Below are 57026 nucleotides of genomic sequence, written 5' to 3'. Positions count from 1 at the left end.
GCGACCCTGCTGCCGCGCGCGGCCAATTCGGCAACAAGCTCCGTCACCCCGACCGCGGTCTTGTCGCGCTGCCGGAAGACCAGGATCGGGAAATCCTTGCCGACGATCGCCATCGGTCCATGGCGGACCTCGGCGGCGCTGAACGCTTCGGCATGGAGCCCGCAGGTCTCCTTTAGCTTGAGCGCGGCTTCCTGAGCGACGCCGAGCGCGATGCCGCGGCCGATCGTGTAGAGATTGGTACGATCCCGGAGCAGATCGACGAGCGGGCTCCAGTCGAGCTCCCAGGCCTGGCGGAGCAGGGCCGGTGCGCCTGCGAGCGCCTCGCGCAGCGGATCGTCCTGCGCCCACTCCGCAACCAGGCCGGTGATCGCGGCCAGCGAGGCGATGTAGGATTTGGTGGCGGCGACGCTGAGCTCGGGCCCGGCGTGCAGCGGCAGCACCTCGTGGGCCAGCGCCGCCAACGGTGAATCGGGCTGGTTGACGAGCACGATCACATAGGCGCCGGCATTGCGCGCCGTTTCGACCGACGCCAGCAGGTCGGGGCTTTTCCCGGACTGCGAGACGGCGATGCAGAGGGTGCCATCGAGCTTGGGCTTGCCCTCGTAGACGGAGGTGATCGACGGCGCCGCCGAGGCGGTCGTCGCCCCGGTCTTGGTCTCGATCAGATATTTGGCGAAGGTTGCGGCGTGATCGGAGCTGCCGCGGGCGCAGGTGACGACCAGCTGCGGGGCGAGGCTGCGCAAACGCGCGCCGATCCGCTGACGCTGGGCGAGGTTTTCGTCGAGCTGGCGGGCAACGGCGTCGCCGGCTTCGGCGGCTTCGGCGAACATGCGGCTTTGCGAGGTGATCGTGGAGTCCATTTTCATCCGTTCAGTTCGGCGACGAAGTCATAAGCATCGCCGCGATAGTAAGACTGGGTTGTTTCAACGGCGCGACCATCGTCCAGGAACGCGCGCCGTTCGATGAAGAGCCCCGGCGACCCCGGCTGGATGCCGAGCAACGCCGCCTGCGTTTCGCTGAACAGGACCGCGCGAAGCCGCTGCAGCGCCCGCGTCGGACGGCAGCCGGCCGCATCGAGCGCTTCGTACAGGGATTCCCCGACGGCATCGGCGGACGCCAGGCAGAAGCCCGATATGGTCGACTGCTCCAGCGCCATCGGCTCCTCGTCGGCATAGCGCACGCGGTTGAATCGATAGACGCGGGTTCCGGGGCTGAGGCCCAGCATCAGCGACTCGTCCGGAGTCACCGCCCCTTCGGAGCGACTGAGCCATTTGCTGTGCGACGTGCGGCCGCGCGCGGCCATGTCCTCGGTGAACGAAGACAGCATCGAAAAGCTCTTCTCGACGCGGCGGGCGACGAAGGTGCCGGCGCCCTGCCTGCGGGTGAGCAATCCGTCCGCAACCAGCCCGTCCAGAGCCTTGCGCACGGTGATCCGGGACACTGCGAGCTGCTCGGCAAGATCGCGCTCGGGCGGGAGCGGATCCTCGGCCCGGAGCACGTTGTTCTCGATCGCCTGCCGGATCGCCTTGCGAAGCTGATGATAGAGCGGGGTTTCCAACCCGCTGTCCAGGCTTCCGATCTTCTCGATCAAGCTCATCCCGCTGCCTCCCTCATGTTCACGCTAACATAGGACCAATGGCGTACCAAATGCCAGCGTTTTTGATCAGGACTGAATTTTTGCACGCTTGACGAGTTCCGGCAAAGAGAGGATGGTCATATCCAATGAGTGTTGAGTACGAAAGAGGTTATTACCAATAAAACGATAAACAGCAGGGAGACATGTAATGGTGTTGCGCACGATGATGGTGGCGTCGGCAAGTTTGCTGGCGATCGGAGTGAGTGGGGCGGCCTATGCACAGGCTGGTGGGACCGAGGGCAGTCCGACCGACCAGGCACCATCGGGGGACCAGTCCTCCCTGTCCGGCGCGGACGACGAAATCGTCGTCACCGGCATCCGCGGGTCCCTGCGTCAGGCGATCGAGGCCAAGCGCCAGTCGGACGTAGTTTCCGACGTGATCACCGCCGAGGACATCGGCAAGTTCCCCGACAAGAATGCAGCCGAGGCGCTGCAGCGCATCCCCGGCATCGTCATCAATCGTGAATTCGGCGAAGGCGAGCGGGTCAGCCTGCGCGGCACCGCGCCGAACCTGACCCGAACCTTGTTGAACGGTCATGCCGTGGCGACCGCCGACTGGTTCATCCTCGAGCAGCTCGCGGCGACCCGCAGCTTCAACTATCTGACCTTGCCGGTGGATGTCGTCGGGCAAATCGACGTCTACAAGAGCCCCCAGGCCAATGTCGAGGAAGGCGGAATCGGCGGCACCATCAACGTGCACACCCGCAACCCGCTGGATCTGCAGCCGTTCGTGCTGACCGGATCGCTCCAGGGGGCCTATACTGAGAAATCCGACTCGCTCGATCCGCAGGCCTCGGCTCTGATCAGCTGGAAGAACGATGCGGAGACGGTGGGTCTGCTGTTCGGCGCGGTCTACCAGAAGCGCGACATTCGCCGCGACGGCGTCGAGGTGCTCGGCTATTTCACGCCGGCCGGAGCAGCCGCGGGTGCCGGCCAGGTGCCGTCGTTGATCGGCTCGGCGCTGTTCCAGCAGGAGCGCGAGCGTTACGGCGCGAACACCACTCTCCAGTTCCGCCCGTCCGACCGGCTGGAGATCAACCTGACCGGGCTCTACTCCCATTTCGGCGCCAACAATTTCAACCAGAACTATCTTGCCTGGGGCGCCAACGCGCTCGGCGGCGGCGGCACGCTGACCAATGCGACGGTTGAGGACGGAACCGTCGTCAAAGGGCGGATCACGTCGACGCCGGGCGGGCGCGCGGTCGTGTACGATGCGATCGATCGTGAGGCCTTTGCAGAGAATTGGTCTGCCGATTTCGACACCGTTTACCGACCGACCGACACCTCCAAAATCCACCTCAAGCTCGGCTACACCAAGGCCAGCGGCGACACCAAGTCGCAGCCCTTTTACGAAGGCGGCGCGCCGGGTGCGTTCGACTTCGATCTGACCGGGCGGGTACCGCAAGTGTCCTTCATCGGAGTCGACCCAACCGATCCGAGCGACCTCGCCTTCGACTTCGCCTCGCTCCACAAGATCACCAACGACGACAAGGAAAAATACGCCTATTTCGACGTCGAGCAGGAGGTCGGCTGGGGCCCGATCCGGTCGCTCAGCGCCGGCCTCAAATATACCGACCATGACCGCGTAACGCGGTTCGACGCGACCACTTTCGGCGGCTTCTTCCTGCCGCTGCTCGCGTCCGGCTGCGGCGGTCCGTGCACCTCGCCCTTCTTCGCCGGGGGGGCGACACCCAACGACTTCGTGGACGGCATGGCCGAACCCGGCACATTGACCCGCTTCTTCCAGATCGACCGCGAGGTGTTGCGCCGGACGTTGCTCGGCCTGCCGGCGGAGGTGCGTGCCCGCATCCCCAACCCGCCAGAGAATTACGCGATCAACGAGAAGGCCTATGGCGGCTACGTGATGGCGACCCTTGGCCGCGAAGGCGGCAAGTGGAGCGGCAATGTCGGCGTCCGGGTAGTGCGAACCGACCAGACGTCGCGCGGCAACATCGTCGGCACGGCGGGCCCGGGCTCGATCTCCAACGCGTTCGGCGATTTCCGGCCGGTGGTGGTCGAGCGTTCCTATACCGACGTGCTGCCGAGCGCGAACTTGAAGTTCGATCTTTCCGAGCAGTTCGTGCTGCGCCTGGGTGCGGGACGCACGATGGCGCGGCCGGATTTCACCGACATCGTACCGCGGGTGAGCCTCAATCCGGGTACCCTGACCGCGGATTCGGGCGATCCCTTCGTCGATCCGTTCCGCGCCACCACCGCCGACGTTTCGCTCGAATGGTATCCGGATCGTGACACGATCGTCGCCCTCGCGCTTTATTACAAGGACATCGAATCCTACATCGTCAACCGCACCACCCAGGGCATCTTCCCGGTGCAGACCGCGACCCCCAATCTGTCGCGCTGCACGCCGGTGTCCGGATCGACCGACAATCTCTTCAACTGCCTGTTCGACGTGAACCGCCGTTCCAATGGTGGCGGCGGCACCAACAAGGGCTTCGAGATCCAGGCGTCGCGGCCGATCTTCGGCGGCTTCGGAATCCAGGCCAATTACACCTATTCCGATGCCAGCTCGTCGGGCGGCGATCCGATCCCCGGAAATTCCAAGCACTCGCTCAATCTCACCGGCTATTATGAGAGTGACTGGCTGAGCGCTCGCCTCGCCTACAATTACCGTTCGAGTTTCTTCATCAACATCGACCGGGCAACGCCGCTCAATCAGGGATCGACCGAGTCGCTCGACGCCTCGGTCAACATCGACGTGCTCGACAACGTCACCCTGACCTTCGATGCCGTCAATCTCACCAACGACAAGATCTTCCAATATGCCGGCACCGAAAGCCGGTTCCGTGCCATGTACGACAACGGACGCCAATTCTATTTCGGCGTGCGGCTGCGCTACTGAGGACGGCAGGGCAGGGGCGCGGGTCAGCCACGGCAGACGCGGTTCCTGCCCTTCTTCTTGGCGCGATAAAGGGGTTCGTCGGCCTGACGATCAGCGGGGTTGCGCCGGCGCGAGCGTCCGCAATTCCGGCCGAAATTTGGTCAATGGCTGTGCCGCTTCCGGAATGAACGGGTGCTATGCTGCATTTCGTCGCAAAGGTCGGGTGCGCCCGGGAACGGGCGCGGCGATGCGACGTTCATCGTCCCGATGCCTGTCGTTTCCCGAAAGATCGCTGCCGACGAACTTCGGCGGCGTGCCTCGCACTATCGCCTGCTCGCCAGTGATTGCGCCTATCCGGAAGGCATCGACCTGCTGTTGCTGATGGCCGAAGTCCATGAAGACGAGGCGCTGGCGGCCGAGAGCGAGCATATCATCGCGGGGTCACCGATCGCAACCTGCTGAGGCGAACCCCGCCGGCGTCCCATTTCAGGCAGCAACCAGTCCAAGAACCTCATCGAGCTCGTCGAACAGGATATCGGGCGCGAACGGCTTCTCCAGGATCTTGTTTGCGCCAAGCCGCTTGGCATCGATCTCGAGATCGAATTCCGCATGACCGGTCATCATGATCACCGGCCAGTCGCAGGTCTGTCTCCGAAGCTCCCGAAGCGCCGAAAGGCCGTCCATGCCCGGCAGGCACACATCGAGCAGAACGCAGCCGCGCGGCAGATGCGGAAGGCGGCGCAGAAAGGCGTCCGCCGAGGCGAAATGATCGACCTTGAGATCCCGCATCTGGAGCAGGACCATCAGCGAGCGCGCGACGGCTTCATCGTCTTCAACCAGGTAAACGCAACATTCGAGGACCACCACTTGCCCTCCCAAAATGGGTGTGCCGAACACTGGCACGGGGCAAGCTTAACAGCTGTTCAGGTGCCGTGTTGCGGAATATCGTGCTCAACACACGGTTTACCACAAGGATGCGGCTTCACGGCCACAACCCATCCAGTTTGGATCATTCGCTTTTTTCCGATCCGGCAACGATCGGGCGGGGTCGATCGGCTTTGATGATGCCGACCAGAGCAGGCCCGCCTTCGGCGCCATGATGGCGCCGAAGGCGGGGACACGAAGACATCCGTACCGCTGAGACCTGTACCCGTGCCCAAAAACGCCGACGCCGGCATGCGCCCGATCAGAGCGGCCTCGCTAGAACGAGAACTTGATCGTTCCTCCCCAGGTGCGCGGATCGCCGAGCTGGGCCGAGATCAGGCCGGTATTGCCCGGAGTGACCGCCAGCGATTCGAAATAATCCTCGTCGAAGGCGTTGCGCACCCATCCGAAGATGTCGAAATCGTCGGTGCGGAAGCCGGCGCGGAAATTGTGGATCGAGTAGCCGGAGATATCGGTGTAGATCGAACGTGAGGCGTTGGAAGAAAACTTCGAGCGATAGTTGACGTCGTACCCGAAATAAACCTGGCCCTCACGGCCAAGCAGGTTCGCCGGCAGGTTATATTCGCTGCCCCACGAGAATGCCCATTTCGAGACACCGGGCAACCATTGGCCGGAGACGTCGCAATTGGCCGGGCTGATGCCGCCCGGAGTTCCGGGCGCACTCGGCGTCTGGCCAGCCGCCGCCGTGGTGCCTCCGGCCAGTTCGGGCGGGCAGGGGGCATCGACGAACCTGCGGAATTCGTGATCGGTGAACGCGCCGTTCAGATAGGCGCTGACCCGCTCGGAAGGCCGCAGCGAAAAATCCGCTTCGATCCCGCGCACGCGCACCTTTTCGGCGTTGGCGAGATAGCCGCGCAGCACGTTGCTGCCGCTGACGTTGCTGATCACGCTGGCCTGGAAGTCCTTGATCTCGGTCCAGAAGCCGGTGACGTTCAAGGTGGCCCGGCGGTTCCAGAACTGGGTCTTCAGGCCGATTTCAAAATGATCGACCTTTTCCGGCCTGATCTGTGCGACCTGCAGCGCAGGGGTGCCGTCTGGATTGCTCGGCACGCCGTTGAGGTTGATGCCGCCGGTCTTGAACGACCTCGCATAGGTCGCATAAGCGAGGATATCGGGCGCGACCTTGTAGGCGATGTTGAGATCGTAGCTGAGGTTCCAGTCGCTATATTGGGGCTCGAAGAATTGCGAGGCCTGCACCCCGCGCTGCGCGGCCGTCCACGGATCGTTGAAATAAGGACTTCGAGGATCACTGCTGATCACCTGGCGGCTGCCGTCGGACGCCGTCCCGGTGACGACCGAATTGTAGAGCCCGTCCTTCTTGTCGTGATTGACCCGGACGCCGGGCGAGATGGTCAGCGCGTCGGTCACCTTCCAGTTGAGCTTGCCGAACAGGGCAAGGCTCAGATTCTTCAGCCGGATGTCGTTTTCGGCGAGCACGCCGTTGAGCACGGCGGGATTGCGCGAGAGCGCGCTGCTCGGCGCGAGCAGCCAGGCACTGGCGGCCCTGCCGGTCTCCTGGACACCGGTGGTGTGGATCTTCTGGTAGAAACCGAAGCCGCCGAGGACGAAGTCGAACCGGCTCGCCTCGTAAGCGTAGCGCAGTTCCTGCGTATACTGGTCCTGGTGGGTCGGGTTGTTGACGCGGGTGTAGACGGGGAGGCCGGTGAAATCGCGGTCGTTCTTCGGGCCCCAATCCCAATAGCGCCATGCGGTGACCGAGGTCAGCGTGCCGTCGCCGAGCCCCCATTCCGCGCGCAGCGAGGCGCCGCCCATTTCGTTGCGGGCGGCGAGATCGGCGTCGAGATCGGTGAGCCGATCGAAGGGGTCCGTGCTCGGCACCGCATAGCCGGGGAACAGCGCGGTGAGCGCGGCATATTGCCGGTTGAGCGCGCGCTGGGTGCGGCCGACCCGGGCGTAGATCTGACCGCAGCAGATCGGATCCTGCAGGTTCCAGTCGCCGGAAAGCGTGAGGTTGAGCGTGTCCGTGGGCTTCCAGAGCAGCGCGCCGCGTATGCCGATATTGTCCTGGGAGTTGATCCAGCTGTCGCTGGTCACGTTGTAGATGGTGCCGCGGCGGTCCGTGCTCGAGACGCTGATCCGTGCCGCGACAGTCTCGCCGAGAGGACCGGAAACCGACGCCTTGCCCTGCTTGAAATTGTAATTGCCAAGGGAAACCTCGGCCTTGCCTTCGAAATCGAAGGTCGGTGCGCGCGTGGTGATGTTGATCGCGCCGGCGGTGGTGTTCTTGCCGTAGAGCGTGCCCTGAGGGCCGCGCAGGACTTCGATCTGCTCGACGTCGACGAAGTCGAGCGTCGCCGCGGCGATCCGGTTATAATAGACCTGATCGATGTAGATGCCGACCCCTTGTTCGAAGCCGTCGTTGGTGAGGCCGAACGGAGCGCCGAGGCCGCGCACGTTGATGAACGTGTTGCGCGGGTTGGTGGAGAAGAATTGCAGCGTAGGCTGCAACTGGGTCAGACGATTGATGTTGTACGTGCCCTGCGCCTCCAGGGTCTCGCCGCCGAGCACCGCGACCGCGACCGGGACGTCCTGCAGATTCTCCGCCCGGCGACGTGCGGTGACGATGATCGCGCCGTCGTCCACGTCCGCAGGCGTGACCGTCGCGCCCGCGGGCGGCTGCGGCGACACGGCGGCGTCGATAGCCTGGGCCGATGCAGCGGCCGGCGCCGAGAGCGCGGCCACAGCGGCGCCCGCGTAGAACATGGTCTTGAGTGTCGCCGCCGAGGTGGCGGGCAGCATGAAGCGTGCGATCACGAGAAGCTCCCCTGATGGATCGCGACACTTCCGGTGGCCCGGTCAGCATCGATGGATTCGGATGGTGATGTGCCGCGCTCAGGCGAGCGCCTTGTAGACTCCGTAGAGGCTGGTGAGGGTGAGCAGGCAGCCGACGAAGATCAGCAGCGCCTTGCCCGGGGCCTTCTTGACGACGAAAGCTCCCAGGGGGGCTGCGATCACGCCGCCGATGAGCAGACCCAGAGTGGCTTCGGTGAACGCCTCCCAGCCCAGATTGGCGATGAAGGTCGCCGAGATCGTCAAGGTGAGCACGAATTCGGACGCGCTCACCGTGCCGATCGTCTTGCGGGGCTCGTGCCCCTGAACGAGCAGATTGCCGGTCACGACAGGGCCCCAGCCACCGCCGCCCGCCGCATCGAGAAAGCCGCCGGCGAGGCCGAGTGGCTCCACGATCTTGGCCGCCTTGTGCTCGCCGGCAAGATGGAAACCGCGCCAGATCAGATAGACTCCGATGATGGCGAGATAGGCCATAACGAACGGGCGCGCGACGCCGGCATCGATGTTGCTGAGCAGATAGGCTCCGCATACCCCACCGATCACACCGGGGATGGCGAGCCGCGCGAACAGCTTCCAGTCGACGTTGCGGTGAAGGATGTGGCTCAGCCCGGAAATGCCGGTGGTGAAGGTTTCGACGGTGTGCACGCCCGCCGACGCGGCCGCGGGCGGAACGCCGAGGCTCAGCAGCAGGGTGGATGAAATCACCCCGAAGGCCATGCCCAACGCGCCGTCGACCAGCTGCGCGGCAAACCCAACGGCAATGAACGGCAGGAGATCGGTCAGGCCAAAGCCGTCCATTGAGATACTTTCTTGAGGTGCGCAAAAGCGGTCTTCATTGTGGGGGAGGGCTGCCCGCCGTCAACCGGCGAAGCGCCGCTTCTCGGTAACCTCGAGCTGGGTCAGCCGGCCCTCATGGATGGTGAGGGTGATCGTTCCGAAGCGGACCGAGCCCGCTTTCTCGCGCACGACGCGCATCGCCTCATCGAGTGCCTGAAGCGGCTGCGGCCTCGTTCCAAAGGTCATGTCGCTCATCGATTCCTCCTCGCCGACTTTTGTCGATTCGTGGTGCAGAGTAACTCAACCAGATTGGTTGACAATAGCCCCTGTGAAAAATTCTCCAACTTTCCTGCGCGCAGGAGATGGTTCGAGGCGCCCCGGTCCGTCGTCCGGGGCGCCTCGAGAGCAGCCCACCTCGCAGAGGCTGCCCAAGCTCATGTTCGCCCCTCAGGCAAAGGCAGTCCTCAACCCCAGTTCGGCGACGAGCAGATTGGGATTGTGACCGGTGAGCCGCGCCAGCAGGGGCAGCCCTTCCGCCCAGACGCCGACGGGCGATTCCGCGTTGATGTGGCCGGCGAAGCCGGCGTCGACGAACTCGCTGCCCCAGGCCGTTGCGATGTCCTGGGCCCGCGAGAAGCTGCAATAGGGATCGTTGCGGCTGCCGACGACGATGCTTGGAAACGGCAGCCGCACCCGTGGAATCGGCCGGAAATCGCGGATCCGGGCGTCGGTTTCCGCAGCGTCGACATCCGGTGGTGCAACCAGCAGGGCGCCGCAGACTTTCTCGCGAAAGGCTTCGCTCCAGGAGAGGGCCGCCCACCACGACAGAGCGAGGCAGCCGAGGCTGTGGGCGACCAGAACCACGTTGCGGGGGCTCTCGCGCACCGCGCGATCGAGCTTCGGCACCCAATCGTGCAGCTTAGGCTCGCTCCATGCTTCGAAATCGACGCGGGTGAAATGGGGCAGCCGATCCCATGCGCTCTGCCAGTGCCGTGGGCCGGAATTTTCGAGCCCGGGAATGGTCAGCACGCCGTGCGGGCCGACCTCCTCACCGAAATCATGGTGGCGCTTTGCGCTGCTGTGATGAAGTTCCAATTGCACCTGTGCCTCCTTGCAATCTGCGATCAGCAGTCTGGTCTGAAGGAGCCCTCCGGTGGTCCGGTCGATGCTGCCGTTCGCGTTCTCGAGTCCTCGTTTCCGAGTCGATGAGGTTGGAGCGACAACAGCAGAAGAATAGCTAAGTGCCATGGTTGACAATGGCCCCGCGTCCAACCGGTCGAATCGAAAGCCGGTCCGAAATCGTGGCGGGGCACCGATCTGCGCAGCACCTGCTTGCGCTCCGGCGAAGCCGCTTTAACGTCGCGCCGGCCACGGCGGGGAGGGATGATGATGCAGGCAGGACAGCGTCTCGAGCTGATCGATTCTTTGCGCGGTTACGCGCTGATGGGGCTGTTCCTGGTGCATTGCGTCGAGCTGTTCGAGCTCCACTGGGTCCATCCGCAGCCGAGCCTTGCCTTCGATCTCGTCTTCGCCCTGTTCGCAGGCAAGGCCTTCTCCCTGTTTGCCTTGTGCTTCGGCCTCAGTTTCTCGATCATCGTCGAACGTGCCCGGGCGCGGGGCGAAGCGCCGGAAGCTCGCTTCGCCTGGCGTCTGTTCCTGCTGCTGCTGATCGGGATCGTGCACAGCCTCGTCTATCGCGGCGACATCCTCCAGCTGCTGGCGCCCCTCGGGCTGCTCCTGCTCGTCGTCGACCGTGTCCGCAGCAATCGCGTGCTGCTCCTGATGGCGCTGCTCTGCTTCCTGCAACCGCCGTTGATTGCGCGTGCGGTGGCGGCGTTCGCCGGCGCCGATTGGGCCAATGCGCCGCCCCTCTTCATGGCCGAATCCGGCACGGCAATGCTGACCGACGGCAGCTTCGCGGACGTGGTGCGGGTCAACGCGGTCGCGGGACGAATTGCGTCCTGGTCCTATTATGTCGAGACCGGGCGGTTGCTGCAGGTCATCGGCCTCTTCCTCGTCGGCCTGGTGCTTGGCCGCACCGGCTTCTTCGCCGCGCCAGAACGCTTCCTTCGCGCCCGGCGCTGGACCGGCGCGATCGCGGGCGTGATGATGGTGGCGCTGTGGGCCGCGAAGCCGGCGCTGCTCGGCATGGTGGATGCAAAAGCGCCGGCGGCGGTCGGCGCCAATCTCGGCTGGTTGGTTTCGGGATGGATCGCGCTCTGCTCGCTTGCCGTGCAGATCGTCCTGTTCATCGAAGCCTTCGAAGCTCTGCGCGGTCGCATTCTCGCCGGCCTGGCACCGGCCGGCCGAATGACGCTCAGCCTTTATGTCGGGCAGTCGCTGGTCTTCGTGCCGATCTTCTACGGCTTCGGACTAGGCCTGCACGACGATCTCAGCGGAGGACAGGCGCTCCTTCTCGGCCTGTTCGCGTTCGCGCTCCAGCTGGCGCTCGCCCGTTGGTGGTTCGGCCGTTTCCAATATGGCCCGCTGGAATGGCTCTGGCGGGCAGGCACGCGCCGTACGCTCGATATACCGTTCGTGCGTCCCGCGATCGCCTGAGCGTGCCGCGCCACGCTCCAGCCTATTCCTGGCGGGATGATCCGCGGGTGCCTGCCTTTCCCGACGACAGGCCGCTGATCGTCTTCGACGGACTGTGCGTTCTCTGCTCCGCCAACGCGCAGTTCGTGCTCCGCCATGACCGGCAGAGGCGATTTCGCCTCACCATCGCGCAGGGACCGATCGGCGAGGCTCTCTATCGCCATTTCGGCCTGGTGAAAGGCGATTACGAGACGCTGCTCGTGCTCGACCGCGGACGGCTGCTCACCCATTCGGATGCCGCGATCGCGATCGCGCGGCAGCTCGGATGGCCCTGGCGGGCCGCGACCGTGGCCCGCCTCGTGCCGAGACCGCTTCGCGACCGGCTGTACCTGCTGATCGCGCGCAACCGCTATCGTCTGTTCGGCCGTCGAGAGACGTGCTGGATGCCCTCGGACAAGGATCGGGCGCGGATCCTTTGAAGCGCATACTCGTCCTCGGCGGCTATGGCACGTTCGGCGGGCGTATCGCCCTGCGCGCCGCTGCAGCGGGCTTCGAAGTGCTGGTCGCCGGCAGAGACGCGGCGAAGGCGCGCGCCTTTTGTGCAGGCCGCGAACGGCTCGTCCCGATCGTGGTCGATCGCGACGCGGGGTTGGCGGACGCATTGCGGCGCCTCGATCCGTTCGCCCTGGTCGACGCTGCGGGCCCGTTTCAGGGCGAACGGCATGATGTTGCCAAGGCGGCGATCGCAGCGGGCGTTCACTATCTCGACATTGCCGACGGGCGCCACTTCGTCACCGGCATCACCGCGCTCGACGACGCGGCGCAGGCGGCCGGCGTGGTCGTCATCTCCGGCGCGTCAAGCCTGCCGGCCTTGTCCGGGGCGGCGGTGTCGCGGCTCGCCGAGGGGCTGGACAGGGTCGACGCCGTCGAGATCGTGCTCAGCGCCTCGAGCCGCGGCACGGCAGGCGTATCGGTGGCGGCCGCGATCCTGTCGTATCTCGGCAGACCGGTGCGGCTCTGGCGGGGACGGAGATGGACGTCGGGCTTTGGTTGGCAGGCGCTCAGGCGCGAGGATTTTCGCGTCGCCGGCGTAAGGCCGCTGCGTCGGCGGCTGGTCGGCATTGCCGACGTTCCGGATCTCGATCTGCTGCCGGCGCGGCTGCCAGGACGTCCTGCGGTCGACTTCCTCGCTGGAACCGACGTGCGGCTGCACATGCTCGGTCTGTGGCTGCTCAGCTGGGCGGTACGCTGGCGCTGGCTGGAGAGCGCCTCGATGCTCACGCCGGTGATGGTGCGCCTGCATGGCTGGACCCGCTGGACGTCTTCGCTGCGGTCGGCGTTCGAAGTGCGCCTCTATGGGAGATCGGGACAGCGCAGGGTCGCGCGCAGCTGGACCCTGATCGCCGAGCAGGGCGAAGGGCCGGAGATACCGAGCCTCGCTGCCGCGATCCTGCTCGAGCGGCTGGAGGCGCTCCCGCCCGGGGCCCGCGACGCGGGCGGGGTCCTGAGGCTGGAGGATTTCGATGCGTCGCTCGGCAGCTTGGCGACCTCCTCGGAGACGCGGGAAAGTCTGCTGCCTCCGCCAGTTTATGCCCACGTGATGGCCGAAGCCTTCGACACGCTGGCGCCATCCTTGCGGGAATTGCACGGAGTCCTGCGCAACGGCGGCGGCGCCGGACGGGCGAGGGTGGTGCGCGGTCGCAACCCGCTGGCGCGGCTGGTCGCACGCCTGTTCCGCTTTCCCGCCGAGGGTGAGCACCCGCTCCACGTGGAGCTTACCGAGTGCAAGGGGCTGGAGACCTGGATCCGAGATTTCGGAGGGCGCAGATTCCAGAGCAATCTTTACGCGCGGGGCGGACTCCTAGTGGAGCGGTTCGGCCTGCTACGCTTCGGTTTCGCGCTTCCGACCGACGGTACCGGCGGTCTGGCGATGGTGATGCGGCGCTGGTGGCTAGGCCCCGTGCGCCTACCGCTCACCATCGCGCCGCGAGCGCCTGCCCGCGAGTGGGAGGAAGACGGCCGGTTCCATTTCGATGTCTCGATCGCTTTGCCGTTGATCGGCCTGGTCGTCGCCTACCGCGGGTGGCTGAACGTGTAAGGGGTGGAACGGCGCGAAGGCACGGGGCAATAAGGCGCGCATGGATTTCGACGATCAACTCCGCCGCTATTTCGGAACCGCCGATCTGGCCGCCGTGCCGCCGGCAGCGCTCGAGGCAGGGCTCGACCGGATGCGGGTCGACCTCGGCCTCGAACAGGATCGCGGGCGGCGCTTCGCCTTGTGGGCGCTCATGCACATGCTCGGCGGAGCACCGGATCTGGACGTCGCCTTCCAGACCGAGGCGGATCGTGAGGCCGCCCGCAATTTCATGGATCTTGCGGGCGGCCTCGAGCCGCACTGAACTCAGCGCAGTTTCAGAACGACCACCGACCCGGCCGGCAAGGTTGCGGCGAGGCTGTTGCCGGAAAGCTGCGCACCGGTAAACGCGACCGGCTGCACTGCGCCCGGCGCATCGAAGCTGTTGTGCGCCTGGATGCTGGCACCCGCGAGCACCCGTCCGGTCACCGAGGTGGCGGTTGCGCTGCCGAGGTTCACGTTCACCGTTGCCGGCTGGTTCGGATCGACGTTGACGAGCGCGATCAGGATCGCGCCGCTGGCGTCGCGGGCGGCGGTGGCGCTCACCGCCGGAACCGTGAACTGCTCCTTGTTGTACCAGGGCGAGGCGACCTCCACCGGCAATGCCGTCGCGTCCTGGAAATCCTTGTACATCTCGAACACGTGATAGGTCGGCGTCAGGACCATCTTCGCGCCATCGGTCAGGATCATCGCCTGCAGGACGTTCACCATCTGGGCGATGTTGGTCATCCGGACCCGATCGGCATGATGGGTGAAGATGTTGATGTTGAGCGCGGCGACGACCGCGTCGCGCATCGTATTCTGCTGGAAGAGGAAGCCCGGATTGGTGCCCGGCTCGACATCGTACCAGGTGCCCCATTCGTCGACGGCGAGGTTCACGCGCTTTTCGGGATCATATTTGTCCATGACGGCTGCATGCTTGCGGATCAGCTCGTCCATCAGCAGCGTCTTGGAAATGGTGCGGGCGTAATCCTCTTCGCTGAACGCGGTCGCGGAGCCTTTCTTCTCCCAATTGCCCGGCACGGTGTAATAATGGACGCCGATGCCGTCGACCGTCTTGCCGGCCTCCCGCATCATGACCTCGGTCCAATCGTAATCGGTGGAGTTCGCACCGCTCGCGATCTTCTGGATCTTGGTGCCCTGGGGTGCCTTGACGAAGGTTCCGTAGCGGCGGGTAAGGTCCGCGGCATAGTCCGCCGTCATGTTGCCGCCGCAGCCCCAAAGCTCGTTGCCCAAGCCGAAGAAGGGCAGCTTCCAAGGCTGCTTGCGGCCGTTCTTCGCACGCAGATCGGCAAGGCTGCCGGCGGGCGCCGTCATATATTCGACCCATTCGGCCATTTCCTGCGGCGTGCCGTTGCCGACATTGCCGGAGACGTAGGCTTCCGCGCCGATCAGCTCGGCGAAATTCATGAACTCATGGGTGCCGAAGCTGTTCGGTTCGGTGACGCCGCCCCAATGGGTGTTGACCTTCACCGGACGCTGGTTGCGCGGCCCGATGCCCTCGCGCCAATGATATTCGTCGGCGAAGCAGCCGCCCGGCCAGCGCACCACCGGCACCTTGAGGTTGCGCAAGGCAGCGACGACGTCGTTGCGATAGCCATTCGTGTTCGGGATCTTGGAATTCTGGCCGACCCAGATGCCGCCGTAAATGCCGCTGCCGAGATGCTCGGCGAACTGGCTGAAAATGCGCCGGTCGATCTTCGCACCCGGCGCATCCGCCTTGAGCGTGATCGCGGTCGCGCGCGCGGCCGCGCTCTGCGCACCGGCCGGCGTCGAAACCAGCGCGGCTGCCGCCAACGCGATCGCTGCGCAGCCCAGCAATGCGCGGCGCACTCTCTTCTCACCCTTCATCAAGTCTCTCTCCCTTGTGTGCCCGTTTTCGATATGAACAATCATTAACTCAGACAAGAGGCTTCCGCGCGTGATCGCGGAACTGGACGAACTAGCGGGCGCGCCGCTATCGCCGCTGGGTGACCCATTTTCCTCTTCGGCTCCGCATCGACGGGCAGGCGCTCGTCTCCAACTGGCGCTGGCTGGCCGGCCGCAGCGGCCCGGCGGCATGCGGCGCCGCGGTCAAGGCGAATGGCTACGGAACCGGCGCCGGGGAGGTGGTCACTTTGCTCCGCGCCGCAGGATGCCGCGATTTCTTCGTCGCGACCTGGAACGAGGCGGAGGCGGTGCTGCCGCTGATCGGCGATGCCTCACTTTCCGTCCTGCACGGGGTTCAGGAGGAGGATATGAGCGGCGCGCTCGCATCTGCGGCGCGGCCGGTGCTCAACACGCCGCTGCAGGTCCGGCGCTGGCGCGAGGCGGCAGGCGGACGCGCCTGCGACGTTATGCTCGACACCGGAATGAACCGACTCGGATTGACGGAAGCAGATGTCGCGACAGGTCTGCTCGATGGGCTTGCCATCGACACTCTGATGAGTCACCTCGCCTGCGCCGACGAGGACAGCGCGATGAACGAACGCCAGCGTGGACGGTTCGCCGCGCTGGCGGGGTCCATTCCCGCGCGGCGGCGCAGCCTTGCCAACAGCGCCGGCATCTGCCTCGGCGCCGATTACGGGTTCGATCTCACCAGGCCGGGCATTGCGCTTTATGGCGGCATTCCGCGCCCGGAGGCGCAGGGCATAATCCGGCAGGTGGTTCGGCTCGAAGCGCAGATCATCCAGCGGCGGAGGGCCGATGCGGGCGAGAGCGTCGGCTACAATGCCACTTTCACGGCCGAGCGGCCGGTGGAACTCGCCGTGCTCAACATCGGCTACGCCGACGGCTATCTGCGCGGCTTTTCCGGCCGGGGCCGCGCCTTGGCCGAAGGAGCGGTGCTACCGGTGATCGGCCGGGTCTCGATGGATCTGACCACGATCGGGGTCGACGCGGCGCCGCATCTGCGCGAAGGAGACTGGGTCGCCCTCGACTACGATCTCGCTGCGGCCGCCGCCCAGTCCGGCCTTTCGCAATATGAGCTGCTGACGATCCTCGGCCGCCGCCATCAACGGCTCTGGACCTGAACGCGGGGCCGGTCGTTCAACCCCCATGTCGACCATTGCCCATCTCTCAGACGTCCATTTCGGACGCCACGATCCGGAGATCGTCGCGGCCGTCGAAACCTTCCTGTTCGAGGCGAAACCGGATCTCGTCGTGATCAGCGGCGACTTCACCCAGCGTGCGCGAGTCGAGCAGTACCGGCTCGCCTCGGAGTGGCTCGAGCGGCTCGAAAGCGGCGGCCTGGTCACGCTTGCGGTGCCGGGCAATCACGACGTTCCGCTCTACGACATCCTCCGCCGCTTCGCCCGGCCGCTGCACCGCTACCGGCGCTTCATCGACGATGATCTCTGTCCGTTCGTCGAGAGCGACGACGTCGCCGTGCTCGGGATCAACACCGCGCGGTCGCTGACGATCAAGGACGGCAGCGTCAGCCGCGAGCAGATCGATCTCATTCGCGACCGCTTCCGCGACGTGGAGCAGGGGAAGACCCGGATCCTCGTCACTCACCACCCGCTCTTCGCGATGCCGATCGGCGAGGAGGGCGCGCTCAGCAAGGTGGTCAAGCGCGATGCGGATGCCTTGCAGGCGGTCGCCGACGCCGGTGTCGACATCCTGCTCGCCGGGCATTTCCACCGGACCTATGCGCAATCGGCCCGTGAAATGGTGAAGACCGCGGGCGCCGCGCTCGTCATCCAGGCCGGGACCGCCACCTCGACCCGTCTCCGTGGCGACGAACTGCAGAGCTTCAACATGATCGAGCTCTCCCCCGGACGGGTGCAATTGCAGGTCCAGCGCTGGGACGGAGCCGGGCTGGTCGGCGGCCGGCCGACGATCTTCGCGCATGACGGCGACAATTGGCTCTTCGAAGGTCGGCGCGAGGACGAAGGCACCCCGGCGCCGGTCGTTGCCGCGAGGGCGGACGCGATCGCCGAGGGGTGATGCTCAATAGGGCGTGAGCGGCTGCGGCGACGGAAAGGTGAAGCGCGCCTTGCGGATCCAGCGGGTCGCGATCAGCTTGGTGCCCCGAGTCACCGGCAAGCCGGCATGCTGCGAGGTTGGATCGGGCCGACCATCGGCGCCGACATTGCCGAACAGCAGAGCATCGCCGACGCCGCCGCGGAAGCTGAGGCCGCTCCGCGAAAAGGTGGTCGCGCCTCCGTCATAGCCGTCGTTCAGATAGATGATGACGGTGAGGATGCGCTGGTTCGCCTCACCGGGAAGCGCGTCCATGTGCGCCCGATATTCGCCGCCGGGACGATAGCGAAGCAGTTGCAGCGGCTCGCCCTGGTCGGCCGCCGTGCCGCTCGCGGCGGCGATGCGCCGATTGATCGCGTTGACGACGAGATCTTCCGAATAGACCCCGAACTGGCTGTTGTCGGAGGTGCGGATCGGGTGCGGCATCAGGTGGCCGCTTTGCGGATCGACGACCATCGAGGGCTGCAGCGACGGGCTGCCGGCCTCGATCAGATAGGCGCATTCTTCGGGGGAGAGCAGCGCCCGCAGCGCCTCGACCCGGGGTGCACTGCCGCTCAGCACCTCCCGCCGGGCAAGGGTTTGCGGCGTTCCGTCCGCCTCGATCGGCATACCGTCGATCAGGGCCAGCTGGCTGCGGGCCCGATCATCGTGGCGCGCCAGCCGCCGCAGCAGTGCGAGCGCCGACCCCCAGTCGGCAGGTCCGCCGACCCCGCAGGCGACGAAGGCGGCGTGGAGCATGGCGGAGTCGCGGTCGCCCGCCGTTCCGGCACGGCCCAACAGGGTGCGGGCAGCGGCAAGGTCCCTGCGGACGATGGCACCCGAGATGCGCCAATGGCCGAGCTGCGCAACCGCGCCGGCATCGCCCGCGGCCGCCGCCTGCAGGAGCAGCTGCGCCGCGTCGGCGAAACGGCGCCCGTTCACAAGCGCTTCGACGCGGGCGGAGACATTGGAGATCATCTGTCGGGGATAGGACGGCCGGCCGTGCCGGGAAAGGGGTGCGGCTTGCGCTTTTGAGGGCACTTTTCTACCCGAAGCCGATGAAGGTGATCGGCAACTACCAAGAGCAGGGCTATGCCCATCTTCAGGGCCTCGTTGCGCCCGAGATCACGCAGGCCTTCCTGCAGTCGCTCAAGGCCGACATCGGGCCCGACGCCATTCCGCTGAGCCGGGTGCGCGAGCATCCGAATTTGCTGACCCGGCCGGCCTTCGAAATCTACGGCCATCATTACAAGCCGATGCTGGCGTTCCTGTGGGGCCTGACGCCGATCGTCAGCCAGCTCGTCGGCAAGGAATTGCTGCCAACCTACGATTATCTGCGCATCTATCGGGAGGGCGATCTGTGCCGGGTCCATTCGGATCGCTATTCCTGCGAGCACAGCCTGTCACTGACGCTCGATTATAGCGACGGCGCGACCTGGGATCTGCAGGTCGAGACGGCGGCGACCGATCCTTCGGCGCGCGTGGAAGAGGATTTCGGCGCCCAATCATTCGCCTCGATCGGCATGGGGATCGGCGATGCCGTCCTCTATCGCGGCGTCCACCACCGGCACGGCCGGATCAAGCCCAATCCGAATGCCTGGTCGGCGCACCTCTTCCTGCACTGGGTCGATCGCGACGGGCCCTATCGTGAGCATGCCTTCGATGGGCAGATCAGCCCCACGAAGGTGAACTTCCGCTTCGCCTGATTGCGCAGAGCGGCGCGCCTCTCGCCAGTTCGATATCGTTCACCGCACAAAAAAAGGGCCGGAGCATAAGCTCCGGCCCGATCTCGCAGGTGGTCGTTCGTTCGTCTTAGAACTTCGCGACCACACCGCCATAGAAGAAGCGCCCACGAAGATCGTAGATGCTGCTCCCGCCACCGATGCCGGTGAGCCCAAGCGGGGGCTTGCGGTTGAACGCGTTGTCGACGCCCACGTAGAAGTTGAACTTGTCGGTGGCGTCGATGCCGAGACGGAAATCGTGGTAGAAGACCTTCGGGTAGAAGTCGCGGTCGGCATAATCCGCATTTTCCGGATCACGGCCCTGCACCGAGAAGATGTCTTCCGCGAAGTTGATCACCTGCTTGCCGATGAAGTTCAGGCGATAGCCGAACGTGTAGGCACCGACCTTGAGGTCCGCACGGAAGTTGAACGCATCCTTCGGATCGCCCAGCTCGTAGAGGATCTGATCGGCAACGCTCGGGTCGACCGGGTTGAGGAAGTCATCGCGCTGCAGCACGTGCGTGTAGGTGAGGCGCGTGCTCAGCTGACCGAAATCGAACGTGTGCCGGTAGGCGATTTCGGTGTCGATCCCGCGGGCCTTGAGGCTCGCGAAGTTGAGCGAAGACTGCAGCAGGGTTCCCTCGAGGATCTGGAACGGGATCTCGCCGTTGGGGCCGCCGCTGGCACCGGCGCGCTGGAACAGGTCGCAATAGGGATTGTCGAGTGAAGCCTGGTCATAGCACTGGTCGGCGATGTCCTGCGCCGTCAGGGACGAGATCACGTTGTCGACCTTGATGTTGTAATAGTCGACCGAGATCGAGAGCCCGGGAATGAAGCTGGGCTGGAACACGCCGCCCAACGTCCAGGACTTCGAGGTCTCCTCGCGAAGATCCGGATTGCCGCCGCTGACGATTTCCAGCGAGCCGTTGTAGACGAAGTCGTAACCGGCGGGGCGTCCAGCCGCCGTGCAGTTGGCCGCACGGGTAGCAGAGCCGGTGCCGATGTTCCGCTCGGAGCAAGGATCGACGAAGCCCGGTGCGAAGTTCTGCCCCTGCGCCGAGTAGAGCTCGACCAGGTTGGGAGCGCGCACCGCGCGCGAGTAGTTGCCGCGCAGGTGGAGATCGCGGATCGGCGACCAGTCGACACCTACATTGTAGGCGAAGACGGTTCCGGTCGCGTTGTTATAGTCGGCGACGCGGCCGGCGGCGCTGACGGTCAGTTCCTTGAAGAACGGGGTGTCCTTCAGGATCGGAACGCGAAGTTCGCCGAAGGCTTCCTTCACTTCGAAGGCCGGCGGATTGAACGTCGGCAGAGCGTTGTAGAAGGTGTAGCCCTGTTCAACCAGCGGATCGGCGCGGAACGAGTTGGTCTCGCGCCGGTATTCCGCGCCAAGCGCGAAGCCGATCGGCCCACCCGGAAGCTCGAACAGCTGGCTGAGATCGCCCGAGAGGAAGGCGTTGCCGACGAACTGGGTGATCTTGCCCACGGAGGTGGTGTTCTGCAGCAGGTAATCACGCTGCGCCTGCGTGAACTGACCGCCGAAGAGGTTGAGCGGGGTGCAGGCGGCCACGTCGCCGGCGAGCAGCGAGCTGCCATCGACATAGGGGATCGCTGCGGCGGGATTGAACTGCGAGCGGCAGCGTATCTGTCCGTTCGACGGATCGATCGCGGCATCGGCGGCGAGCAGGAAGCGCTGGACGTTCAGGTTGCCCTGAACTTCGGTCTTCTCCTTGAACTGGCCGTAATTGGCCGAGACTTCATACTGCCAGTCGTCGTTGAACGTGCCGCGAACGCCAACGACTCCACGCCAGGTCTCGCGAACCGCTTCCTCTGCGCGAACGCCGAGGCCAAGCAGGTTTTCACGCAGGTTGAAGCGGAACGTACCGGCGGTAACCGCCGCGCGCTGTGCCGCAAGCTGCTCCGCCGCCGTCGTGATCGAGCCGTCGTCGTTTTCGATATCCTCGAAAGCCGCACCGGTGTTGACGTTGACGGCCGAGCGCAGGAAGTTCTCGGTGAGGACACCGCGGGCCTGCGCGCTGAGATAGGGATTGTCGAGACGGACGCGCTCACGCGAGCTGCCGAGGGTGGTTCCGGTGATGAAGGCCGGACCGCTGCTTCCCGAGCCATAGGTTTCGGTGCGGGAATACTTGCCTTCGAAGAACGGCTCGAACGCGTCGGAGACGGTGAAGTGTCCGATGACGTTGATGTTGTAGCGATCGAGCTTGGGCGCGAGCTGGAACTGCTCGCCGCCACGGAAATTCTCGCCGCTGCCGCCGATGAAACTGCCGTTCGGACCGATGCCGACGCGCGTGCCGGTGACGGGAACGAGCTGTCCGTCGGTGGTGAACTGGTACGGGCAGTTGAAGAAGCTGCCGTTCGCGGCACGGCCGCAGTTGAACGCGGAATTGGCGTCACGGCCGAACTGGACGAGGCCCGTATTGTTCAGGGTCGCCGAGCGGATGTCGCGGAAGAACACGCGGTCCGGATTGCCGTCGCTGCCGATCGGATCGGTGTCGACGACGAGGAAGCCGTCCTGACGCGCGATGTTCGGGCGGCCGGAACCGAAATACTGGTTCTGGTGTGCATATTCCGCGTTGATCGCGATGTTGCCGCGATCCCCAGCGAAGTTCTTGCCGAGCAGGACGCTGCCGAAATAGGAGCCGGCATCGCCATAGGAGCTGACGCCGCCCTGACCGCGAACCTGGGCACCTTCGAAATTCTGCTTCAGGACGAAGTTGACGACGCCAGCAATGGCATCGGAACCGTAGATCGCCGAGTTGCCGCCGGTGACGACATCGACACGTTCGATCAGATCGGTCGGGATGGTGTTGATGTCGGTCGAAACAGCGTTGTTCAGGATGTCGCCGGCAACGTGACGGCGGCCGTTGACCAGCACCAGCGAGCGCTGCGTGCCGAGGCCGCGAAGATCGACCAGGTTGAGGCCGGCGGTACCGAGGAAGCGGGTCGAGTTCGACTGGCTGAACGTGGACCGGAGCGCCGGAAGATCGTTGAGGACGTCACCGACCGAAACGTTGCCGGTCTCGAAGAACTCCTCGCCGCCGATCGAGGTGATCGGAACGGTCGACTCGAGATTGGGTCGACGGATACGCGACCCGGTAATCGTGATCACCTGGTCGGTGCTGGCGTTGTCGACAGCGGTGTCCGACTCGATCTCGGCTTCGCTCTGCGCGCCGCTCGCGGTCTCATCGTCTTCCGGAGCGGTCTGCGCCAGAGCCGGCGTGAAGGCCGCGATCGAAGCGGCCACGAACACGGCAGAGCGAATCGCGCTCGTGCCCAGAAGTCCGGTCTTTCTCATCCCTAAGATATCCCTTTGCATCTGACCGCATTTCACCGCGGCCTCTGGGGCGTGCAGAGACCAATAAGCAAAGGCTATCAAGGGGTCAGGCGGAAAGCGGTGCGGAAATGCGACTGATGTAACCGAATTGCAACACAACGGGATGGACCGCGGGGAGGGTCAACGTGCCTGCCTGTCCCCGCAGCGCTCGGACTACGCGACATGGGTATGCAGGCTTGGTTGCCGGCGCCGGCTTCGCAGGCTGTGGGCTGCGCACACCGCGGTTGCGGCGCGTTGCCAGAAATTGCCGGAAGGGTGGTTGGAAACTCCGAGATGGTCCTGGGTGCGGTCGCTGAATGATTTCCCGATCAAGCGGTGCGACGGGGTCCGCCAAAGGAGCGCAGCTGCAAAGTTCCCGGCTTGGATAGCGCCGTCAACCAGCGGGGGAGACCGCCGTGAACAACGCGGTCACTTCATGTCTCTCCCGTTCCGTCAGTTCCGGCCGCCAGATATCGAAGATCAGCACGATCCGGTCATCCTTGCCGTCGTTCCAGGCTTCGTGCTCGATCGTGTCGTCGAAGATGAAAAGCTTGCCGATTTCCCATTCCCGCACCTCGTTGCCGACCCGGAAGCCGCAAGCGGGCGGCACGATCAGCGGCAGGTGACAGACCAAGCGTGTGTTGAACATGCCGGTATGCGGCACGATGCGGCTGCCCGGACGCAAGAGGGAGAACATGACGCTGGGCGAGTTCGTCATGTGGGGCAAGGGCGCCGCTTGCACGGCGTTCCAGGTCTCCGGACAGCGAGCGATGATCTCGTCCGCACGCCTGCCGTTCTCGATCAGAAACAGGGCGCTCCAATTCGGGCTGTCGAGCAGAGGATTGTCGTCACGCCGGGGTCGGTTCGGGTCAGACTGTATATAGGGCCGGAAATCTCTGGTGCCGGTGACTTCCACTAGCTGTGTCAGCTCTTGCCGGATCGCATCTGTGCGCGCCTCGACGTCGGCGACCCAGTCGAAGGCCGCCCGGTCATAGAACTGGATTTGAGGAAGCCCCGGGAAGTAGAAGGCCGTGGGTTCCTGCACATAGATCCGCTTGCGACCCGAAAGAATGTCGAGCGCCTGCTGAAATCTGGGGCTGCGATTTGCCGGAGTGAGGCCCAACTGGGTGAGGGACGCTTCTCTTCGGGCCTCGATGCCGGCTTTCAAGCCTTGGATCGCCGTCTCCACACGCCGCAGTTCGGCAGCGAGATCCGCCGGAAGCGACTGCCCCTCGGCGATCAGCCGCGCGCCCTCATAGAAGCCCAGTGCAGCCGCATCGTCGCCTGCAATCGCCCGGCAATCGGCTTTCAGAATATGTGCGCGCACCATTCGGGGCTCGAGCGCGAGTAGCCGGTCCACAGCGGCTTCGGTTCCCGCCGCATCGCCTTCACTGCGACATGCGGTTGCCAGGAGCAGCCATATCTGTGCGTTCGCGCGTCCGGTGTCGGTTACCCTTTCGAACAGCGAACGCGCCACCGATGCGCGGCCGTTCTGAAGCGCCTGCACGCCCTCCCGGATCAGACGTTCCGCTTGTTCATTGCTGAGCTGCTGCATCGGAAAGCCTCAAGATGGAGATCGTCGCGCCGGCCTGCTCTGTCGGCGCCGCGATCATAACAAAGGTGTGCCACGTGCAAAGGGTCGGCAGCTCGGATGGTCGCTGCGGCCTTCGGGGACGCGCGTCTCGCTGCGACAAAAAAAGGGGCCGGGAACGACGTTCCCAGCCCCATCCTCTGTTTGCTCGTGATCTTAGAAGCGGGCGCGGACGCCAGCGTAGAACGTTCGCCCAAGCGCCTCAAAGATCGATGCGTTACCCGTGCCGCGATCACCACCGGCGCCTCCGGTGCCCGTGCCGGTCAGGCCGAGCGGCGGGAAGGTGTTCAGCAGATTGTCGATCCCGCCATAGAGCCGGAACTTGCTCTCCCCGCCATTTGCACCGGGGATGTCCCACTGCAGGCGGATATTATGGTAGAAGGTTTTCGGATACTTGATCGTGTCCGCGTAATCCGGGTTTTCAGCCGGTCGGCCCTGCAGTTCATTGAAGTCCTCATAGACACTCACGTATTGAGGCCCAATGTAGCGCATCTGATAGCCGAAGGTGAATTCATTGAAGGCAAGATCCGTATCCCAACGGAACTCGTCCTTCGGAGTCCCGAGCTCGCTGAGAACCCGGTTTTCGAAGTCCGGATTCTGAGGATCCTGGAAATTGCTGTTCTTGAGATTGTGGACGTAGATGAGGTTGGTGCTCAAGCGAGCCTTGTCGCCCAGACGCGTGCGATAAGACACATCGAAGTCGATGCCGCGACGGACGCGGCTTGCGAAGTTGAGCGGGACCTGGCGGAGGCTGTTGCCCAAGATCTGACCCGGTATTTCGCCGGACGGACCTGGGTTCGCACCGCGGTAGCGCTCGAACAGGTCGCAGAACGCGTTTTCGAGCGTCGGCGAGTCATAGCAATTGTTGGCAATCGCCTGAGCGCCGAGTGCAACGATCACATTCTTGACCTTGATGTCGAAGTAGTCCGCGCTGAAGGAAAGGCCCGGGATCATGCGCGGCTGAATGACGACACCGACCGTGTACGAGTCCGATTTCTCTTCGGCGAGATCCGGATTGCTTCCGCTCAGCACAGGCAGTGACGGCGCACCGAGCGAGGAGATGCTGGCCAGAAGGTCAGCCCCCAAGTCCGACAGGCAATTCGCAGCCCGCGTTGCGGAGCCCGTCGCGATCTGGGATCCCGAACAAGGGTCAGCGAAGCCCGGCGCGAAATTTGGAACAACAGGGAACGCCGTTTCCGACTGATTGGGGGCGCGAACCGACCGGCCATAATTGGCCCTGAAACGGACGTCGCGGATCGGCGCCCACTCGATGCCCGCATTGTAGGCATAGACGGTCCCGATAGTGTTGTAGTCGGACACGCGACCCGCTGCGGTGACGGTCAATTCCTCGAAGAAGGGAACATCCTTGAGGATCGGGAGCTGGATCTCGGCGAAAGCTTCCTTGACCTTCGTCGCCGCGGGCGTCGCCGTGCCGAGTACCACGGCGTTCGTTACGCCCTGCAGTGCAATCGGATCGTTGATATATTCGGCATCTTCCCGCCGGTATTCCCCGCCGAGCGCAAAGCGCACAGGCCCGCCTGGAAGCTCGAACGCCTGGCTGCTGTCGCCGGATACGAAGCCGGAGATCACAAGCTGGTCGATCTTCGCGCTATCATGGTTGGTGTAGACGAAATAGTTCGATGCCGCCTGGTTCTGGGCACCACCTGGTCCGAACGGATTGTAGGGAACGCACGCGGCGATGTCAGACGCAAGCCGTGCGGCAATGAAGGCGTTCTGCGCTGCCGTAAGGATTGCCGACTGGAAAGGCACACGGGCGGCCGGATCGAACTTCGCGCGGCACTGAATGCCTGCGCCCGGATTGGCCGGATCGATGCCCGCATCGAGTGAAAGCAGGAAGCGTTGCCGGTCAACGAAGCCGCGATTCGTGTTGTCTTGCTTGAAGACGCCGTAATTTGCGGAGACCTCGTAGCTCCAGTCATCGTTGAACGTGCCACGCAGTCCGACTACGCCGCGATATGTCTCGCGCTTGAACACCTCATCCCGGATGCCGATGTCGAGGAATTGCTTGCCGATCGGGAAACGATAGGTTCCGGCCATGATCTGCGCAATTTCCGCCGCAGAAAGGCGGGTTCCGCTCGCCGCAGTGGGCGGCGTCGTCACGGGAGGCGGCGCGGCGCAGGCAGACCCGGTTATCGTCGGATCGCAGCCGGACGTGATGAACGCGTTCGCCAAGAAGGCCCGGTCGGCAGGGTTGAGGAACGGGTTGTCGAGGCGGAAGCGCTCGCGCTGCGGGGTCGCGCTGCCCAATCCGTTTTCCGTGAAAGAGCCGCCTTGGGTAAATGTCGGGCTTGCGTTGTTGCCGATCGCGTCGGCGCGGGCATATTTCGCTTCAACGAAGAACTCGACGGCGTCGCTAAACTGGTAATGCCCGAGCAGGTTGACGTTATAGCGCTGGACCTCCGGGAGGATCGAAAGGAGCGTGTCCTCGCGACCAGTCTGTCCGTTCCCGCCGATGAATGACCCATTGAGGGTCGTGCCAACGCGCGTGCCGGTCTGCGGCATCAGTCGCCCTGCCGCATCAAAGATGTAGACGCAGTTGAACGGTGCGGCATTTGCTGCTCCGCTCGTGCCGCAGGGCGCGGCCCCGCCAATGGCCTGCGTTACCGGGACCAATCCATTCCGGTTGTTGGTCGCGCTGCGTACGTCGCGGAAAAAGATGCGGTCCGGATTCCCGTCGCTGGGCGTGGAATCTACATCGACGGTGATAAGCCCGTTCACCTGCCGATAGCGCGGAACCTGGGAGCCGAACACCCGCTCTTGGTTGGCATACTCGGCGTGGAGCGTCACGTTGCCGCGATTGTCGCCGAAGTTCTTGCCGACCATCGCAGAGACATACTGCTCTCCGCCATAGCCTTCTTCGGCAACAGCAGCATTGCCGCGGATCTGAGCGCCTTCAAAGTCGCGGCGAAGAACGAAGTTCACGACGCCGGCAATGGCGTCCGAGCCGTAAATCGCGGATTGCGCCCCGGTGACGATATCAACCCGTTCGATGAGATCGTTGGGGATGGTGTTGATGTCGACAGAGGCAGCATTGTTCGTGATGTCAGCGGCAACGTGACGTCTTCCGTTGACCAGGACGAGCGTGCGCTGCGGCCCCAACTGACGAAGATCCAGGAGATTGAGGCCGGCGATGCCGATCCCCAAACCTGGATTCTGTTGTGCGAAGGTGCTGGCGAGTTGGGGAAGCTCATTCAGCGCGTCGCCGATGTTGGTGTCGCCGGCCTGGATGAAGGACTCACCAGCGATCGACGTTACCGGAACGTTCGAATCCAGGTTCGGCCGGCGGATGCGCGAGCCGGTGACGGTGATCGTCTCTTCGCCCTGCGCGCCTGCGGAGGCATCCTGACCGGATTCGATCTCCTGCTCGCTCTGCAGCGTCGCGGGATCGTCGGTGTTGCCGGCGCCGTCCTGCGCAAGTGCGGGCGTAATCGAAGCTGCTACGAGCCCCGCGAAAGCGACCGAGCGAATTGCGCTCGTGCCGAGAAGTCCAATTTTCCTCATCCCTCAACCCCTGAATAGGTGCGCGCCGCTTAGTCTGCGGCTTCTGCGGCTCAAAGATACCAACGTGAGGGGCTGTTCAAGGCCTAGATGAACGGAAATTCAGAAAGCGGAGACAATGTCTCATACTTGCAACACTTGTCACATGTTGCTCGAAATATGGTATTGAAACGAAACCTATAAGGTTCGACGCTTTTGTGAACGATTTGAACGGGGAACGACCTTCTCTCGGCTCTCGTGTTTCGGGATGCCTTCAGAGTAGGCCGCACTTCTTCGGCCCGGGCACCACGCTGAGGAGCGGGCGCACGAGGTTGCTTGTGACGGCTCAAAGGGGAATGGGAATGAAGGGAAGCTGCGCCCGGATCAGTCGCGTTCGACGCAGAGGGCAATGCCCATGCCGCCGCCGATGCACAGGGTGGCGAGGCCCTTCTTGGCGTCGCGGCGCCCCATTTCATAGAGCAGGGTGGTCAGCACGCGGGCGCCCGAGGCGCCGATCGGGTGGCCGATGGCGATCGCCCCACCGTTGACGTTGACCTTGTCGGCATCCCAGCCGAGCTCCTTGCCGACCGCGAGCGCCTGCGCCGCGAAGGCTTCATTGGCTTCGATGAGGTCGAGATCGGCGATCGTCCAGCCCGCTTTCTCGAGCGCGCGCTGGGTCGCGGGAACCGGGCCGATGCCCATGATCGAAGGATCGACGCCGGCCGAGGCCCAGCTCGCGACCCGGCCGAGGATCGGTGCGCCGCGGCGCTCGGCTTCCTCACGGCTCATCAGCACCAGCGCCGCAGCGCCGTCGTTGAGACCCGAAGCATTGCCGGCGGTGACGGTGCCGTCCTTGCGGAAGGCCGGCCGAAGCCCGGCAAGGCCGGACTGCTCGACGCCGTCGCGGATATATTCGTCCTTGTCGACGACGCTCTCGCCCTTGCGGGTCTTGAGCGTCACCGGCACGATCTCGTCGGCAAAGCGGCCTTCCGCCCGCGCCGCGCTCGCCTTGTTCTGCGACGCGGTGGCGAAGGCGTCCTGATCCTCGCGCGTGACCTGATAGCGCTCGGCGAGATTCTCCGCGGTGATGCCCATATGATAGCCGTTGAAGGCGTCTGTTAGACCGTCCTTGATCATCGTGTCGACCAGTTCGAGGCCGCCCATCTTGGTGCCGGCGCGCAGCGCCTGGGCGTGGTTCGAAAGGCTCATGCTCTCCTGGCCGCCGGCGACGACGATGGTCGCATCGCCGGTCTGGATCGCCTGCGTCGCAAGGGCGACGGCGCGAAGCCCGGAGCCGCAGACCTGGTTGACGCCCCAAGCCGGGATCTCCTTCGGCACGCCGGCGGCCATCGACGCCTGACGCGCCGGATTCTGGCCCTGCGCGGCAGTCAGCACCTGGCCCAGGATGACCTCCGAGACGTCCTCGGGCGCGACACCGGCCTGCTCGAGCGCGGCGGCAACCGCGATTCGGCCGAGCTCGTGGGCCGGGGTGGTCGCGAACGCGCCGAGGAACGCGCCGACGGGGGTGCGCTTGGCAGCGGTGATGACGACATCGGTCATGAACGGATCTCCTGGCGGACGCGGGCGCGTCGAGTTCGGCCGTGCCCTAGCAGCTTGCTCAGACCCGGAAAAGCCAATCGCTCAAGGGGCGCCAAAGGCGCTCGCGGGCGCCGCCGCCGATCACCATGCCGACATGGCCCTTGTCGATCTCCAGTCGCTGGCCGGCGTCTGCGGCGCTCTCGGCGGGAACGATTCGATCGATCGTGGAGACGATGTTGAGCAGCGGCACCGACAGGTTCGTCGGATCGACGGGCCTGCCGCCGACCTTCCACGCGCCACGGCCCGGCAGATCGGCTGCGAACAGATCCTCGAACATTTCGCGCGCCGCGGCGCCGCCGAGGGGAGGGCCGTCATTGGCCCAGTCCTCCAGCAGGACGAAGCCGCGTGCCCCGTCGCTATCGGGCTCCAGACCCGCGAACCGCTCGAACTTGGCGACGGTGCGGGCCGGATCCAGGCTCCAGAAGGCGCTTTGCAGCAGCTCCATCGGGAAGAGCCCGAGCCGATCGGCGCTCGGCCGGCCCTGTTCCCACAATCGGGCGAGCAGCGCCCGTGCCTGCTCCGGATAGCTGGAAAAGCGCCACGGCACGGCGATCGTGGCGAGGCTTCGAACCGGCGCCACCGACGCCGCCGCGAGCGCCATGGTGCCGCCGAGGCAATAACCGACCAGGGCAGCGGGCTCTCCGATCGACTCGACGAGTGGAACCAGGATCTTCTCGACATGATCGGTCACCGAGAGATCCCGGCGCAGCGCCACATCCGCACCCCAATCGACCAGCAGCGGGCGATGCCCTGCCGCGACCAGCCAGCGCAAAAGGGAGCGCTCGGCGGCAAGATCGAGGATATTGGGCGGGTTGATCAGCGACGGTACGAACACCACCGGCCGTCCGTCGCCGCCGTAATCGCGCAGCGCTGCGCCGTGCGCTTCCGCAATTGCCGGCAGCGGCGGGAGCGGGGTGGCGCGGGGCGCTTCCTGATAGGCGCGGAGGCCGAGAAGCGCCTGGGCCAACCGGTTCGGCGATTGTGCGGTTTCGCTGCGCAACATGGCAAGGAACAGAGGGAGTGGACGCGGCTTCTGTTGCGGTGCAGAAAGCGTTGGTGCTAATGCACTTTGCAAAGGCTCGGGAGGACGGTTCATGGCAGCTGGGTCCGGCGACGATGTCGTCATCATCAAGAAATATGCAAACCGCCGCCTCTATGACACGGAAAGCTCCAGCTACATAACCCTGGAACGGCTGGCCGAGATGGTCCGGCAGAAACGGGAATTCAAAGTCGTCGACGCGAAGACGGCCGAGGATATCACCCACGCGGTGCTGACCCAGATCATCATGGACGAGGAAGCGCGCGGCAAGACGATGCTGCCGGTCAATTTCCTCCGCCAGCTGATCGGCATGTATGGCGGTCAGATGCAGTCTCTGGTGCCGGAATATCTGGAAGCCTCGCTGGAGGCGTTCCAGCGCAATCAGGAGCAGTTTCGCGACGCGCTCGCCGGTGCGTTCACCGGCGGTCCGTTCGCCGAGATGGCCCGTCGGAACATGGAGCTGTTCCAGAATGCGGCAGGCCGCGCAGCGCCCGCATCGGCAAAGACAGGCGCCGCCGAACCGGCTCCGCCCGCGCGCGAGAACGAGATCGACCGTCTGCGCAACGAGCTCGCCGCGCTCCAGGCGAAGGTCGACAAGCTCGGCAAGTAGAGGCCTGGCGGCGCCGAGGCGTCGGCCGGCAACGGTCGGCGCGGGGCCGGCGGCAAGGGGGGAATTCCATGCGACTCGCACTCGCCGGATTGCTGATCGCATCCGGCTCTTCCGCGCTTGCCGTCCAGCCGTCTGCCGTCACCCATTCCGAAGGACGATCGACCGTCATTCATGCCGGTCACCTGCTCGATCGGCCCGGCCGGGCCGTGCGCGGGCCGTCGACCATCATCGTTCGCGACGGGCGGATCAGCGAGATCATCGACGGATTGGCGCCGCCGCCCGTCGGCGCGCGGCTGATCGATCTCTCGGCGGCGTACGTGCTGCCGGGACTGATCGACACCCACGTCCACCTCGAAACGGATGCGGGCGGTGTCGCAGCTTTGGTCGAGGACGTCAGCGACAATGCACCCGCAAAGACGCTGCGTGCGCTCGCCAATGCCCGCAAGACGATCAAGGCCGGATTCACCACGGTGCGCAACCTGGGCGACGGCAGCGGCGCCACGCTGGCAATCCGCGACGCAGCGGCGCGCGGAGAATTGGTTTCCCCGCGCATCGTCGATGCCGGGCGCGCCATCTCCACCACCAGCGGCCACATGGATTCGACGCTCAGCCTGGCGGAGGATCTCCACGCCGGCATCATCCAGGACAATCTGTGCGACGGCGCCGATGCGTGCCGGCGTGCGGTGCGCCTGCAGGTGCGCCGCGGCGCCGACGTGATCAAGATCGCAACCACCGGCGGGGTCAATAGTCGCATCGGCGCCGGCCTCGGCGCACAGATGTTCGACGATGAAGCCAAAGCGATCGCCGACACCGCGCGGCTCTACGGCAAGAAGGTCGCCGTGCACGCCCATGGTGCGGACGGCATCAATCTGGCGCTCGCCGCCGGGGCGGCGTCGATCGAGCATGGCACGATGCTGGACGACGAGAGCGTTCGGCTGTTCAAGCGCAGCGGCGCCTATCTGGTGCCGACCCTGTCGACCGTGAACGGCTATCTCGAGCGGCTCGCCGCCGACCCCAACGCCTATTCGGCGGAGGTCATGCCGAAGATTCGCTGGCGGATCGGGATCACCGGGAAGAATGTCGAAAAGGCTTATCCGGCGGGGGTGAAGATCGCATTCGGAACCGATGCCGGAGTTTCCAGACACGGCAGCAACGCCGACGAGTTCGAATTGCTGGTCAAGCACGGCCTGCCGCCCGCGGAAGCGATCAAGGCGGCAACGGTCAATGCCGCCGACCTGCTCGATCTCTCCGCGGAGATCGGGACTCTGGAGCCCGGCAAGCGCGCGGATGTGATCGCCGTCGCCGGCGACCCGCTCCAGGACGTGACCGTGCTGAAGCGGGTCGCCTTCGTCATGAAGGACGGGATGGTGGTGAAGGACTGATCAGTCCGGCTTGACGAACTTCAGCGTCATGCGATCGCTTTCGCCGATCGCCGCAAAACGATCCCGGTCGACGTCGCCGCCGCGGAAGGTCGGGGGCAGGGACCAGACTCCGTTCGGGTGATCCTTGGTATCGCGGGGATTGGCGTTGATCTCCGATTCTGCGGCGAGCCGGAAACCTGCGGCTTCGGCGAGGCGGCGCACGGTCGAAACCTTTACGTAGCCCGACGAACGCTCGCGCGCCGCATCGGCGCTTTCGGGCAGCCGGTGATCGACGACACCCAGGACGCCGCCGGGCTTCAGCATCGCGAACGCCTGACGGAAAGCCTCCTCGCCGATCGGCGGCTCCGCCATCAGCCAGTTGTGGACATTGCGGAAGGTGAGGACGACGTCCGCGCTGCCCTCCGGCACACGTGCGTCCGATCCCTGCGCCGGGAAGGCGGCAAGACGGATCTGACCATAGGTCGCCGGATCCTTGGCGATCAGGCCGCGGACGCCGTTCAGCCCCCGCTCGGACGCCACCGCCCAATACGTCCCCCGTTCGCGCAGCAGGGGTGCGAGGATTTCGGTGTACCAGCCGCCGCCGGGCCAGATCTCGACGACGGTGTCGTCCGGCTCAACGCCGAAGAAGCTCAGCGTCTCGCGCGGGTGACGATATTGGTCGCGGGCGACGTTGGCGGGCGTGCGGGTCTCGGCGCCGATCGCGGCGGCGATCGAAGTGTCGGCATAGACGGAGGCGGCTGCAGCGCGCTCCGCCCCGGCCGTGGGGCCGCAGCCCGAGAGGAGGGTTCCTGCGACAATTGCGGCGAACATGGTCTGGCGGATCATCAACCTCTCCCTATCTCACGTCGGCAAGCTCATGACGGAAGGGTAACGGTGAGGCAAGCGCGCAGGAAGACAAGGGTCCATAGCAGAGCGACGGCGCGCACATGAGCGATCTCGATTTCACCGACCCCGGCACTTTCCTCTGGGCCGCGGCAGGCGTGCTGTTCGTCCTCGCCGCAACCGCGGCCGTCGCCGAGCACCGCCGCAATCGTCGGCGGCACCTGGATCGCGTCGGATGGGTTCCCTGGAACCTGATTCAGGTTTTGTCCTTCATGGCGTCGGTGGTCGCGCTCGCGCTGGCGATCAAGGCGGGCTGATCCGCCCTGGTTCGACTCCTGCCGGGTGGTCGGCTAGTCCGTCATCGGCCGGATCTGGGAGAGGCACGATTCGCGAGATTGCCCAAGACGTTGCCGCGATTGCGGCGATCGACGCCGTGCCGACGATCCTGAGCGCGGTCTGCCGGGTAACCGGTATGCGCTTCGCAGCCGTGGCACGAGTCACCGATCAGAGCTGGACCGCGTGCGCGGTGCGCGACGACATCGGTTTCGGGATTGCGCCGGGCGGGGAGCTCGTTCTCGCCACGACGATCTGCGACGAAATCAGGCAAAGCGGCCGCGCAGTGATCATCGATCACGTCGCCAACGATCCCGACTTTCGCGATCATCCGACCCCGCAGATGTACGGCTTCCAGAGCTACATCTCGATGCCGATCGTGCGCACCAACGGCGAGTTTTTCGGCACCCTGTGCGCGATCGATCCCGAGCCGGCGCGGCTCAAGGAAGGTCCGGCGGTCGAGACCTTCTCGCTGTTCGCGGAGCTGATCGCCTTGCACCTCGATGCGGGCGAGCGGCTGCGGCGCAGCGAGGCGGCGCTGATCGACGCGACCCACGCGGCGGAGCTGCGCGACCAGTTCATCGCCGTTCTCGGCCACGACCTGCGCAACCCCCTCGCGTCTATCGAGGCCGGAACCCGTCTGCTCGCCGATGCGAAGCTCGACGGTCGTCCTGCCAAGGTGCTGTCGCTGATGCAGGATTCCTGCCGCCGTATGGCGCGGCTGATCGACGACGTTCTCGATTTCGCCCGGGGGCGGCTCGGTGGCGGCGTCACCCTGCGCCTTGCAATCAACGGCGACCTTGCCGCAGCGCTCGAACAAGTGGTCGCGGAGCTCCGCGCGGTCTACCCGGAGCGGGACATCCGCGCGGAGATCGAACCCGTGCCGACCGTCATCTGCGACGCAGCGCGTCTCGCCCAATTGTTGTCCAACCTGCTCGGCAACGCGCTTCGTCACGGCGATCCGGAGCAGCCGGTGACGGTACGCGCCTCGTGCCGGGACGGGCAATTTCTGCTCTCAGTGGCGAATGGCGGCGCTCCGATTTCCGAAGAGCGGCGCCGCACCCTGTTCGATCCGTTCAAGCGCGGTGGCCCGGGCGGGCGCAGCGAAGGCCTTGGTCTCGGCCTCTATATCGCCGCCGAGATCGCCCGTGCGCACGGCGGAACGCTGTCGCTCGGATCGGAGGAATCGGCGACCGTCTTCACCTTCTCCATGAGCGCCGAGCCCGACCTTCCCGATCGGGTGCGACCGGACGAGGCGTGCATCCCTGTCTGATCGGGCTTCGCTGGAGCGGCGCTGGCTGGATCTGACCAAGCGGATTTTGCCGGGGGCAGCGGTCGAACGAGGGTGGCCGGTCCGCGACGACCATTGCTTCCAGCGTATTCTGCTCGATGCCGCATGCGGCGGCATCTGGTACGACCATGTCGCCGGACGTCCGGCTTATGCGCATATCGACGAAGCCAAACTCGCTGCCGCAACGGCGCTCGCCGAGCGAGTGCTTGCCGGAACCGCCGATCTCGGCGATCTCAACCGGCGGTCCTTGGACTGGCGGCGACGGCGCAGGCGTACGGCTTAGAGACACGCCTCCAGATAAGGTTGGTCGAAGCCATATTGCTTGGCCTTCTCGAGCGTGTAGGGGCGCAGGCCCATTGCGCGATATTCGCCGATGATCTTGCCGTCCGCGGTCTCGTCCAGATATTCGAACTTGAACAATTCCTGGGTGACGATCACGTCGCCTTCCATGCCGATCACTTCAGTGATGTTGGTGGTGCGGCGGGAGCCGTCACGAAGGCGCTTCACCTGGACGATGAGATCGACCGAATCCGCGATCTGGCGGCTGATCGCTTCCTTGGGAACCTTGATATCGCTCATCATCACCATGTTCTCCATACGCGCGAGGCATTCGCGCGGAGAGTTGGAGTGGAGCGTTGCCATCGAGCCGTCATGGCCGGTGTTCATCGCGGCGAGCAGATCGAAACACTCGCTGCCGCGAATCTCGCCGAGGATGATGCGGTCTGGGCGCATACGCAGAGCGTTGATGACGAGATCGCGGATCGTGATCGCGCCCTGGCCCTCGAGGTTGGGCGGGCGGGTTTCGAGCGGCAGCCAGTGCGGCTGCTGCAGGCGAAGTTCGGCCGCGTCCTCGATCGTGATCACGCGTTCGCCGGGATCGATCAGCTTCGACAGGGCATTGAGCATCGTCGTCTTGCCCGAGCCGGTACCGCCGGAAATGACGATGTTGAAGCGGCTGGCGCCGGCGATCTTCAGGCAGGTCGCCATCTTCTCCGACATCGATCCGAAATTCTTCATCATGTCGACCGTGATCGGCTTTTCCGAGAATTTACGAATCGAGATGGCGGTGCCGCGCAGCGACAGCGGCGGCACGATGACGTTGACGCGGCTGCCGTCCGGGAGACGGGCGTCGGCGAGCGGCGTCGTCTGGTCGATGCGGCGGCCGACCTTGTTGACGATGCGCTGAGCGATCTGGAACAGATGTTCCTCGTCGCGAAACTGGATGTTGGCGACCTGCAGCTTGCCGCGCTTCTCGATGAAGGTCTGGTTGGGGCCGTTGACCATGATGTCGCTGATCTCAGGGTCGTTGAGCAGCTCTTCCAGCGGGCCGAGGCCGAGCAGCTCGTCGACCAGCACCTTTTCCAGCGCGAACTGCTCGCGTCGGTTGAGATTGATCTTCAGCTCGGCGAGCACTTCGCCGATGATCGGCCGGAATTCCTCGGCAAGCTCGTCCTTGGACAGGGTTGCGGCCGCTTCCGGATCGACTCGCTCCAGCAAACGGGGGAGGACCTGCTCCTTGATCCGGTGGATCGAGGCTTCGAAGCCCTCGTTGCGTGAGACCGGCGACTCGCTGATGGCGGCCATCCGGTCGGCCAGCCGCGACATCGCGTCGGTGCGATCCGGACCGCCGGGCGTGACGTCTTCCGACGCGAACTCCATTGCGTCGATCGGCGGGAATTGATCGCCACCGGACGCAGCCGGCTCGGGGGAAAGCGGGGTCGGGCCGCCGGGGCCCTTCATCGGCTTAGCCACGCCGAACGCGGGCCTCAGCCCGGATCCGCCACTACCGCCTCGCCTTCCGAATGCACTCATATTGCGCGAACCCTAAGAAACATGTTCGAGGGTGGTGAATAGGCGGGAAACTTTGACAATTGCCTAATCGCGGAAGAAGGGGCGCCGTGGCTTCGACGACCTTCGCTCCCGCTCGCGCCTCTGCGCGAACCGCACTCCTGATAGCGCTTTGCGGTTTCGTCAGCCTTTCATGCGGCGACGCCGTCGTGAAATCGATGGCGGGCGAATGGCCGGCCCCAGCGGTCTCGGCGCTGCGCTATACGTTCGGCACGATCGGCCTCGCCCTGCTGGTGGCGCTGCGGCATGGCCGCGGCGGTTTCGTGCTGCCGCGGCCCGCTTTGCAATTCGGACGCGGCGTCGCCGTTTCGGTGGCGACGCTCTGTTTCTTCGGCGGGGTGATGGTGATGCCGCTCGCCGATGCCACCGCAATTCAGTTCACCAGCCCGATCATGACCGCTCTGCTGGCGCCGCTGGTCCTCGGCGAGCGCACCACGCGGGCGACCTGGCTGGCGACCCTGCTCGCCTTTGCGGGCGTACTCGTCGTGCTGCGGCCCAATCTGTACGCGCTCGGCGCCGTGGCACTGTTTCCGATCGGCGCGGCCTTCGGGATGAGCTGGCTGATGATGTTCAACCGCAAGGCGGCCGGAGATGCGCCGATGCTGGTCATGCAATTGCTGCTCGCCGCGATCGCCGCGCCGCTGCTGATCGCGGCCGCGTTCGTGCTGTCGAGGCTCGGCCTCGCGGCGATCGGGTTGCCCTCGCCGGCGGTGGTCGGGAAATGCCTTGCGGTCGCCTGCTTCGCCACCCTGGGGCACGCGCTGATCTTCGCCGCCGTCGAGCGCGCCGACGCGTCGGTGGTCGCGCCGATGACCTATGTGCAATTGCTCGTCGCCGCCGGCCTCGGCTGGATCGCGTTCGGCGATGCACCCGATGCGGCCGCCTTCGGCGGGGCCGCCCTGATCATCGCCGGCGGCCTGCTGCTGTGGCGCGCGCAAAGAGTGAAGGACCTGGGCGGAGCGCCGAGCTAGACTATGCGATCCGGGAGAGGAGTCGCCCATGCTGTTGCTTGCGCTCGTGATCGCCGCCCCCACGCCGGATCTCGGCTGGCTCGCCGGCAGCTGGACCGCGGAAGACGGCTCGCGCTGGACTCAGGAGACCTGGTCGGCGCAGCGCGGGGGCGTGCTGCTCGGCACCGGCCTCAGCGGGAACGGCGAGGTCGCCAAGAGCTTCGAGTTCATGCGGATCGCGCCGGATGCGGAGGGAAGGCTGGTTTTCTGGGGATCACCGGAGGGAAAGGCACCGGTCGCATTCCGGTGGGAGGCCGGCGCCGCAGGGGAGGCGGTATTCGTCAATGCAGCGCACGATTACCCGCAGCGCATCGCCTATCGCCGCGACGGCCCAGCACTGATCGCCACCATTTCGCTGGCGGACGGCAGCAGAGCCCAGAGCTGGCGCTATACCAGGGACAAATAGAAAGGGCCGCGCTCCGGTTGGAAGCGCGGCCCCGTTGTCGGCTCTCGACGGGCGTCAGGCGGGAACGTCGGCCCGCTCGGCGAGCACGGTCAGGCCGCGATCGCTGACTTCGGCGAAGCCGCCTTCGACCGGGATCCGTTCCGGCTCCGCACCGGCGGTGCGGTAGATGGCGATGTCGCCGTTGCGCAGAGTGGACATGAAGGGCGCATGGCCGGCGAGCACGCCGAATTCACCCTCGCTGCCGGGAACCACGACCATGTAGACGTCGTCGCTGCGGACGAGACGCTCTGGCGTGACGAGTTCGAAATGGAGATCGGCCATTGGTTCATTTCCTTACCTCCTCTCCCCTTTTGGGGAGAGGCCGGGAGAGGGGAGTCTCCAAACCCGCAGCGCGAGCGACTCTTCCCTCTCCCCGACCCTTTCCCCTGAAGGGGAGAGGGAGTGACACTTACGCCGCTTCGGCGGCCAGCTTCTGGGCCTTGGCGACCGCTTCCTCGATGCCGCCGACCATGTAGAAGGCCGCTTCGGGAAGGTGGTCGTATTCGCCGTTGATGACCGCCTTGAACGAGCGGACGGTGTCGTCGACCTGGACGAACTTGCCCGGAATGCCGGTGAACACTTCGGCGACGTGGAAGGGCTGCGACAGGAAGCGCTGGATCTTGCGGGCGCGGCTGACGACCAGCTTATCCTCTTCCGACAGCTCGTCCATGCCGAGAATGGCGATGATGTCCTGGAGCGACTTGTAGCGCTGCAGGATCTCCTGAACGGCGCGGGCGGTCTCGTAATGCTCCTGGCCGACGGTGCGCGGCTCCAGCACGCGGCTGGTCGAATCGAGCGGATCAACGGCCGGGTAGATGCCGAGCTCGGAGATGGCGCGCGAGAGAACGGTGGTCGCGTCCAGGTGGGCGAAGGAGGTCGCCGGCGCCGGATCGGTAAGATCGTCGGCCGGAACGTAGATCGCCTGAACCGAGGTGATCGAGCCCTTGTTGGTGGAGGTGATGCGCTCCTGCAGCTGGCCCATGTCGGTCGACAGGGTCGGCTGATAGCCCACCGCCGAAGGAATGCGGCCGAGCAACGCCGACACTTCCGAACCCGCCTGGGTGAAGCGGAAGATATTGTCGACGAAGAACAGCACGTCCTGGCCTTCCTGATCCCGGAAATATTCCGCGATGGTGAGGCCCGACAGAGCGACGCGGGCGCGGGCTCCCGGCGGCTCGTTCATCTGGCCGAACACCAGAGCAACCTTCGAGCCTTCCGGCGTCGGATTGCCTTCGGCATCCTTGGCGATGACGCCGGCATCGAGGAACTCGTGATAGAGATCGTTGCCCTCGCGGGTGCGCTCGCCGACGCCGGCGAACACCGAGGTGCCGCCATGGCCCTTGGCGATGTTGTTGATCAGTTCCTGGATGAGCACGGTCTTGCCGACCCCGGCGCCGCCGAACAGGCCGATCTTGCCGCCCTTCGCGTAGGGGGCGAGCAGGTCGATGACCTTGATGCCGGTGACCAGGATCGAGGTCTCGGTCGACTGATCCACGAACAAGGGCGCCTCGGCATGGATCGGGGCGGTATCGGTGGCGCCGATCGGGCCGCGCTCGTCGATCGGCTCGCCGACGACGTTCATGATCCGGCCCAGGGTCATCGGGCCGACCGGGACCCGGATTTGCGAGCCGGTGTCGCGCACGGGCTGGCCGCGGGTGAGGCCGTCGGTCGAATCCATCGCGATCGTGCGGACCGTATTCTCGCCGAGATGCTGGGCGACTTCGAGGACCAGGCGGTTGCCGTTATTCTCGGTCTCGAGCGCGGAGAGAATCTCCGGCAGCTCGCCGTCGAAGGTCACGTCGACGACGGCGCCGATGACCTGGCTGATGCGCCCGGTGGCGGTGGTGGTGGCGTTTGCGGCGGTGGCCATGGCTTTTTTCCTTGCCTTCTGACTGTCTTAGAGCGCTTCGGCGCCCGAGATGATTTCGACGAGCTCGGTGGTGATCGCAGCCTGACGAGTCCGGTTGTACTGGATGGTCAGGCGGTTGATCATGTCGCCGGCATTGCGGGTGGCATTGTCCATCGCGGTCATCCGGCTGCCCTGTTCGGACGCGGCATTTTCCAGCAATGCGCGGAAGATCTGCACGGCCACGTTGCGCGGCAGCAGAGCGGCGAGGATGTCTTCCTCCTCCGGCTCATATTCCACCGCCGCTTCGACGCCTGTGGCCGCCGCGCCGCTGCTCTCGGGCATCGAAACCGGGATGATCTGCTGGGTCACCGGATCCTGGACGAGCGCCGACTGGAAGTGGGCGTAGAACAGGTGGGCGACGTCGAACTGGCCCGCTTCGTAGCGCTGGACCAGATCCTGCGCGATCTCCTGCGCGTCGTCGAAACGCACCTGCTTGATCGAGCCGGTATCGTGCTGGTGGACGATCTGCTTGGGGAAGAGGCGCCCGATCACCGCGCGGCCCTTGCGGCCGACCAGGTAGAAATGGACGGTCTTGCCCTCGCGGATCAGATCGTCGGCTTTCTTGCGCGCGGCGCGGACGATGTTGGTGTTGAACGCACCGGCGAGGCCGCGATCGGAGGTGCAGACGACGAGAAGATGGGTCTGCTCGGCGCCGGTGCCGGCGATCAGCCTCGGGCTCTGCGGGCCGACGACGACCTTGGACGCGAGGCTTGCCATCACCTTTTCCATGCGCTGGGCATAGGGGCGGCCGGCCTCCGCCGCCTGCTGGGCGCGGCGCAGCTTGGCGGCGGCGACCATCTTCATCGCCTTGGTGATCTTCTGCGTCGACTTGACCGACGCGATCCGCCCTTTGAGCGTCTTGAGGCTGGCCATTCTTTTCCTGCTTCTACAATTCCGTTCGGGCCGAGCCTGTCGAAGCCCTCTCCTTGTTCATCCCGAAAGGGAGAAAGAAGGTCCTTCGACAGGCTCAGGACGAACGGCGTTTCCCTTAAGCGAAGGTCTTGGCGAAATCGCCGATCAGCGTCTTGAGCTGGCCGGTGGTCTCGTCGTCGAGCGCCTTGGTATCGCGGATCTTGCCGAGCACTTCGGGGTGTTCGGAGCGGAAGAAGGCGAGCAGGGCGCTTTCGAAGCGGGTCACGGCATTGACCGGCACCGTATCGATAAAGCCGTTCACCCCGGCGAAGATCGAGACGACCTGCTCTTCGACCGGCATCGGCTTGAACTGCGGCTGCTTCAGGAGCTCGGTCAAGCGTGCGCCGCGGTTCAGCAGGCGCTGGGTCGAGGCGTCGAGATCGGAGCCGAACTGGGCAAACGCCGCCATCTCGCGATACTGGGCGAGCTCGAGCTTGATCGAGCCGGCGACCTTCTTCATCGCCTTGGTCTGCGCGGCGGAGCCGACGCGGCTGACCGAGAGGCCGACGTTGATGGCCGGACGGATGCCCTGGTAGAAGAGCTCGGTCTCGAGGAAGATCTGGCCGTCGGTGATCGAGATGACGTTGGTCGGAATGTAGGCCGACACGTCGCCCGCCTGCGTTTCGATGATGGGCAGCGCGGTCAGCGAGCCCGAGCCGTTCGCCTCGTTCATCTTGGCGGCGCGCTCGAGCAGGCGCGAGTGGAGATAGAAGACGTCGCCCGGATAGGCTTCGCGGCCCGGCGGACGGCGCAGCAGCAGCGACATCTGACGGTAGGCGACCGCCTGCTTCGACAGATCGTCATAGACGATGACGGCGTGCATGCCGTTGTCGCGGAAATACTCGCCCATCGTGCAGCCGGTGTAGGGCGAAAGAAATTGCAGCGGCGCCGGCTCGGACGCGGTGGCGGCGACGACGATCGAATATTCCATCGCGCCATTCTCTTCCAGGGCGCGGACGATCTGGGCGACGGTCGAGCGCTTCTGGCCGACGGCGACGTAGATGCAATAGAGCTTCTGGCTCTCGTCATCGCCCTGGTTGGCGGCGCGCTGGTTGATGAAGGTATCGAGCGCGACGGCCGACTTGCCGGTCTGGCGATCGCCGATGATCAGCTCGCGCTGGCCGCGGCCGACGGGGACGAGCGCGTCGAGCGCCTTCAGACCGGTCTGCACCGGCTCGTGCACCGACTTGCGCGGAATGATGCCGGGCGCCTTCACCTCGACGCGGCGGCGCTCGACCGAATCGATCGGGCCCTTGCCGTCGATCGGGTTGCCGAGACCATCGACGACGCGGCCGAGCAGACCCTTGCCGACCGGAACGTCGACGATGGTGCCGGTGCGGCGGACGGTATCGCCCTCGCGGATCTCCGAGTCGGAGCCGAAGATCACGACGCCGACATTGTCGGCTTCGAGGTTCAGGGCCATGCCCTTGATGCCGTTGGCGAACTCGACCATCTCGCCGGCCTGGACGTTGTCGAGGCCGTAGACGCGGGCGATGCCGTCGCCGACCGACAGCACGGTGCCGACTTCGGAGACTTCGGCCTCGGTGCCGAAGCTGGCGATCTGGTCGCGGATGACCTTGGAAATTTCAGCGGCGCGGATGTCCATTATCAGCCTTTCATCGAAGCCGTTGCGGGCTTTCAGCCCTTCATTGCGTGGGCGAGGGTGTTGAGTTTGGTGCGGATGGAGTCGTCGATCATCTGCGAGCCGACCTTGACGACGAGGCCGCCCAGGATGGCGGGATCGACGGTCAGGTCGACCGCGACGTCGCGGCCCAGCCGGGTCTTGAGATTGCTCTTCAGCGCCGCGATCTGATCGTCGTTCAGCGGGTGCGCCGACTTGACCTCCGCGGTAGTCTCGCCGCGATGCCGTGCGGCGAGCAGGTTGAAGAAGCGGATGACGTTGCCGAGCTGGCCGAGGCGCCGGTTCTGGGCAAGAACGCCGAGGAAATTGGAGGTGATCGGATCGAGGCCCATCGATGCGGCGGTGGCGCGGATCGCCTTCACGCTTTCGTCGCGGCCGATCAGCGGGCTGGTGGTCAGCGCCTGCAGATCCGCCGAATCGCGCAGCGCATCGCGCACGGCGTTGAGGCTTGCGCCGACCGCTTCGAGCTGCCGTTCGTCACGGGCCAGTTCGAACAAAGCGGTCGCATAGCGGCCCGCGAGACTTGCCTGAATGCCGCCGGAATTCTCCACGCGCGCTCCACCCTCCAGAATCGAAACCATGAAGCCTGTTGTGCGCCCCCCGACGGAGAGCGCGGCCCCATAAAGCCCATGCAAAAAGGGGGCTTGCGAACCAAGCCCCGATGGGTTGCGCGCGCCGTAGCAAAGGCGTTTGGGGGATGCAAGGCGCGGCAGGGCCTCGCAAGCCCCTGACTTTGAAAGCAAGCGCCGGGGTGTGGCGCCGATCCGGCGGACGTATAGCGAAGGCATGGAACAGATGGAAATCAGACAGGCATCGATCGATGCCGAAGCCGCCTGGGCGGCGGTGATCGCCCGCGACAAGGCGGCGGACGGACGCTTCGTCACCGGCGTGCTGACCACCGGCATCTACTGCCGGCCGTCCTGCGCCGCCCGCCATCCCAAGCGCGAGAATGTACGCTTTTTCGCCAGCGGCAGCGAGGCGGCGGCGGCGGGCCTCAGAGCCTGTCTGCGCTGCCGGCCGGACGAGGTCAGCCGCGAAGCGGCGGCTTTGCGCAAGGCGCTGCGCTTGATCGAGACCGCCGAAACGCCGCCGCCGCTCGAGGCGCTGGCCGACGCGGCCGGCTATTCACCCTTTCATTTTCACCGACTGTTCAAACGGGCGACCGGCCTGACCCCGGCTGCCTACGCACGCGGCAAGAGGGCAAGGACGATGACGGAAAGCTTGGCGGACGGCGCAAGCATCACCGAGGCGATGTACGATGCCGGCTATTCGGGACCAGGGCGATTCTATGCCGAAGCCAAAGGGCGGCTCGGAATGACTCCGTCGGCGTGGCGGGACGGCGGCCGCGGCGAGACGATAAGGTGGGCGGTCGCCGAGACTTCGCTCGGCACGATGCTGGTCGCGGCGACCGCCAAGGGCATATGCAGCCTGACCTTCGACCAGGACGAAACCGATCTGCGCGCACGTTTCCCGCACGCGACGATCGAGGAGGGTGGTGCTGCGATGGCCGATCTCGTGCGCCGGACGGTGGCTGCGGTCGAGGCGCCGGCGCGGCCGCATGACCTGCCGCTCGACGTCCGGGGTACCGCCTTTCAGGAGGCGGTGTGGCGCGAGCTGTCGAGAATACCGCCCGGCGAAAGCCTGAGCTATGCCGCGCTCGCCGCCCGCGCCGGCAAACCCGGCGCGGCGCGTGCCGCCGGCACGGCGTGCGGATCGAACAAGGTGGCGATCCTCATCCCATGCCACCGTGCCCAGCGCGGCGACGGATCACCGGGTGGCTATGCCTGGGGCCTCGAACGCAAGGCGCATTTGCTCGCCAAGGAACGCGGGGGCTGACCGGCGACCTTAGTCGGCGGGGCCGCATTGATAGACGAGACGCTCGTTGGGAAGATTAGGAAGGCTGGCCCGGATCGTGTCCTGCCGATCGCCGAGAATGGCGAGCTGTTCCTCGTCGGCCGAGCAGGCCTTGATGTTGATCCCTTCGCGCAGGCGGCGAGCCTCGGCCATCGCTTCCTGGCTCATCAGATAGCGGGTGACCACATATTCGCTGCGCGCCGGGCGATATTCGAGCACCGAGACGGTGGCGTCGCCATTGGGGACCAGCACCCGACGCCAGACGTCGCCGGCACGAGCATATTGGGTGCGGCCGTTCATGCAGCCGCCGGGTGCCCAATCGAGGTTGACGTTTTCGGTCGACGAAACCGTCACCCGGCTGCGATTTTCGACGAGCTTGCAGACGCTCTTGCCCGTCGCCTCGGAGATCCCCGCCTTGGCGTCGCTGGTCTTGACGGCGGCGTCGGGCTGGATGTGGAGATCGTCACGCGAGGGGCGTGACAGAAAGGCGAAGGTGGCGCCGATCAGCAGCAGGGCGCCGCCGCCGGCGAACATCATCGCGGGACGGGTCTTGTCCTTCCAGGCCATCAGGCCGGCACCGCCGAAAGCGGCGAGGCTGAGCACGCCGAGCACGATCGCGATCGCGGCCCGGTTCTCACGGGCATCCTCATTCTCGGCCTGGGCCCTGGCGAGCGCTTCCTGATCGGCCTTGTCCTTCGCACGCGTTTCCAGGGCTTCGGCGCGCGCTTTCTCCTGCTCCTCGCGGGAACGCTCCGCGTTGAGCCGGTCTTCCATGCTGACGCAGGGGCTGCTGACCGCGGAGAAATTCTGTTTCGCGGCCCGCAGGAAGGTCGCGACCTCGCTATTGGAGATGGCGAAGCCGAACGGCGCGTCGCCCTCCTCGCCGCGGGTGATGAAGGTGTTGACGCCGACGATCCGGCCGCAGGGATCGAGCAGGGGGCCGCCGCTGTTGCCGCGGGCAATGTTGGCGGTGTGCAGCAGGGCGCGGATGCCGTCGACCTGGCGCTCGTTCGAATAATTGCCGGCCGAGCGGGTCGGCGCCTGCGGCGTGATATAGTCGTCGGCCGATTGGGCGGTGGCGAGATCGACGTTGCCGGGATAGCCGAGCGCAACGACGTCGCCCCCTTCCGCAAACGGGCCCATGTACAAGGAGGCCGGCGGCAGGCTGCCTTCGGTGAGCTCGAGCAAGGCGAGATCGCGGGCCGCATCGTAGGCGACGAGGCGCGCGCCGAACGATTTGCTGCCCTCCGACGGCACCACGCCGACCGCGACATTCTCCGGATGCTCGGCGGCGAGCGCAACGACGTGGGCGTTGGTTACGACCCGGTTCCCCGCCACCGCGAAGCCGCTGCCATGGCCGAATCCGACCACTTCCTCGCCGTCGACGGCGATCACGACCACCCGCACCACGCTGCGCGCCGTGGCGGAGATGTCGTCGGCCCGGGCCGGCGATGCCAGCGCAAACGCCAGGGCGATCTGGACGAGGAAGAAAGAAGCGATACGGCCCATGGCTACCCCGATGTCAGTGGTCGGGCTCCCTTAGGCCAGAATGCCGCGTCAGAGGAAGCTGTAAGGGTCGACGTCGATCGCGACGCGTACGCCGCGCGGCCATTCGAGCTTGCCGAGCCATTCCCGGATGACATCCTGGACGTCGAGGCTGCGCGCCGCATGGACGAGCAGGCGCTGGCGATGACGGCCGCGCAGCATCGCCAGCGGCGCCGGGGCGGGGCCGAACACGGCCATGTTCTCCACCGTCGGGGCGCTGCGGCCGATGAGGCGCGCCGTCTCGGTGGCCTCGGCGAGATCCTCGGATGAGACGATGATCCCGGCGAGGCGGCCGAACGGCGGCATCGCCGCCTCGCGCCGCGCTTCGGTCTCCGCCTCGTAGAAGCTCTCCTCGTCGCCGCTGACCAAGGCGCTGATCACCGGCGCGCCCGGCTCGTGGGTCTGGACGAGCACCCGGCCCGGCTTTTCGCCGCGGCCGGCGCGGCCGGCGACCTGGGCGATCTGCTGGAAGCTGCGCTCGGCCGCGCGAAGGTCTCCGCCCGACAGGCCGAGATCGGCGTCGATCACCCCGACCAGGGTAAGATTGGGGAAGTGGTAGCCCTTGGTCACGAGTTGGGTGCCAACGACGATGTCGATGGCACCCGCCTCCATGCGCGCGACGAACTCCGCCGCCTTGGCCGGCGACCAGATCGTGTCGGACGTGACGATCGCAGTACGCGCATCCGGGAACAAGGCCCGAACCTCGTCCGCGATGCGCTCCACGCCCGGACCGACCGGGACCAGACTGTCCGGCTCCTTGCATTCGGGGCAGAGCTCGGGCGGCGGCATGACGTGACCGCAATGGTGGCAGGCGAGCCGCGACACCAGCCGGTGCTCGACCATCCAGGCAGTGCAGTTCGGGCATTGGAAACGGTGGCCGCAATTGCGGCAGAGGGTCAGCGGCGCATAGCCGCGGCGATTGAGGAAGAGCAGCGCCTGCTCGCCGCGTTCGAGATTCTCCTTGAGCTCGGCGACCAGGCGCGGAGCGATCCAGCGGCCGCGCGGCGGCGGCTCCGCGATGAGATCGATCGCCTCGATATCGGGCAGCTCCGCGGCACCATAGCGCCCGGGCAGCCGCACTTCCCGATAAACGCCGATCTCCGCCATCTGCCGGGTCTCGATCGCCGGCGTCGCCGAGGCGAGGATCACCGGGATTCGTTCGAGCTTGGCGCGCATCACCGCGACGTCACGCGCATGATATTGGACGCCATCCTCCTGCTTGAAGCTGGTCTCATGGGCTTCGTCGACGACGACCAGGCCAAGGTCGCGATACGGCAGGAACAGCGAAGAGCGCGCGCCGACGACGACCTTTGCATCCCCGGTCGAGATCGCGCGCCAGGCCCGGCGGCGCTGGGATTGGCGAAGGCCCGAATGCCAGGCGACCGGCTCATGCCCGAACCGCGCCGCGAAACGCTTGAGGAACGGTTCGGTCAACGCGATTTCCGGAAGCAGGACGAGCGTCTGCCGGCCGCCGCGCAGGGCCTCGGCAATGGCTTCGAAATAGACTTCGGTCTTCCCCGATCCGGTCACGCCGTGGAGCAGGAACGGGGCGAAGTCGGGGGCGCGTACCGCGTCGACGAAGATCTGCGCCGCCTCGCGCTGCGCCGCTTCGAGCGCCGGCGGGGCGAAATCCGGGTCGGGCTCGGCGAACGGATCGTCCACCGATACCTCCACCGCCTCGATCGCGCCGACCTTGATCAGGCCGCGGATCACCGCGTCGGAGACGTCGGCGGCCATTGCGAGCTCGCGGCAGAGACCCTGACGCTCGCCGATCCGCTCCAGCGCCTGTTCGCGCTGGGGGGTCAGCCGATCGGGAACGAGGCCGGTGGCGCGATATTCGGTGACGGTCCGGCCGCCTTCCAGCGCCGAGGCGGAGGCGAGCGCCATCCGCAGCACTGCCGCGGTCGGCGCGAGATAATAATCCGCGGTCCATTCGATCAAACGCCGCAATGGGGCGGCCAGCGGCGGCAGCGCATAGGCCTGAACGAGCGGGCGCAGGCGATTGTCGCCGACGCTTTCAGCGTCCAGCCGATCCTCCTCCCAGACGACGCCGGTCAGCTGGCGTGGGCCGAGCGGCGCGAGCACGATCGAGCCTGGCTCGACCGCCATGCCGTAGGGCACGCGGTAGTCGAGCGGTCCAAGGGCCTGGTTGAGGAGGAGGACACGGACGCGGCTCATCGGCTCCCGCCATATGGCGATTGACGCAATTTGGGAAAGGGGCGGCGTTGCGGCATCCATTCAAGTGCACGGAAGGCCTGCGCGGCACCCATGCCACAGTCTGCGAGCCTCAGGAGGAAGCCTTGCCAGAGGTGCCGGCTGCGGACGGCCCGTGCGCAATCCTGTCGAGGTTGGCGATGACACGCTTGAGCATGCTGATCAGCAATTCGGTCTCGTCCCTGGTGAAGCCATCGAGCACCTCGCGATTGCCTTCGAGCAGCACGTCGATGGCGTCGGGCAGGCGCGCTTGCGCGGCGGCCGTTAAGGTGATCCGGCTGCTGCGTCCGTCTTCGGGATCCGGCGTCCGCTCGATCAGGCCGTCCCGAGCCATGCGGTCGAGCATCTGCGCCATCGGCGGCTGCTCGACCCGCGCGAAGCGCGCGAGATCGCGCTGGCTGCTGGCCTTGCCGTCGCGAAGTGCGACCAGCACCGGCAGGTGTCCGACCCCGAAGCCGAGCGGCTTGAGCCGTGCCTCACTGAGGCGGGCAAAGCCGCGCGCCGCCAGGCTGATCAGGTGACCGGGCGTGGAAAGCACATCCGAGATCATCGTCCATCCTTTGTTGCATCTCCCCAGACGCGGATGCATACGTGCATATATATCGCTTCTGAACGACTCTCAAGCGGCTGAGGAGAGACAGCATGGACGAAGACGTCCGAACCCTGCAGCGCATCTACGAACGCTTCAACGCGCGCGACATCGACGCCGTGCTGACCGCGCTTTCGGACGACGTGGCGTGGGCGAACGGCATGGAGGGCGGGCACGTCCACGGCCATGAAGCGGTGCGGGACTATTGGACCCGGCAGTGGGCGATCGTCAGCCCGCGCGTCGAGCCGCTCGCGTTCCGGCGCGAGCCCGATGGCGCGATCCTGGCGGAGGTCCGCCAATCCGTTCGCGATCTCGACGGCAGCCCGCTGGCGGGGCAGGCGCACGGGCTCGCCGATCGGATCGTGGGACACGTCTTCCAATTCCGCCAAGGCTTGATCGTGCGCTTCGACATCCGGGATCTTGCCTGACCCGCAGGACTCCGGGCACGGTGGGACGGTGACGACGCGCGCCGTTCGTCAGCGGCGCACGGAGCGACGTCGCAGCCTCATTTCGGTCGGCCCGTATAGCCTGCCGCCGTCCGCAATGCGTCGCCGTCCATGACGTAGCCGTCGCTGACCACGGTCAGCACCCGTCTAAGGGCTCCGAGCTCCCTGGATGGATCGCCGTCGACCAGCACCATATCGGCCTCCTTGCCCACTGCGATCGACCCGGTGCGGGCGTCGGCACCGACGACCCGGGCGGGAACGATGGTCGCGCTCTGCAGGGCTTCGGCCGGGGTGAAGCCGGCCTGCTGGTAGATTTCCAGCTCGCGGATCAGCTCGACTCCCCAGCCATCGGTGCCGGCAACGATGGGAACGCCGGCCTTGTGGAGCTTGCCGACCAAAGCGACCATCTTCGCATAGCTCTTGCGATAATCGTCGCGGGTGAAGCCTTCGACCAGCGGATAGCCGCCGCTGGTGAAGACCGAGCGTTCGATCACCGGCGAGATGATCCCCATATAGGGCGCGTAGGCCGGGTGCGGCTTGCCGCCGTCCTGGGTGAGCATGCCCTCGAAGATGACGATGGTCGGGTCGACGATTGTCTTGCGCCGGGCGAGATCGGCGACGAAGCCGGTCATCAGCGGCCCATCGAGGTCGACGTCCTTGAACAATCGGGCCGGTCCCTCCATCCGCTGCCTGGTATTTGCCCGATCGACGACGTCCTTGGGCATGGCTTCCATGGCGACGAAATTGAGGTGGGTAAGCTCGTCATAGCCGGCGGCGACCGCCTGGCTCGGCTTCATCGTCGCGGGGACGTGACCGTGGACGTGAAGGCCGAGCCGGTGGGCTTCCGCCGCGGCCGGCGCGATCCACGCCGGATTCATCGAGGTGTAGAATTTGACGCCCCAGAGGCCCGCCGCCTTGATCCGCCGTACCGCCTCGACCGCCTCCGCCTCGCTGGAGACGACCTCGGCACCCTGGGCCGCGAGCGGATCCTTCTTGTCGATGATGGCCGAGATGAACGGCTCGCCCATCAGCAGGCTGCCTTCCGCGCGGCGCCTGGTCGCGTCGACGGCGCGATCGAGCGTGGTGCCGGGGCTGCGGAAGCTGGTCATGCCGCTGGCGACGTTGGACAGCACGCTCCAATCGTCGCCGATATGCATGTGGCTGTCCCAGATGCCCGGAATCAGCGTCTTGCCGCTGCCGTCGATGATGCGCGCGCCGGGCGGCGCCTTCACCGTACCGGCCGAACCGATGGCGGAGATCTTGCCGTTCTGGGCGAGCACTGCCTGCGCCGGCAGAAATTGCCCGCGATCGGCGTCGAACAGCCGGACGTTATCGAACAGAACCGGAGCCCGGGCCGCCGGCGTCAGGAAGCGGTGCGCGATCGCCTTCACCTCGGCGGCGGTGGCGGCGTCCTGCGTGTCGCGGAGAACTTTAAGCGCGGCTTCATAGCCCGCGGGTATGGTGGAGATGAAGCTGACTTCGCCGAAGTAGCTCTTGTCTTCGTTCAGCCAGACCGGGATCGGCGAAGGCAGGATGCCGCGAATGAAAGCGAGCTGGACGGTCTTTTGGCCGTTGGGGCCGGCGATGGTGAGCGTCTGCCCCAGATTCATCCGGCCCTTGCCGCTCGGCAGGAACGCAACGCCCTCGTCACCCGCCTTGGCGAGCGCTTCGATCAGCGGCGCCCCGGCGATCGAGACGCCGCCGGCCGGAATGTACCAGCCGCCGGCCTGCGCCGAGCCGCTGTCGGTCGCCGTCTTCCAGCTTGCGCGGCCATTCGCGACTCGGAATTCCTCGGCGGCGTCGCCCGTCATCGTGACGCCGCGGACGGTGGTTGCGGCGATCGTCCCGTCGGGGGCGAAGGCGGTCACCTGATCCATTTCGGTGATCCAGCCGCGCAGCTCCTGCGACCAGCGATAGGCGGTGCGGCCGTCGGCAAGCTGCCAGCGCCATTGATCGCCGTGCTTGCCGGCCTCCGAGACGACGACATAATGCACTGCGTCTGCGGGCGGCTTGAGCAGTTTCTCCTTGGCGACGGGGCTTGATGCGTTCGTCGGCGCTGCCGTTTCGTGCGCCTGGACGGCGGCCGGAGCGACTGCGGCAAACAAGGCCGCGACGAGGATCGAGCGCATCTTCATTCTCCCCCTGCAATCCGGCAAGCGTGGCAAGTCCGGCGCGCAAAGGCAACCGGGAGATCCGTCATCGTTCGAAGGTACCACGCTCGAGCCGCGGCAGGAGCAGAGCCTGGCCCGCTGCGCGCACGACCAGGAACAGGCTGAAGGCGAGCCACAGGCCGTGATTGCCGAGCGGGGCGGCGGCGAGCAGGAGCAGCGCATAAGCGGCAAAGGCGAGTGCCATCGTCGCCAGCAGCGCGCGTGTCCAGGTCGCGCCGATATAGATTCCGTCGAAGACGTAGGAGGCGACGCCGAGCAGGGGCAGCATCATCGCCCAGGGAAGAAAGGCGAGGGTGGCGGCGGTGACCGCCGGATCGGTGCTGAAGCTTGCCGCGAACGGCCTGCCCGCCGCCAGATAGGCGAGGCTGATCAAAGCGCCGAACCCAACGCCCCAGGCCATGATCGTCGCCGCCAGTCGACGGAAGCGGGCGCGATCCCCCGCTCCGACGGCCTCGCCGCAAAGCACCTGGGCGGCGCTCTCGAAGCCGTCGAGAATCAGGGCCGAGAGGATGAACAGTTGATAGAGGATGCCGTTGGCGGCGAGCACCACGGCACCTTGCTCCGCCCCCTGGCGGACGAGCAGCAGGATGGCGCCGGTGAGCAGCAGCGTTCGCAGGAACAGATCGCGATTGAGCCGGAACAGCAATCCGAGTTCTTCGCCGTTCCAGGTGTCGCGCCGCCGCAAGAGGCGGAGGGCGTCCCCCGCCGGCGGCTCGCGAACGGCGATCGCGAAGGCCGCCGCGAGTTTCAGCCCTTCGGAGAGCAAGGTTGCCGTCGCCACGCCTTCGACGCCCCAGCCGAGCGCGAGCACGAACAGCAGATCGAGCCCGACATGGACGAAATTGGCGACGATCTCGATCCAGAGCACCTGGCGCACGCGCCTGCGCCCGATCAGCCAGCCGACCAGCACTGCGTTGAACAGCCAGAGCAGCCCGCCCCAGTAGCGGATGCCGATATAGGCCCCAGCGGTCGTGGCGACCCCGCCCTTCGCCTGGAGCAGGTCGAGCCCGGCGGGGATTGCGAGAGGCATCACGGCGAGCAGGAGCAGGCCGATGGCGAGCGCAGCGCCGCCCGCGCGGACGAGGGTGGCTGCCTGGCTTTCCGAATCGCCGCGGCCAGCCGCCTGCGCCGTCAGCGCGACGGTGCCGCTGCGCAGGAAGTTGAAGACGATCAGCAGGCCCATCATGAACTTGGCGCCGAGCTCGACACCGGCTTGCGCATCGGCGTCGCCCAATCGTCCGATCACCCACAGATCGGCGATGCCGAACAGGGCGGTGGCGACGTTGGTCAGCATGGAGGGAAGGGCGATCGCCCAGATCGCCCGGTGGAGGCCCGCGTCGCGCATCTCTTGTCGTCGTCCCCCGCCGCCGTGACTCGCGCCCGCCGCCCGATTAGAAGAGCGCGCGAATCCTACTCCTCGCCAGAAGGGCATGCCCGAGATGAAATTCTTCGTCGACACCGCCGACACCAATGACATCCGCGATCTCGCCGAAACCGGCCTGCTCGACGGGGTCACCACCAATCCGTCGCTGATCAACAAATCGGGCCGCAACTTCCTCGAGGTGGTCAAGGAGATCTGCGAGATCGTGCCCGGCCCGGTGTCGGCCGAGGTCGTCGCCCTCGATCATGCCGAGATGATGCGGGAGGCAGAGATCCTGCGGAAGATCGCCGACAACATCACCGTCAAGGTGCCGCTGACCATCGATGGCCTCAAGACCTGCAAGGCGCTGACCAGCGACGGCACCATGGTCAACGTCACTCTCTGCTTCACCGCCAACCAGGCGCTGCTCGCCGCAAAGGCCGGCGCGACGTTCATCTCGCCCTTCGTCGGCCGCCACGACGACATCGGGTTCGACGGCATGCAGATCATCTCGGAGATTCGCACGATCTACGATAATTACGATTTCCAGACCCAGATCCTGGTTGCCAGCGTCCGGCACCCGATCCACGTGCTGCAATCGGCGATGATCGGCGCCGACGTGGTGACCGCGCCGCCGGCCGTGATCCGCCAGCTGTTCAAGCATCCCCTGACCGACAAGGGACTCGAGAACTTCCTCGCCGATTGGCAGAAGACCGGCCAGTCGATCGCCTGATCGGCGCTCGCCGAAGGTGCTGCTCTCGCCTCACGAACGGCTGGTCATCAAGCGCTACATCGTGCCCAAAGGCGGCGAGCGGATCATCGTGCTCGTCGCCTCGATCAGCCTGATCGCGGTGACGCTCGGCGTTGCCGCGCTCGTGATCGTGGCGAGCGTGATGAACGGCTACCACCAGTTCATCTTCGACAAGGTGGTCGAGACCACCGGGCATGCGGTGATCCGGGGCGACAAGGGGCAGTTGCCCGGCTGGCAGCGAATCGCCGCCGAGGCGCGGGGCACCACCGGTGTGACCGCGGTGAGCCCGCTGGTCGAGCAAAGGTTGATGGCCTCCTCCGCCGGGCGCGTCGCGCCGGCGAGGTTGCACGGCGTTCCGGCGGCCCAGATCGCGACCCCGGCGCTGCGCAAGAGCCTCGTCGCCGGCCGTCTGGAGCTCGATCCGGCCGGCGGCGAAGTCGTGATCGGCAGCGAGCTCGCCTCGATGCTGCCGAGCGCGGTCGGCGCCAGCATCGAGTTGATGATCGTCACCGGCAAGGACCCGGATCTCGACGTGCGCTCGGTCTCCTACCGCGTTGCGGGGATCGTCGAGACCGGCGCGCCGGATTTCGATTCCGAAGCGGTGCTGATGCCGATCGGAGAGGCGCAGATCCTGCTCGGCCTCGGCCCGTCCATCACCTCGCTTGCACTCGCGACGAACGATGCGCGCCGCGCCGATCTGCTGCTCGCGCCGCTTGCGCACCGGCTTCCGCCCGGCGCGACGCTGCGGACGTGGAAGGACCTGAACGCGGAGCTGTTCACGGCGCTTGCGGTCGACAAGATCGGCATGTTCGTCGTGCTCGCGATCATCATCCTGGTCGCCGTGTTCAACATCCTTTCGGCGCTGGTGATGCTGGTCCGCGCCAAGACGGGCGACATCGCGATCATGCGGACGATGGGCGCGAGCCGCAGCTCGATGCTGCGGATCTTCATTGCCATCGGCAGCGCGATCGGCGCGCTCGGCACCCTCGGAGGCCTGGCCCTGGGCCTGCTCTTCCTGCAATTTCGCGGTCCCATCGGAGTCGCCATCCAGCTCGTCACGCGGCCGTCGACGGAAGCGGCCTCCGAATTCCTGGTCCAGCTCCCGGCGGTGATCGATCCGGTCGAAATCGCCGTCATCGTCGTCTCGGCGCTGGTGCTCAGCATTGCCGCGACGCTGTACCCGGCCCTGCGCGCGGCCGGCACGGATCCGGTCAGGGTGCTGAAATACGGCTGATTTGCGACGATCCGCTTCGACACGGAGCATCTAGGGCATCGCTTATTAACCGTCTTCGGGTTAGGCTTTGCCGATGGGTACGGTGATCAGCTTCGAGGAAAAGGCGGTCGCGAATCTGCGCGCCCGGGTCGCGGCGGCGGAAGAGGCGAACCAGGATCTGATCGCCTTTGCCCGCGGCCATTCCGGTGCCGTCGCCTCGATCCACGAAGCGGTGATCGCGGCGATCGAGGCGGAGGGTTTCGATCACCTGATCCACATCGTCACCCAGGAATGGCCGCAGATCCTCGGCCTCGACGCCGTCGCGGTGGCGCTGTTCGTCGGGGACAAGGGTGTCCGTGCGGATGCCTCCGGGCTCCAGTTCGTCGACCCGCGCGTGATCGAGCGTTCGGTCGATGGCCTGGAGGGGGTCGTGCTGCGCGGCGTCCAGCGCGGCCATCCGATCTTCGGCCCGGCCTGCGACCTGATCCGTGCCGAGGCATTGGTCCGGCTCGACAGCGAAGCGCCGCTGCCCGGAGGCCTGCTGGCACTCGGCCAGCGCGCCGCGCAAGGGTTCGAGACCCGGCATGGCTCCGAGCTTCTGCTCTTTCTCGGCCGCGTGCTGACGCGCTGCATGGGCCGGTGCCTGATTTCCTGAGCGACGCCGGCGCGCATCCGGCGCGGCAGATCGCGCACGACTGGCAGAACCATCTCGCCCGCGACCGGCGACGGTCTCCCCATACCGTGCGCGCTTATGGTGCCACCGCCCATCGCCTGATCGACTTTCTCGCCGAGCATCTGGGCGGGCCTGTCGACGGGGCGGCTCTGACCGGGCTGCAGTCGGCCGATCTGCGCGCGTATCTGGCAAAACGCCGCACCGCCGGGATCGGCAACGCGTCGGCGGCGCGAGAGCTCTCCGCGCTGCGCAATTTCCTGGGCTTTGCAGGCACAGGCGCAAGCGCGGAGGCAGGGGTGCCCAGGCTGAAGGGCCCGAAGGTGCCGCGCAACGTGCCTCGGCCGGTCTCGCCGCAGGAGGCGGTCGCGTTGGCCGAGGAGGTCGGCGAGGACGCGAGCGCCGAGTGGATCGCCGCCCGCGACTTCGCGATCCTGCTGCTTCTCTACGGATCCGGGCTTCGAGTCGGCGAGGCGCTCGGGCTTACCGGAGGAGCCTTGCCGCTGGGCGAGACCCTGAGCGTCACCGGGAAGCGGGCCAAGACCCGGATCGTGCCATTGCTGCCGCAAGTGCGCGCGGCGATCGACCGCTACGTCGCGCTCTCGCCCTGGGGGGGCGCCCGGTCCGAGCCGCTGTTCAGAGGCGCGCGGGGCGGTCCGCTCAACGGCGAGATGGTGCGGCGGGTGGTGCGCCGCGCCCGCGGGCGCCTCGGCCTTTCCGACCGGACCACCCCGCACGCGCTGCGCCACAGCTTCGCCACGCACCTGCTCGGCCGTGGTGCCGATCTTCGAGCGCTGCAGGAACTGCTCGGCCATGCCAGCCTGTCGTCGACCCAGATCTACACCGAAGTGGACATGGCCCATCTGCTCGACGTCTATCGCAACGCGCACCCGCGCGCGTGAGCGCCTGTCCGGTCAGGCGTCCGGGTGGCGCTTGCGCCAGGTGAGCTGGCGCCAGACATAGGCCAGCACGATCAGGGCGATGATCGCCGACGAGAGCGGACCGAGGATCTTGTTGATGTCGTCGAACTGCTTGCCGAGCACATAGCCGGCGACGGCCAGAGCCGAACTCCAGCCCGCAGTGCCGATCGTCGACCAGATGAGGAAGCTGCGCAGCCGCATCTTGAGCAGGCCGGCCGGGATCGACACGACCGACCGCACCGTCGGCAGCAACCGCCCCACGCCGACGACCACCGAGCCGAACCGCCCGAACAGTTTCTCGGACTTCTCGACGTCGTACCAGTCGAGGGTCAGCCAGCGGCCGTGCTTCTCGATGAAGGGACGGAAGCGTTCCAGACCGATCACCCGCGCGACCAGATACCAGAAGACATTGCCGAACATCGCGCCCGCGGTGCCGCTGGCGATCACGCCGCCCAGGGTCATCGATCCCTGCGCGGCGGCAACGCCGGCGACCGGCATGATCACTTCCGAAGGGATCGGCGGAAACACGGTTTCGAGGAACATCAGAAAGCCGACGCCGATATAGCCGGTCTTGTCGATGAGGGTAACGACCCAATCGCTCATTGCGCGGCCGCCTTGCTCTTGGTTTCGATCGCGTTCCAGATCAAAGCAGGGGTGTCGGTACCGTTGAACCGGTCGATGGCGA

Annotated in this window: 50 protein-coding genes (2 of these 50 cut by a window edge); 22 read left to right on the top strand and 28 right to left on the bottom strand. The window is 65.8% G+C overall.

The window, feature by feature from the left end; all coding sequences use genetic code 11:
- Both ETR14_RS02675 and ETR14_RS02670 read right to left on the bottom strand, forming a co-directional pair.
- A protein-coding gene (locus tag ETR14_RS02675) for an SIS domain-containing protein (RefSeq protein WP_243455733.1) crosses the window boundary here: on the bottom strand, positions 1 to 830 show its 5' portion. 178 nt of this gene lie to the left of the window's left edge; only the first 830 of its 1008 coding nucleotides appear in the window; its start codon is at positions 828 to 830; its stop codon lies beyond the left edge, outside the window.
- Between the two features lie 32 nt (positions 831 to 862).
- The gene (locus ETR14_RS02670) at positions 863 to 1597 is read right to left on the bottom strand and encodes a GntR family transcriptional regulator (protein ID WP_129383236.1); all 735 of its coding nucleotides are present in this window, start codon (positions 1595 to 1597) and stop codon (positions 863 to 865) included.
- Positions 1598 to 1784: 187 nt separating this feature from the next.
- Here ETR14_RS02670 and ETR14_RS02665 point away from each other — a divergent pair, with 187 nt between their 5' ends.
- Positions 1785 to 4496, top strand: coding sequence for a TonB-dependent receptor (locus tag ETR14_RS02665; protein WP_129383235.1), 2712 nt, complete (start codon positions 1785 to 1787; stop codon positions 4494 to 4496).
- A 246-nt stretch (positions 4497 to 4742) separates the two neighbouring features.
- The gene (locus ETR14_RS02660) at positions 4743 to 4937 is read left to right on the top strand and encodes a hypothetical protein (RefSeq protein WP_129383234.1); all 195 of its coding nucleotides are present in this window, start codon (positions 4743 to 4745) and stop codon (positions 4935 to 4937) included.
- 24 nt (positions 4938 to 4961) lie between these two features.
- Here the strand turns inward: ETR14_RS02660 and ETR14_RS02655 are convergent, their stop codons facing one another.
- From ETR14_RS02655 to ETR14_RS02635, 5 genes are all read right to left on the bottom strand, one after another.
- The gene (locus ETR14_RS02655) at positions 4962 to 5339 is read right to left on the bottom strand and encodes a response regulator transcription factor (RefSeq protein WP_129383233.1); all 378 of its coding nucleotides are present in this window, start codon (positions 5337 to 5339) and stop codon (positions 4962 to 4964) included.
- Between the two features lie 336 nt (positions 5340 to 5675).
- Positions 5676 to 8195 (bottom strand): TonB-dependent receptor, encoded by a 2520-nt coding sequence (locus ETR14_RS02650; RefSeq protein WP_129383232.1) that lies wholly within the window; start codon positions 8193 to 8195, stop codon positions 5676 to 5678.
- A gap of 78 nt (positions 8196 to 8273) precedes the next feature.
- Positions 8274 to 9029: a sulfite exporter TauE/SafE family protein gene (locus ETR14_RS02645; protein WP_129383231.1), complete on the bottom strand. Its 756-nt coding sequence runs from the start codon at positions 9027 to 9029 to the stop codon at positions 8274 to 8276.
- Between the two features lie 60 nt (positions 9030 to 9089).
- The gene (locus ETR14_RS02640; protein WP_129383230.1) at positions 9090 to 9263 is read right to left on the bottom strand and encodes a YezD family protein; all 174 of its coding nucleotides are present in this window, start codon (positions 9261 to 9263) and stop codon (positions 9090 to 9092) included.
- 192 nt (positions 9264 to 9455) lie between these two features.
- A complete protein-coding gene (locus ETR14_RS02635) occupies positions 9456 to 10109 on the bottom strand; it encodes an alpha/beta hydrolase (protein WP_165356278.1) in 654 nt (217 codons plus the stop codon).
- A 282-nt stretch (positions 10110 to 10391) separates the two neighbouring features.
- Between ETR14_RS02635 and ETR14_RS02630 the strand changes: the two genes are divergently transcribed.
- The 4 genes from ETR14_RS02630 to ETR14_RS02615 are packed head-to-tail and all read left to right on the top strand — an operon-like array spanning position 10392 to position 13945.
- Positions 10392 to 11567: a DUF418 domain-containing protein gene (locus ETR14_RS02630; RefSeq protein ID WP_129383228.1), complete on the top strand. Its 1176-nt coding sequence runs from the start codon at positions 10392 to 10394 to the stop codon at positions 11565 to 11567.
- A 2-nt stretch (positions 11568 to 11569) separates the two neighbouring features.
- Complete coding sequence (locus ETR14_RS02625) at positions 11570 to 12025, top strand: thiol-disulfide oxidoreductase DCC family protein (protein ID WP_243455732.1); 456 nt, start codon at positions 11570 to 11572, stop codon at positions 12023 to 12025.
- Complete coding sequence (locus ETR14_RS02620) at positions 12022 to 13644, top strand: SDR family oxidoreductase (RefSeq protein WP_129383226.1); 1623 nt, start codon at positions 12022 to 12024, stop codon at positions 13642 to 13644. The genes ETR14_RS02625 and ETR14_RS02620 overlap by 4 nt, the downstream gene beginning before the upstream one ends.
- 40 nt (positions 13645 to 13684) lie before the next feature.
- A complete protein-coding gene (locus ETR14_RS02615; RefSeq protein ID WP_129383225.1) occupies positions 13685 to 13945 on the top strand; it encodes a hypothetical protein in 261 nt (86 codons plus the stop codon).
- Between the two features lie 2 nt (positions 13946 to 13947).
- On the opposite strand, the gene ETR14_RS02610 is transcribed toward ETR14_RS02615, so the two are convergent.
- Positions 13948 to 15531 (bottom strand): alpha-N-arabinofuranosidase, encoded by a 1584-nt coding sequence (locus ETR14_RS02610; protein ID WP_129383224.1) that lies wholly within the window; start codon positions 15529 to 15531, stop codon positions 13948 to 13950.
- 119 nt (positions 15532 to 15650) lie between these two features.
- On the opposite strand from ETR14_RS02610, the gene alr reads away from it, so the two are divergent.
- Positions 15651 to 16691, top strand: a complete 1041-nt coding sequence (alr, locus tag ETR14_RS02605) for an alanine racemase (protein WP_129383223.1) — start codon at positions 15651 to 15653, stop codon at positions 16689 to 16691.
- Between the two features lie 25 nt (positions 16692 to 16716).
- Positions 16717 to 17607, top strand: coding sequence for a metallophosphoesterase (locus ETR14_RS02600; RefSeq protein WP_129383222.1), 891 nt, complete (start codon positions 16717 to 16719; stop codon positions 17605 to 17607).
- Positions 17608 to 17610: 3 nt separating this feature from the next.
- Here the strand turns inward: ETR14_RS02600 and ETR14_RS02595 are convergent, their stop codons facing one another.
- Entirely contained in the window at positions 17611 to 18600 is a 990-nt protein-coding gene (locus tag ETR14_RS02595; RefSeq protein WP_129383221.1) for a 2OG-Fe(II) oxygenase, read from the bottom strand.
- Positions 18601 to 18680: 80 nt separating this feature from the next.
- Between ETR14_RS02595 and ETR14_RS02590 the strand changes: the two genes are divergently transcribed.
- Positions 18681 to 19328 carry a hypothetical protein gene (locus ETR14_RS02590; RefSeq protein ID WP_129383220.1) on the top strand — a complete coding sequence of 216 codons (648 nt, stop codon included), beginning with the start codon at positions 18681 to 18683 and terminating at the stop codon, positions 19326 to 19328.
- Positions 19329 to 19434: 106 nt separating this feature from the next.
- Here the strand turns inward: ETR14_RS02590 and ETR14_RS02585 are convergent, their stop codons facing one another.
- The 5 genes from ETR14_RS02585 to ETR14_RS02565 form a co-directional block, all read right to left on the bottom strand.
- A complete protein-coding gene (locus ETR14_RS02585; protein WP_129383219.1) occupies positions 19435 to 22659 on the bottom strand; it encodes a TonB-dependent receptor domain-containing protein in 3225 nt (1074 codons plus the stop codon).
- Positions 22660 to 23071: 412 nt separating this feature from the next.
- Positions 23072 to 24232, bottom strand: coding sequence for an aspartyl/asparaginyl beta-hydroxylase domain-containing protein (locus ETR14_RS02580; protein WP_129383218.1), 1161 nt, complete (start codon positions 24230 to 24232; stop codon positions 23072 to 23074).
- A 192-nt stretch (positions 24233 to 24424) separates the two neighbouring features.
- Positions 24425 to 27790 carry a TonB-dependent receptor domain-containing protein gene (locus ETR14_RS02575; RefSeq protein WP_129383217.1) on the bottom strand — a complete coding sequence of 1122 codons (3366 nt, stop codon included), beginning with the start codon at positions 27788 to 27790 and terminating at the stop codon, positions 24425 to 24427.
- Between the two features lie 360 nt (positions 27791 to 28150).
- The gene (locus ETR14_RS02570) at positions 28151 to 29326 is read right to left on the bottom strand and encodes an acetyl-CoA C-acetyltransferase (protein WP_129383216.1); all 1176 of its coding nucleotides are present in this window, start codon (positions 29324 to 29326) and stop codon (positions 28151 to 28153) included.
- Between the two features lie 58 nt (positions 29327 to 29384).
- Positions 29385 to 30368 (bottom strand): alpha/beta fold hydrolase, encoded by a 984-nt coding sequence (locus ETR14_RS02565; protein ID WP_206185948.1) that lies wholly within the window; start codon positions 30366 to 30368, stop codon positions 29385 to 29387.
- A 91-nt stretch (positions 30369 to 30459) separates the two neighbouring features.
- On the opposite strand from ETR14_RS02565, the gene phaR reads away from it, so the two are divergent.
- The gene (gene phaR, locus ETR14_RS02560) at positions 30460 to 31014 is read left to right on the top strand and encodes a polyhydroxyalkanoate synthesis repressor PhaR (RefSeq protein ID WP_129383214.1); all 555 of its coding nucleotides are present in this window, start codon (positions 30460 to 30462) and stop codon (positions 31012 to 31014) included.
- A 68-nt stretch (positions 31015 to 31082) separates the two neighbouring features.
- On the top strand, positions 31083 to 32396 hold the full coding sequence (locus tag ETR14_RS02555) for an amidohydrolase family protein (protein ID WP_129383213.1): 1314 nt from the start codon (positions 31083 to 31085) through the stop codon (positions 32394 to 32396).
- Here ETR14_RS02555 and ETR14_RS02550 read toward each other — a convergent pair whose 3' ends face one another.
- Positions 32397 to 33218 carry a class I SAM-dependent methyltransferase gene (locus ETR14_RS02550; RefSeq protein ID WP_371416806.1) on the bottom strand — a complete coding sequence of 274 codons (822 nt, stop codon included), beginning with the start codon at positions 33216 to 33218 and terminating at the stop codon, positions 32397 to 32399.
- Between the two features lie 104 nt (positions 33219 to 33322).
- On the opposite strand from ETR14_RS02550, the gene ETR14_RS02545 reads away from it, so the two are divergent.
- The 3 genes from ETR14_RS02545 to ETR14_RS02535 all read left to right on the top strand — a co-directional run bounded on the left by ETR14_RS02545 (position 33323) and on the right by ETR14_RS02535 (position 35125).
- Positions 33323 to 33535: a hypothetical protein gene (locus ETR14_RS02545; RefSeq protein WP_129383212.1), complete on the top strand. Its 213-nt coding sequence runs from the start codon at positions 33323 to 33325 to the stop codon at positions 33533 to 33535.
- Positions 33536 to 33651: 116 nt separating this feature from the next.
- Positions 33652 to 34824 (top strand): GAF domain-containing sensor histidine kinase, encoded by a 1173-nt coding sequence (locus tag ETR14_RS02540; protein ID WP_243455731.1) that lies wholly within the window; start codon positions 33652 to 33654, stop codon positions 34822 to 34824.
- Between the two features lie 46 nt (positions 34825 to 34870).
- Entirely contained in the window at positions 34871 to 35125 is a 255-nt protein-coding gene (locus ETR14_RS02535; protein ID WP_243455730.1) for a GCN5-related N-acetyltransferase, read from the top strand.
- Here ETR14_RS02535 and ETR14_RS02530 read toward each other — a convergent pair.
- Entirely contained in the window at positions 35122 to 36654 is a 1533-nt protein-coding gene (locus tag ETR14_RS02530) for a CpaF family protein (RefSeq protein WP_129383209.1), read from the bottom strand. The genes ETR14_RS02535 and ETR14_RS02530 overlap by 4 nt on opposite strands.
- A gap of 86 nt (positions 36655 to 36740) precedes the next feature.
- Here ETR14_RS02530 and ETR14_RS02525 point away from each other — a divergent pair, with 86 nt between their 5' ends.
- Both ETR14_RS02525 and ETR14_RS02520 read left to right on the top strand, forming a co-directional pair.
- Entirely contained in the window at positions 36741 to 37661 is a 921-nt protein-coding gene (locus ETR14_RS02525; RefSeq protein WP_129383208.1) for a DMT family transporter, read from the top strand.
- A gap of 28 nt (positions 37662 to 37689) precedes the next feature.
- Positions 37690 to 38106 carry a DUF6265 family protein gene (locus ETR14_RS02520; RefSeq protein ID WP_129383207.1) on the top strand — a complete coding sequence of 139 codons (417 nt, stop codon included), beginning with the start codon at positions 37690 to 37692 and terminating at the stop codon, positions 38104 to 38106.
- A gap of 54 nt (positions 38107 to 38160) precedes the next feature.
- Here the strand turns inward: ETR14_RS02520 and ETR14_RS02515 are convergent, their stop codons facing one another.
- The 5 genes from ETR14_RS02515 to ETR14_RS02495 all read right to left on the bottom strand — a co-directional run bounded on the left by ETR14_RS02515 (position 38161) and on the right by ETR14_RS02495 (position 43159).
- Positions 38161 to 38427: an ATP synthase F1 subunit epsilon gene (locus ETR14_RS02515; protein WP_129383206.1), complete on the bottom strand. Its 267-nt coding sequence runs from the start codon at positions 38425 to 38427 to the stop codon at positions 38161 to 38163.
- A gap of 127 nt (positions 38428 to 38554) precedes the next feature.
- Positions 38555 to 40015 (bottom strand): F0F1 ATP synthase subunit beta, encoded by a 1461-nt coding sequence (gene atpD, locus ETR14_RS02510; RefSeq protein ID WP_129383205.1) that lies wholly within the window; start codon positions 40013 to 40015, stop codon positions 38555 to 38557.
- A 27-nt stretch (positions 40016 to 40042) separates the two neighbouring features.
- A complete protein-coding gene (locus ETR14_RS02505; protein WP_129383204.1) occupies positions 40043 to 40927 on the bottom strand; it encodes a F0F1 ATP synthase subunit gamma in 885 nt (294 codons plus the stop codon).
- Positions 40928 to 41042: 115 nt separating this feature from the next.
- Positions 41043 to 42572, bottom strand: a complete 1530-nt coding sequence (gene atpA, locus ETR14_RS02500; RefSeq protein WP_129383203.1) for a F0F1 ATP synthase subunit alpha — start codon at positions 42570 to 42572, stop codon at positions 41043 to 41045.
- Between the two features lie 32 nt (positions 42573 to 42604).
- Positions 42605 to 43159 carry a F0F1 ATP synthase subunit delta gene (locus ETR14_RS02495; RefSeq protein WP_129391214.1) on the bottom strand — a complete coding sequence of 185 codons (555 nt, stop codon included), beginning with the start codon at positions 43157 to 43159 and terminating at the stop codon, positions 42605 to 42607.
- 244 nt (positions 43160 to 43403) lie between these two features.
- Here ETR14_RS02495 and ada point away from each other — a divergent pair, with 244 nt between their 5' ends.
- Positions 43404 to 44444: a bifunctional DNA-binding transcriptional regulator/O6-methylguanine-DNA methyltransferase Ada gene (gene ada / locus ETR14_RS02490; protein ID WP_129383202.1), complete on the top strand. Its 1041-nt coding sequence runs from the start codon at positions 43404 to 43406 to the stop codon at positions 44442 to 44444.
- Between the two features lie 9 nt (positions 44445 to 44453).
- Here the strand turns inward: ada and ETR14_RS02485 are convergent, their stop codons facing one another.
- The 3 genes from ETR14_RS02485 to ETR14_RS02475 all read right to left on the bottom strand — a co-directional run bounded on the left by ETR14_RS02485 (position 44454) and on the right by ETR14_RS02475 (position 48771).
- On the bottom strand, positions 44454 to 45971 hold the full coding sequence (locus ETR14_RS02485; RefSeq protein ID WP_129383201.1) for a trypsin-like peptidase domain-containing protein: 1518 nt from the start codon (positions 45969 to 45971) through the stop codon (positions 44454 to 44456).
- A gap of 48 nt (positions 45972 to 46019) precedes the next feature.
- Entirely contained in the window at positions 46020 to 48185 is a 2166-nt protein-coding gene (locus ETR14_RS02480; protein WP_129383200.1) for a primosomal protein N', read from the bottom strand.
- 109 nt (positions 48186 to 48294) lie between these two features.
- Positions 48295 to 48771, bottom strand: coding sequence for a MarR family winged helix-turn-helix transcriptional regulator (locus ETR14_RS02475; RefSeq protein ID WP_129383199.1), 477 nt, complete (start codon positions 48769 to 48771; stop codon positions 48295 to 48297).
- A 92-nt stretch (positions 48772 to 48863) separates the two neighbouring features.
- On the opposite strand from ETR14_RS02475, the gene ETR14_RS02470 reads away from it, so the two are divergent.
- Positions 48864 to 49238: a nuclear transport factor 2 family protein gene (locus tag ETR14_RS02470; RefSeq protein ID WP_129383198.1), complete on the top strand. Its 375-nt coding sequence runs from the start codon at positions 48864 to 48866 to the stop codon at positions 49236 to 49238.
- A gap of 77 nt (positions 49239 to 49315) precedes the next feature.
- Here ETR14_RS02470 and ETR14_RS02465 read toward each other — a convergent pair whose 3' ends face one another.
- Both ETR14_RS02465 and ETR14_RS02460 read right to left on the bottom strand, forming a co-directional pair.
- On the bottom strand, positions 49316 to 51391 hold the full coding sequence (locus tag ETR14_RS02465; protein WP_243455729.1) for an amidohydrolase family protein: 2076 nt from the start codon (positions 51389 to 51391) through the stop codon (positions 49316 to 49318).
- Positions 51392 to 51452: 61 nt separating this feature from the next.
- On the bottom strand, positions 51453 to 52772 hold the full coding sequence (locus ETR14_RS02460) for an MATE family efflux transporter (protein WP_243455728.1): 1320 nt from the start codon (positions 52770 to 52772) through the stop codon (positions 51453 to 51455).
- Positions 52773 to 52866: 94 nt separating this feature from the next.
- On the opposite strand from ETR14_RS02460, the gene fsa reads away from it, so the two are divergent.
- The 4 genes from fsa to ETR14_RS02440 all read left to right on the top strand — a co-directional run bounded on the left by fsa (position 52867) and on the right by ETR14_RS02440 (position 56323).
- Positions 52867 to 53520: a fructose-6-phosphate aldolase gene (gene fsa, locus ETR14_RS02455; RefSeq protein WP_129391208.1), complete on the top strand. Its 654-nt coding sequence runs from the start codon at positions 52867 to 52869 to the stop codon at positions 53518 to 53520.
- A gap of 16 nt (positions 53521 to 53536) precedes the next feature.
- A complete protein-coding gene (locus tag ETR14_RS02450) occupies positions 53537 to 54772 on the top strand; it encodes an ABC transporter permease (protein WP_129383196.1) in 1236 nt (411 codons plus the stop codon).
- A gap of 73 nt (positions 54773 to 54845) precedes the next feature.
- Positions 54846 to 55406, top strand: a complete 561-nt coding sequence (locus ETR14_RS02445) for a DUF484 family protein (protein ID WP_129383195.1) — start codon at positions 54846 to 54848, stop codon at positions 55404 to 55406.
- Positions 55391 to 56323, top strand: coding sequence for a tyrosine recombinase XerC (locus tag ETR14_RS02440; protein WP_371416737.1), 933 nt, complete (start codon positions 55391 to 55393; stop codon positions 56321 to 56323). The genes ETR14_RS02445 and ETR14_RS02440 overlap by 16 nt, the downstream gene beginning before the upstream one ends.
- Before the next feature lie 12 nt (positions 56324 to 56335).
- Here ETR14_RS02440 and ETR14_RS02435 read toward each other — a convergent pair whose 3' ends face one another.
- Both ETR14_RS02435 and gshB read right to left on the bottom strand, forming a co-directional pair.
- Entirely contained in the window at positions 56336 to 56944 is a 609-nt protein-coding gene (locus ETR14_RS02435) for a DedA family protein (protein ID WP_129383194.1), read from the bottom strand.
- Positions 56941 to 57026: the 3' end of a glutathione synthase gene (gene gshB / locus ETR14_RS02430; RefSeq protein WP_129383193.1), read on the bottom strand. 874 nt of this gene lie beyond the right edge of the window; 86 of the gene's 960 nt are visible here — the last part of the coding sequence; its start codon lies off the right edge, out of view; its stop codon occupies positions 56941 to 56943. Before gshB ends, ETR14_RS02435 begins: the two co-directional genes overlap by 4 nt.

Origin of the sequence: Sphingosinicella sp. BN140058 (assembly GCF_004135585.1) — a bacterium.
Taxonomy (GTDB): Bacteria; Pseudomonadota; Alphaproteobacteria; order Sphingomonadales; family Sphingomonadaceae; genus Allosphingosinicella.
The sequence above is the reverse complement of the archived record's forward strand: the minus strand, read 5'-3'. Positions and strand labels throughout refer to the sequence as shown.

Excerpts from the sequence above, each read along its gene's own strand:
- ETR14_RS02670 (WP_129383236.1), bottom strand. The coding sequence starts at position 1,597 with ATGAGCTTGATCGAGAAGATCGGAAGCCTGGACAGCGGGTTGGAAACC.
- ETR14_RS02665 (WP_129383235.1), top strand. The coding sequence starts at position 1,785 with ATGGTGTTGCGCACGATGATGGTGGCGTCGGCAAGTTTGCTGGCGATC.
- ETR14_RS02660 (WP_129383234.1), top strand. The coding sequence starts at position 4,743 with ATGCCTGTCGTTTCCCGAAAGATCGCTGCCGACGAACTTCGGCGGCGT.
- ETR14_RS02645 (WP_129383231.1), bottom strand. The coding sequence starts at position 9,029 with ATGGACGGCTTTGGCCTGACCGATCTCCTGCCGTTCATTGCCGTTGGG.
- ETR14_RS02640 (WP_129383230.1), bottom strand. The coding sequence starts at position 9,263 with ATGAGCGACATGACCTTTGGAACGAGGCCGCAGCCGCTTCAGGCACTC.
- ETR14_RS02630 (WP_129383228.1), top strand. The coding sequence starts at position 10,392 with ATGATGATGCAGGCAGGACAGCGTCTCGAGCTGATCGATTCTTTGCGC.
- ETR14_RS02615 (WP_129383225.1), top strand. The coding sequence starts at position 13,685 with ATGGATTTCGACGATCAACTCCGCCGCTATTTCGGAACCGCCGATCTG.
- ETR14_RS02610 (WP_129383224.1), bottom strand. The coding sequence starts at position 15,531 with ATGAAGGGTGAGAAGAGAGTGCGCCGCGCATTGCTGGGCTGCGCAGCG.
- ETR14_RS02600 (WP_129383222.1), top strand. The coding sequence starts at position 16,717 with ATGTCGACCATTGCCCATCTCTCAGACGTCCATTTCGGACGCCACGAT.
- ETR14_RS02595 (WP_129383221.1), bottom strand. The coding sequence starts at position 18,600 with ATGATCTCCAATGTCTCCGCCCGCGTCGAAGCGCTTGTGAACGGGCGC.
- ETR14_RS02590 (WP_129383220.1), top strand. The coding sequence starts at position 18,681 with ATGAAGGTGATCGGCAACTACCAAGAGCAGGGCTATGCCCATCTTCAG.
- ETR14_RS02585 (WP_129383219.1), bottom strand. The coding sequence starts at position 22,659 with ATGAGAAAGACCGGACTTCTGGGCACGAGCGCGATTCGCTCTGCCGTG.
- ETR14_RS02580 (WP_129383218.1), bottom strand. The coding sequence starts at position 24,232 with ATGCAGCAGCTCAGCAATGAACAAGCGGAACGTCTGATCCGGGAGGGC.
- ETR14_RS02575 (WP_129383217.1), bottom strand. The coding sequence starts at position 27,790 with ATGAGGAAAATTGGACTTCTCGGCACGAGCGCAATTCGCTCGGTCGCT.
- ETR14_RS02570 (WP_129383216.1), bottom strand. The coding sequence starts at position 29,326 with ATGACCGATGTCGTCATCACCGCTGCCAAGCGCACCCCCGTCGGCGCG.
- ETR14_RS02565 (WP_206185948.1), bottom strand. The coding sequence starts at position 30,368 with ATGTTGCGCAGCGAAACCGCACAATCGCCGAACCGGTTGGCCCAGGCG.
- phaR (WP_129383214.1), top strand. The coding sequence starts at position 30,460 with ATGGCAGCTGGGTCCGGCGACGATGTCGTCATCATCAAGAAATATGCA.
- ETR14_RS02555 (WP_129383213.1), top strand. The coding sequence starts at position 31,083 with ATGCGACTCGCACTCGCCGGATTGCTGATCGCATCCGGCTCTTCCGCG.
- ETR14_RS02545 (WP_129383212.1), top strand. The coding sequence starts at position 33,323 with ATGAGCGATCTCGATTTCACCGACCCCGGCACTTTCCTCTGGGCCGCG.
- ETR14_RS02530 (WP_129383209.1), bottom strand. The coding sequence starts at position 36,654 with ATGAGTGCATTCGGAAGGCGAGGCGGTAGTGGCGGATCCGGGCTGAGG.
- ETR14_RS02520 (WP_129383207.1), top strand. The coding sequence starts at position 37,690 with ATGCTGTTGCTTGCGCTCGTGATCGCCGCCCCCACGCCGGATCTCGGC.
- ETR14_RS02515 (WP_129383206.1), bottom strand. The coding sequence starts at position 38,427 with ATGGCCGATCTCCATTTCGAACTCGTCACGCCAGAGCGTCTCGTCCGC.
- atpD (WP_129383205.1), bottom strand. The coding sequence starts at position 40,015 with ATGGCCACCGCCGCAAACGCCACCACCACCGCCACCGGGCGCATCAGC.
- ETR14_RS02505 (WP_129383204.1), bottom strand. The coding sequence starts at position 40,927 with ATGGCCAGCCTCAAGACGCTCAAAGGGCGGATCGCGTCGGTCAAGTCG.
- atpA (WP_129383203.1), bottom strand. The coding sequence starts at position 42,572 with ATGGACATCCGCGCCGCTGAAATTTCCAAGGTCATCCGCGACCAGATC.
- ada (WP_129383202.1), top strand. The coding sequence starts at position 43,404 with ATGGAAATCAGACAGGCATCGATCGATGCCGAAGCCGCCTGGGCGGCG.
- ETR14_RS02485 (WP_129383201.1), bottom strand. The coding sequence starts at position 45,971 with ATGGGCCGTATCGCTTCTTTCTTCCTCGTCCAGATCGCCCTGGCGTTT.
- ETR14_RS02480 (WP_129383200.1), bottom strand. The coding sequence starts at position 48,185 with ATGAGCCGCGTCCGTGTCCTCCTCCTCAACCAGGCCCTTGGACCGCTC.
- ETR14_RS02475 (WP_129383199.1), bottom strand. The coding sequence starts at position 48,771 with ATGATCTCGGATGTGCTTTCCACGCCCGGTCACCTGATCAGCCTGGCG.
- ETR14_RS02470 (WP_129383198.1), top strand. The coding sequence starts at position 48,864 with ATGGACGAAGACGTCCGAACCCTGCAGCGCATCTACGAACGCTTCAAC.
- ETR14_RS02465 (WP_243455729.1), bottom strand. The coding sequence starts at position 51,391 with ATGAAGATGCGCTCGATCCTCGTCGCGGCCTTGTTTGCCGCAGTCGCT.
- ETR14_RS02460 (WP_243455728.1), bottom strand. The coding sequence starts at position 52,772 with ATGCGCGACGCGGGCCTCCACCGGGCGATCTGGGCGATCGCCCTTCCC.
- fsa (WP_129391208.1), top strand. The coding sequence starts at position 52,867 with ATGAAATTCTTCGTCGACACCGCCGACACCAATGACATCCGCGATCTC.
- ETR14_RS02445 (WP_129383195.1), top strand. The coding sequence starts at position 54,846 with ATGGGTACGGTGATCAGCTTCGAGGAAAAGGCGGTCGCGAATCTGCGC.
- ETR14_RS02435 (WP_129383194.1), bottom strand. The coding sequence starts at position 56,944 with ATGAGCGATTGGGTCGTTACCCTCATCGACAAGACCGGCTATATCGGC.